Origin of the sequence: Pseudomonas sp. ok272, from assembly GCF_900109995.1 — a bacterium.
Classification (GTDB): domain Bacteria; phylum Pseudomonadota; class Gammaproteobacteria; order Pseudomonadales; family Pseudomonadaceae; genus Aquipseudomonas.
This window is the reverse complement of record NZ_FOCB01000019.1, coordinates 1-57405: the sequence shown is the minus strand read 5'-3', so window position 1 is coordinate 57405 and position 57405 is coordinate 1. Positions and strand designations below refer to the sequence as shown.

49 protein-coding genes, 3 tRNA genes and 1 other RNA gene (1 of these 53 only partly in view) are annotated in these 57405 nt (G+C 59.8%); 37 read left to right on the top strand and 16 right to left on the bottom strand.

Features of this window, described 5'->3' with window-relative positions:
* A protein-coding gene (locus tag BMW74_RS21980) for a DEAD/DEAH box helicase family protein (RefSeq protein WP_093426243.1) crosses the window boundary here: on the top strand, positions 1-1448 show its final stretch. Its footprint begins 2029 nt before the window's first position; only the last 1448 of its 3477 coding nucleotides appear in the window; the start codon falls outside the window, past its left edge; its stop codon occupies positions 1446-1448.
* A gap of 143 nt (positions 1449-1591) precedes the next feature.
* Here BMW74_RS21980 and BMW74_RS21975 read toward each other — a convergent pair whose 3' ends face one another.
* The 8 genes from BMW74_RS21975 to BMW74_RS21940 all read right to left on the bottom strand — a co-directional run bounded on the left by BMW74_RS21975 (position 1592) and on the right by BMW74_RS21940 (position 11596).
* Positions 1592-2848: an integrase domain-containing protein gene (locus BMW74_RS21975; RefSeq protein WP_093426242.1), complete on the bottom strand. Its 1257-nt coding sequence runs from the start codon at positions 2846-2848 to the stop codon at positions 1592-1594.
* Positions 2849-3035: 187 nt separating this feature from the next.
* Positions 3036-3429: a transfer-messenger RNA gene (gene ssrA, locus BMW74_RS21970) on the bottom strand.
* Between the two features lie 97 nt (positions 3430-3526).
* Positions 3527-3805, bottom strand: a complete 279-nt coding sequence (locus BMW74_RS21965) for a hypothetical protein (RefSeq protein ID WP_093426241.1) — start codon at positions 3803-3805, stop codon at positions 3527-3529.
* Positions 3806-3996: 191 nt separating this feature from the next.
* Positions 3997-6807: an FAD-binding and (Fe-S)-binding domain-containing protein gene (locus BMW74_RS21960; RefSeq protein ID WP_093426240.1), complete on the bottom strand. Its 2811-nt coding sequence runs from the start codon at positions 6805-6807 to the stop codon at positions 3997-3999.
* Positions 6804-7475 (bottom strand): LutC/YkgG family protein, encoded by a 672-nt coding sequence (locus tag BMW74_RS21955; protein WP_093426239.1) that lies wholly within the window; start codon positions 7473-7475, stop codon positions 6804-6806. Before BMW74_RS21955 ends, BMW74_RS21960 begins: the two co-directional genes overlap by 4 nt.
* On the bottom strand, positions 7472-8929 hold the full coding sequence (locus BMW74_RS21950) for a LutB/LldF family L-lactate oxidation iron-sulfur protein (protein WP_093426238.1): 1458 nt from the start codon (positions 8927-8929) through the stop codon (positions 7472-7474). Before BMW74_RS21950 ends, BMW74_RS21955 begins: the two co-directional genes overlap by 4 nt.
* A complete protein-coding gene (locus BMW74_RS21945) occupies positions 8926-9750 on the bottom strand; it encodes a (Fe-S)-binding protein (protein ID WP_093426237.1) in 825 nt (274 codons plus the stop codon). The genes BMW74_RS21950 and BMW74_RS21945 overlap by 4 nt, the downstream gene beginning before the upstream one ends.
* Before the next feature lie 151 nt (positions 9751-9901).
* The gene (locus BMW74_RS21940) at positions 9902-11596 is read right to left on the bottom strand and encodes a lactate permease LctP family transporter (protein ID WP_093426236.1); all 1695 of its coding nucleotides are present in this window, start codon (positions 11594-11596) and stop codon (positions 9902-9904) included.
* Between the two features lie 260 nt (positions 11597-11856).
* On the opposite strand from BMW74_RS21940, the gene BMW74_RS21935 reads away from it, so the two are divergent.
* Positions 11857-12624, top strand: a complete 768-nt coding sequence (locus BMW74_RS21935; protein WP_093426235.1) for an FCD domain-containing protein — start codon at positions 11857-11859, stop codon at positions 12622-12624.
* A gap of 111 nt (positions 12625-12735) precedes the next feature.
* Here BMW74_RS21935 and smpB read toward each other — a convergent pair whose 3' ends face one another.
* The gene (gene smpB, locus BMW74_RS21930; protein ID WP_093426234.1) at positions 12736-13218 is read right to left on the bottom strand and encodes an SsrA-binding protein SmpB; all 483 of its coding nucleotides are present in this window, start codon (positions 13216-13218) and stop codon (positions 12736-12738) included.
* 166 nt (positions 13219-13384) lie between these two features.
* Between smpB and BMW74_RS21925 the strand changes: the two genes are divergently transcribed.
* On the top strand, positions 13385-13819 hold the full coding sequence (locus tag BMW74_RS21925) for a type II toxin-antitoxin system RatA family toxin (RefSeq protein ID WP_093426233.1): 435 nt from the start codon (positions 13385-13387) through the stop codon (positions 13817-13819).
* Positions 13812-14126, top strand: a complete 315-nt coding sequence (locus BMW74_RS21920) for an RnfH family protein (protein ID WP_093426232.1) — start codon at positions 13812-13814, stop codon at positions 14124-14126. The genes BMW74_RS21925 and BMW74_RS21920 overlap by 8 nt, the downstream gene beginning before the upstream one ends.
* Before the next feature lie 61 nt (positions 14127-14187).
* Here BMW74_RS21920 and BMW74_RS21915 read toward each other — a convergent pair whose 3' ends face one another.
* Positions 14188-14721: an outer membrane protein assembly factor BamE gene (locus BMW74_RS21915; protein WP_093426231.1), complete on the bottom strand. Its 534-nt coding sequence runs from the start codon at positions 14719-14721 to the stop codon at positions 14188-14190.
* 97 nt (positions 14722-14818) lie between these two features.
* Here BMW74_RS21915 and fur point away from each other — a divergent pair, with 97 nt between their 5' ends.
* Entirely contained in the window at positions 14819-15223 is a 405-nt protein-coding gene (gene fur / locus BMW74_RS21910; protein WP_093426230.1) for a ferric iron uptake transcriptional regulator, read from the top strand.
* Between the two features lie 74 nt (positions 15224-15297).
* On the opposite strand, the gene recN is transcribed toward fur, so the two are convergent.
* The gene (gene recN, locus BMW74_RS21905) at positions 15298-16971 is read right to left on the bottom strand and encodes a DNA repair protein RecN (RefSeq protein ID WP_093426229.1); all 1674 of its coding nucleotides are present in this window, start codon (positions 16969-16971) and stop codon (positions 15298-15300) included.
* Positions 16972-17220: 249 nt separating this feature from the next.
* Between recN and grpE the strand changes: the two genes are divergently transcribed.
* From grpE to BMW74_RS21865, 8 genes are all read left to right on the top strand, one after another.
* Entirely contained in the window at positions 17221-17787 is a 567-nt protein-coding gene (gene grpE / locus BMW74_RS21900) for a nucleotide exchange factor GrpE (RefSeq protein ID WP_093426228.1), read from the top strand.
* Between the two features lie 102 nt (positions 17788-17889).
* Entirely contained in the window at positions 17890-19809 is a 1920-nt protein-coding gene (gene dnaK / locus BMW74_RS21895; RefSeq protein ID WP_093426227.1) for a molecular chaperone DnaK, read from the top strand.
* A gap of 319 nt (positions 19810-20128) precedes the next feature.
* The gene (gene dnaJ, locus BMW74_RS21890) at positions 20129-21253 is read left to right on the top strand and encodes a molecular chaperone DnaJ (RefSeq protein WP_093426226.1); all 1125 of its coding nucleotides are present in this window, start codon (positions 20129-20131) and stop codon (positions 21251-21253) included.
* 10 nt (positions 21254-21263) lie between these two features.
* The gene (gene dapB / locus BMW74_RS21885; protein WP_093426225.1) at positions 21264-22070 is read left to right on the top strand and encodes a 4-hydroxy-tetrahydrodipicolinate reductase; all 807 of its coding nucleotides are present in this window, start codon (positions 21264-21266) and stop codon (positions 22068-22070) included.
* A gap of 259 nt (positions 22071-22329) precedes the next feature.
* The gene (carA, locus tag BMW74_RS21880) at positions 22330-23466 is read left to right on the top strand and encodes a glutamine-hydrolyzing carbamoyl-phosphate synthase small subunit (protein WP_093426224.1); all 1137 of its coding nucleotides are present in this window, start codon (positions 22330-22332) and stop codon (positions 23464-23466) included.
* A 105-nt stretch (positions 23467-23571) separates the two neighbouring features.
* The gene (gene carB / locus BMW74_RS21875; RefSeq protein WP_093426223.1) at positions 23572-26793 is read left to right on the top strand and encodes a carbamoyl-phosphate synthase large subunit; all 3222 of its coding nucleotides are present in this window, start codon (positions 23572-23574) and stop codon (positions 26791-26793) included.
* Positions 26790-27266 (top strand): transcription elongation factor GreA, encoded by a 477-nt coding sequence (greA, locus tag BMW74_RS21870; RefSeq protein ID WP_093426222.1) that lies wholly within the window; start codon positions 26790-26792, stop codon positions 27264-27266. The genes carB and greA overlap by 4 nt, the downstream gene beginning before the upstream one ends.
* A gap of 28 nt (positions 27267-27294) precedes the next feature.
* Positions 27295-27699, top strand: a complete 405-nt coding sequence (locus BMW74_RS21865) for an MFS transporter (RefSeq protein ID WP_093426221.1) — start codon at positions 27295-27297, stop codon at positions 27697-27699.
* A gap of 9 nt (positions 27700-27708) precedes the next feature.
* On the opposite strand, the gene BMW74_RS21860 is transcribed toward BMW74_RS21865, so the two are convergent.
* Positions 27709-28017, bottom strand: coding sequence for a YhbY family RNA-binding protein (locus BMW74_RS21860; protein ID WP_093426220.1), 309 nt, complete (start codon positions 28015-28017; stop codon positions 27709-27711).
* 101 nt (positions 28018-28118) lie between these two features.
* On the opposite strand from BMW74_RS21860, the gene rlmE reads away from it, so the two are divergent.
* The 17 genes from rlmE to BMW74_RS21775 all read left to right on the top strand — a co-directional run bounded on the left by rlmE (position 28119) and on the right by BMW74_RS21775 (position 44088).
* Positions 28119-28748 (top strand): 23S rRNA (uridine(2552)-2'-O)-methyltransferase RlmE, encoded by a 630-nt coding sequence (rlmE, locus tag BMW74_RS21855; protein WP_093426219.1) that lies wholly within the window; start codon positions 28119-28121, stop codon positions 28746-28748.
* 202 nt (positions 28749-28950) lie between these two features.
* A complete protein-coding gene (gene ftsH / locus BMW74_RS21850; RefSeq protein WP_093426218.1) occupies positions 28951-30861 on the top strand; it encodes an ATP-dependent zinc metalloprotease FtsH in 1911 nt (636 codons plus the stop codon).
* A gap of 8 nt (positions 30862-30869) precedes the next feature.
* Entirely contained in the window at positions 30870-31721 is an 852-nt protein-coding gene (gene folP, locus BMW74_RS21845) for a dihydropteroate synthase (RefSeq protein ID WP_093426217.1), read from the top strand.
* 15 nt (positions 31722-31736) lie between these two features.
* The gene (glmM, locus tag BMW74_RS21840) at positions 31737-33074 is read left to right on the top strand and encodes a phosphoglucosamine mutase (RefSeq protein WP_093426216.1); all 1338 of its coding nucleotides are present in this window, start codon (positions 31737-31739) and stop codon (positions 33072-33074) included.
* Positions 33075-33140: 66 nt separating this feature from the next.
* On the top strand, positions 33141-33896 hold the full coding sequence (gene tpiA, locus BMW74_RS21835) for a triose-phosphate isomerase (protein WP_093426215.1): 756 nt from the start codon (positions 33141-33143) through the stop codon (positions 33894-33896).
* A 4-nt stretch (positions 33897-33900) separates the two neighbouring features.
* Positions 33901-34284 (top strand): preprotein translocase subunit SecG, encoded by a 384-nt coding sequence (gene secG, locus BMW74_RS21830; RefSeq protein ID WP_093426214.1) that lies wholly within the window; start codon positions 33901-33903, stop codon positions 34282-34284.
* Positions 34285-34306: 22 nt separating this feature from the next.
* A tRNA-Leu gene (locus BMW74_RS21825) sits at positions 34307-34392 on the top strand.
* A 97-nt stretch (positions 34393-34489) separates the two neighbouring features.
* Positions 34490-34566, top strand: a tRNA-Met gene (locus tag BMW74_RS21820).
* Positions 34567-34705: 139 nt separating this feature from the next.
* Positions 34706-35164 (top strand): ribosome maturation factor RimP, encoded by a 459-nt coding sequence (gene rimP / locus BMW74_RS21815; protein ID WP_175479280.1) that lies wholly within the window; start codon positions 34706-34708, stop codon positions 35162-35164.
* 47 nt (positions 35165-35211) lie between these two features.
* On the top strand, positions 35212-36693 hold the full coding sequence (gene nusA / locus BMW74_RS21810) for a transcription termination factor NusA (protein WP_093426212.1): 1482 nt from the start codon (positions 35212-35214) through the stop codon (positions 36691-36693).
* Between the two features lie 26 nt (positions 36694-36719).
* Positions 36720-39245, top strand: a complete 2526-nt coding sequence (infB, locus tag BMW74_RS21805; protein WP_093426211.1) for a translation initiation factor IF-2 — start codon at positions 36720-36722, stop codon at positions 39243-39245.
* A gap of 159 nt (positions 39246-39404) precedes the next feature.
* Positions 39405-39806, top strand: coding sequence for a 30S ribosome-binding factor RbfA (rbfA, locus tag BMW74_RS21800; RefSeq protein WP_093426210.1), 402 nt, complete (start codon positions 39405-39407; stop codon positions 39804-39806).
* Between the two features lie 3 nt (positions 39807-39809).
* Complete coding sequence (gene truB, locus BMW74_RS21795) at positions 39810-40727, top strand: tRNA pseudouridine(55) synthase TruB (RefSeq protein WP_093426209.1); 918 nt, start codon at positions 39810-39812, stop codon at positions 40725-40727.
* Positions 40728-40867: 140 nt separating this feature from the next.
* Entirely contained in the window at positions 40868-41137 is a 270-nt protein-coding gene (gene rpsO, locus BMW74_RS21790) for a 30S ribosomal protein S15 (RefSeq protein WP_003177875.1), read from the top strand.
* 195 nt (positions 41138-41332) lie between these two features.
* The gene (gene pnp, locus BMW74_RS21785) at positions 41333-43438 is read left to right on the top strand and encodes a polyribonucleotide nucleotidyltransferase (RefSeq protein ID WP_093426208.1); all 2106 of its coding nucleotides are present in this window, start codon (positions 41333-41335) and stop codon (positions 43436-43438) included.
* 128 nt (positions 43439-43566) lie between these two features.
* A tRNA-Thr gene (locus BMW74_RS21780) sits at positions 43567-43642 on the top strand.
* A gap of 137 nt (positions 43643-43779) precedes the next feature.
* Entirely contained in the window at positions 43780-44088 is a 309-nt protein-coding gene (locus BMW74_RS21775; protein ID WP_093426207.1) for a DUF6388 family protein, read from the top strand.
* Positions 44089-44127: 39 nt separating this feature from the next.
* Here the strand turns inward: BMW74_RS21775 and nadC are convergent, their stop codons facing one another.
* A complete protein-coding gene (gene nadC, locus BMW74_RS21770; protein WP_093426206.1) occupies positions 44128-44976 on the bottom strand; it encodes a carboxylating nicotinate-nucleotide diphosphorylase in 849 nt (282 codons plus the stop codon).
* A gap of 203 nt (positions 44977-45179) precedes the next feature.
* Here nadC and ampD point away from each other — a divergent pair, with 203 nt between their 5' ends.
* The 4 genes from ampD to BMW74_RS21750 all read left to right on the top strand — a co-directional run bounded on the left by ampD (position 45180) and on the right by BMW74_RS21750 (position 49360).
* Positions 45180-45740: a 1,6-anhydro-N-acetylmuramyl-L-alanine amidase AmpD gene (gene ampD / locus BMW74_RS21765; RefSeq protein ID WP_093426205.1), complete on the top strand. Its 561-nt coding sequence runs from the start codon at positions 45180-45182 to the stop codon at positions 45738-45740.
* On the top strand, positions 45737-46573 hold the full coding sequence (ampE, locus tag BMW74_RS21760; protein ID WP_093426204.1) for a regulatory signaling modulator protein AmpE: 837 nt from the start codon (positions 45737-45739) through the stop codon (positions 46571-46573). The genes ampD and ampE overlap by 4 nt, the downstream gene beginning before the upstream one ends.
* 183 nt (positions 46574-46756) lie before the next feature.
* Positions 46757-48787, top strand: coding sequence for a methyl-accepting chemotaxis protein (locus tag BMW74_RS21755; RefSeq protein WP_093426203.1), 2031 nt, complete (start codon positions 46757-46759; stop codon positions 48785-48787).
* A gap of 183 nt (positions 48788-48970) precedes the next feature.
* Positions 48971-49360, top strand: coding sequence for a hypothetical protein (locus tag BMW74_RS21750; RefSeq protein ID WP_093426202.1), 390 nt, complete (start codon positions 48971-48973; stop codon positions 49358-49360).
* On the opposite strand, the gene BMW74_RS21745 is transcribed toward BMW74_RS21750, so the two are convergent.
* On the bottom strand, positions 49361-50137 hold the full coding sequence (locus BMW74_RS21745; RefSeq protein WP_093426201.1) for a TatD family hydrolase: 777 nt from the start codon (positions 50135-50137) through the stop codon (positions 49361-49363).
* Positions 50138-50140: 3 nt separating this feature from the next.
* The gene (gene cra, locus BMW74_RS21740) at positions 50141-51136 is read right to left on the bottom strand and encodes a catabolite repressor/activator (RefSeq protein ID WP_093426200.1); all 996 of its coding nucleotides are present in this window, start codon (positions 51134-51136) and stop codon (positions 50141-50143) included.
* 307 nt (positions 51137-51443) lie between these two features.
* Between cra and ptsP the strand changes: the two genes are divergently transcribed.
* From ptsP to BMW74_RS21725, 3 genes are read left to right on the top strand one after another with little or no spacing between them, the layout of a single operon-like run.
* The gene (gene ptsP, locus BMW74_RS21735) at positions 51444-54305 is read left to right on the top strand and encodes a phosphoenolpyruvate--protein phosphotransferase (protein ID WP_093426199.1); all 2862 of its coding nucleotides are present in this window, start codon (positions 51444-51446) and stop codon (positions 54303-54305) included.
* Positions 54305-55246: a 1-phosphofructokinase gene (gene pfkB, locus BMW74_RS21730; RefSeq protein WP_093426198.1), complete on the top strand. Its 942-nt coding sequence runs from the start codon at positions 54305-54307 to the stop codon at positions 55244-55246. Before ptsP ends, pfkB begins: the two co-directional genes overlap by 1 nt.
* A gap of 11 nt (positions 55247-55257) precedes the next feature.
* On the top strand, positions 55258-56994 hold the full coding sequence (locus BMW74_RS21725) for a PTS fructose-like transporter subunit IIB (RefSeq protein ID WP_093426197.1): 1737 nt from the start codon (positions 55258-55260) through the stop codon (positions 56992-56994).
* Here the strand turns inward: BMW74_RS21725 and BMW74_RS21720 are convergent.
* Positions 56942-57331 carry an endonuclease domain-containing protein gene (locus tag BMW74_RS21720; RefSeq protein WP_093426196.1) on the bottom strand — a complete coding sequence of 130 codons (390 nt, stop codon included), beginning with the start codon at positions 57329-57331 and terminating at the stop codon, positions 56942-56944. The two genes, BMW74_RS21725 and BMW74_RS21720, sit on opposite strands and share 53 nt — an antisense overlap.
* Between the last annotated feature and the right edge of the window lie 74 nt (positions 57332-57405).

Genomic DNA, 57405 nt, shown 5'->3' with positions numbered 1-57405 from the left:
CCCATTCGGTGAGTTATGCGCAGACCCTGATTGATGACTTCAGCAGTAAGCTCAATAAGCTGCCGCAGATCGCCATTTCGGTGGACATGCTCGACACCGGCATCGATGTACCACAGGTTTTGAATTTGGTGTTCTTTAAGGCCGTGCGCTCAAAGGTGAAGTTTTTGCAAATGATCGGCCGCGGCACGCGCCTGTGCCTGGACCTTTTTGCGCCGGGCGTGCACAAGAGTGAGTTCGCCATCTTCGACTTCTGCACCAACTTCGAATACTTCAACGAAAATCCCAAGGGCGCACTGGGCGGTATGGCCGAGCCTTTGGGCAAGCGGTTGTTCAAGGCGCGACTGGATCTACTGTCGTTGTTGGCTCCGAAGGACGTTAGCGGGCCTGGTGATCTGGCGGAGCCTCGAGGTCACTACGATACCTTTGTCGAGCTGCGTACGGGGTTGACCAACGAGCTGCACGACGAAGTCGCAGCGATGAATAAAGACAACTTCATCGTGCGTACTGAACTTGAGCACGTAACCCGCTTTGCCGAGCGTGAGGTTTGGAATGTGTTGGATGAAGCGGCGTTGGGTGATCTGCGTAGTCATGTCGCCGGTCTTCCGAGTGAGCGCGCTCCTGAGCACATCACCGCCAAGTTGTTCGATCTGCTATGCCTGAATTTGCAGTTGGCATTACTGCGCTCAACCAGCGACTTTGTGACCTATCGCGGTAAGGTGGTCGAGCTGGCCAGCCAGTTAGAAGTGATGGACAGCATTCCGGCAGTGCGTGCTGAACTTGCGTTGCTTCAGGACGTGCAAACCGACGAGTATTGGCAGGACATCCGCTTGCCGATGCTTGAGCAACTGCGGCGCAAGATGCGCGAGCTGACCAAGTTTATCGAGCGCCGCCCGAGCAACCCCGTTTATAGCGTGCTGAGCGACGAGATTGGCGAAGCGACGGTGGTCAATCTGAAAGATTTCAATACCGGCATCAACTTGGAGCAGTACAAGAAAAAGGTCGAAGCCTATATCCGTGGCAACGAGAACCATGTGGCCATCGCTAAGCTCAAATTCAACCGGGCGCTGACTCCGAGCGATCTGAGCGAGCTGGAGCATTTTGTCTACGAGTCGGAACCGGTTCAAAGTCGCGAGCAGTTCGAACAATGTTACGGCGCTGACCAACCGCTGACCCTGTTGATCCGGTCATTGGTAGGCTTGGATCGTAACGCCGCAAAAGAGGCTTTCGGTCAATTCCTCGACGAAAACCGCTACAGCAGTCAGCAGATTCGTTTTGTTGAAATGATTATCGAGCGCCTCACCCGACAAGGTGTGATGGAGGCGGGTCAACTTTATGAACCGCCTTTTACCGCGCTGCACCATGAGGGATTAGACGGTGCGTTTGGCGACGCGGATGCCAACGCGATCATTTCGGTGATCGCGGCAATCAAACGCAGTGCGGCAGCTTGATGGCGACTGACACAATCATGGGGACTGCCTGGTTTGCACTGGCGTCGTTTGACTAAGAACTTGGCGACAGTCGCTACTTCTGTCGCCATGCTGCACGCCACGGATTACGCGGGTTGTCGCTGCTGTCGCCATCCGGTGAGCGCTCAGCGTATCAGCACGACGTTGCGGTCCCTTGTGTGGTTGATCGCAGATGCCGAGAGGCTGCCGGTGGCCGCCTTCTGGATATGCTCGCTCCACCAAGCCATCATCGGCCGCCGGCGTTCGATATAATCCGCCCGGTTGTAGGCGCTCCGAACTTCGTCCTTGTCGACATGCGCCAGCGCGACCTCAATCAGCTCAGGATCCCACCCATGCTCGTTCAGGATGGTGCTGGCCATGGAGCGCATACCGTGGCTGACCAAGCGGTCCTGGAAGCCCATGCGTTTCAACGCCATGTTGGCGGTTTGGCTGTTGGCGTGGGTGCGCGGATTTCTATCTGCCGGGAACACGTATTCCCTGTGACCGCTGTGGGACTTAAGTGTCTCCAGCAGCGCGAGTGCCTGCTCGGACAAGGGTATGGTGTGCGGCCGACGCTTTTTCATGCGCTCCGGTGGGATGGTCCAGATGCGTTTGTCGAAGTCGATGTCTGCCCATCGAGTGGTGGCCGCCTCGGCAGGGCGGGTCATGGTATGAAGTTGCCATTCGATCAGGCAGCGGGTCGTCCGCTTGATGCTGGCGTTCGCGATTTCCATCATGAGCTCGGGAAGCTCATCAGCTGGTAGCGCGGCCATGTTCTCTTTTTTGGGTTTCTTGAAGACCGCTCGAATGCCGCTGAGAGGGTTGGCAAAGATCATTCCGGAATTGACCCCGTAGGTCATGATCTCGTTAAGGCGTTGGCTTACCCGCTTCACGGTCTCGAGGCTACCTTTGGCCTCAATCGGCCGAAGGAGCTTGATGACCATTGGGGCATTCACTTCTGATAACGGCGTTGATTTCATGCTCGGAAATACATGCAGCGTGAGTGAGCGCCAGATGTCTTCGGCATACGCCGGGGTGACGGAATCCTTCTTCAATTCGAACCACGCGGTGGCTACGTTCTCGAACGTATGTTCCGTTTCCGCTCGTTTGGCTTCCTGCAGTTCATTACGCTGAGCTTTAGGGTCGATGCCCTGTGCAAGCAGCTCTCTGGCCTCAACGGTTTTCTTCCTGGCTTGCGCAAGAGAAACCTCGGGATAGGAGCCGAGTGCCATGTTGATTCGGTTCTTGGTTACTGGATGCCGGTAGTTGAAATTCCACTGCATCGAGCGATTGACCCTGACTCGCAGCTGGAGCCCGTCGCCATCGGTGAGGACGTAATCCTTGTCTTTCGGTTTGACCGCCTTGAGCTGGCGGTCGGAGAGGCGGGTGGTTTGAGCGCACATGAGAAGTACTCCATGACACCTTTTGGTATTCCCAAGATTAGCGCCGGGTAGCCGGGAATACCATTGGGAATACCAAACCGCTTGGAACTCAAAAAACCTGGAAAGCCCCCCGCAGCCCTAAAACCCCCGTATTCACTGGATTTCAGGCACAAAAAAAGACGTCCGTGGACGTCTTTAGATGATGAAGTGGTGGAGCCGGGGGGATTTGAACCCCCGTCCGCCAGTACTCCGCTGTCGGTACTACATGCGTAGCCGTGTCTATTAAGTTAACCCTCAGCGACCCGACGGGCAGGGTGCTTTGGGCGAGTTGTGTAAGTTTTAGCCGCTTCGTCCACAACGTACTGCACGGCGATTCTGTTCTATATGACAATCACTTTGGGTTTACAGACATCCCCTGATGATTGCTGGACCCGAAGGTACCAGGAGGGAAGGGCTAAGGCTGCTTACGCAGCGAGAGCGTATTCCCCGTAGGTTTCGTCATTGGCAACTATAGGAAGTTGCAACAGTGGATTTACGAGTTCTGTTACCAACTCGGCATGCACCTAAAGTTTCGCAACCGGCGTCGAATCCTAAACGGCCCCGAGCCTACTGCTACGTGACTCAATTTGAGCAGTAAGCCTGCGCAGTGTACGCCAACCCAGGGCAGAAGGCCAACCCGAAGGTTGGCGTGCCAGCGAATCAGCCTTTGTTGGCTGGGTCGCGGTTCTGGATTTTTTGCAGCATCCTGGTGGTTTCAGCAACGCATGCTTTGTGATCGCCGGATGCTTGGGATTTTTGCGCGTTTGCCAGCGCGGCCTTGGCGTTCTCCAGGGCACCATCGGATGTGGCTGGGGCGGTGGTGATTGCGTCGTTGAGAGCCTGGATGTTCGAGGCGCAGAGATCTTCGTCCGAGGCAAACACGGGTGAGGCCAGCAGTGCAGCCGTGATGAACAATCCAGCAATTGCAGAGTGCTTCATGGGTATCTCCTTGTGCATGAGTCCTCGGCGCTGCCGGTCGATGGGGGCGCTGGCCGAGAGGGGGTGTAAGCCTATTCATCGGGCTTAGCTCAATGACTATAGCCGCGCTTGGGAATTCAGCATTTTTTTGCCGGATGCCTGCAGCGGCGAGGAAGGGGAGCAGAAACGCCCCCCCGTGTCATTGATCACGCTCAGTGCGCACGTGCGTGGGTCACTCGATCCACCAGGTAGACCAAGCCGTGATAGTCGATCCCACCGTGCAGGCTCAGGCCAATCTCGCAGGTGCGGCTGGTGGAGACGCCTTCGCTGCAGTGTTGCACGGCGTCCTTGAGGCTGCGCAGGGCATGGGCGTTGAGTTGCGGGGTGGAAAAACCTTTGTCGCCGGCAAAGCCGCAGCAGTGGATGCCTTCGGGGATCACCACGTTTTTACTGCAGCGTCGGGCCAGGTCGATCAGGGCCTGGCTTTCGCCCAGGTGCTGGGTGCTGCAGGTGACATGCACGGCAATCGGTGCGTCCTGGGGGGTGAAGTCCAGTCGGTCCATCAGGTGCGTGCGGATGAAACGCACCGGGTCGTAGAGGTCCAGGCGTGTATCGCCCAGGTCTTCTACCAGGCGCAGGGTGCAAGGGCTGGTGTCGCAGTAGATCGGATCGAGCCCGCCACGGCTGGCATGCAGCAGTGCGCCGATCAGTTCCTGGCGCTTGTGTTCGGCCTGCTCGGCGTAGCCTTTGGAGGCGAAGGGCTGGCCGCAGCACAGGCTGTCCTGGTTGTCCGGGAAGACCACCTGGTAGCCGGCCTTTTCCAGCAGGCCACGGGTTTTGTCGTACAGCGACATCTGCTCCTTGTCGCCGGCAGCAGGTCCCATGACCCGCGAGACGCAGGCCGCCAGGTAGACCACTCGCGGGCGCTCGTCGGTCACGGTCGGGCTGAAGCGGATAGCCCGTTCCGGCTGGGGCATGGCGTTGGTCCATTGCGGGATATGACCTTTGGACAGCTGGGTCATGCTCGCAGACAGCTTCGCCAGCCGTGGCGCGCCCAATAGCATCCGCGCGCCGTTGGCCACGTGCAGGGTCAGGCGGGCGCCTTGCAAGGCGGTGGCGAAGTGTCCTTCAAGCCAGTTGGCGGTTTTCGTGTGGCTGGCGGTGCGGCTGCGCAGCTTTTTCACCAGTTCGCCGGTGTTGATTCCCACCGGGCAGCGCTGGGCGCACAAGCCGGTGGCGGCGCAGGTGTCGAGGCCCTGGTACTGATAGGCCGCTTCCAGCTCCGTGGTGTCGACGCCGGCGCGTTTCTTGGCCTGGATGTCGCGCCAGATCACGATGCGCTGGCGCGGGCTCAGGGTCAGTCCCTTGGACGGGCAGACCGGTTCGCAGAAGCCGCATTCGATGCACTTATCCACAATCTCGTCGGCGGCCGGCAAGGGCTTGAGATGCTTGAGGTGGATCTGCGGGTCTTCGCTGAGCACCACGTCCGGGTTGAGGATGGCGTTGGGGTCGAGCAGGCGCTTGAGTTGCCACATCAACTGGTAGGCATCGCTGCCCCACTCCAGTTCGACGAAGGGCGCCATGTTGCGTCCGGTGCCGTGTTCGGCCTTCAGCGAACCGCCGAATTCCACGGCGACCAGTTGCGCCACGTCGTCCATGAACGCCTGGTAGCGTGCGATTTCTTCCGGGGTGTTGAAGCCTTGGGTGAAGACGAAGTGCAGATTGCCTTCCAGCGCATGGCCGAACAGGATCGCTTCGTCGTAGTGATGCTTGTCGAACAGCGCGATCAGGCGGTTGACGCCGATGGCCAGTTGTTCGACCGGGAACGTCACGTCTTCGATGATCACCGTGGTGCCGGTCTTGCGCACCGCGCCGACGGCCGGGAACGTGTCTTTGCGGATCGCCCAGAGCTTGGCGTTCTCCGCCGGGTCTTCGGTGAAGTCGACCTGTTTCTCCACGGGGAACGGGGCGAGCGAGGCCATGATCTGGGCCAGTTGCTCATGCAGCAGCGAAGGCGAGGCGGCGCGGGATTCGATCAGTAGGGCGCAGGCGTTGGCCGACAGTTGCTGGACGAAGGCCGGCATGCCGGGTTTGTCCTGCACCGAGCGCAGGCTGCGGCGGTCCAGCAGTTCCACGGCCGATACTGGCTGGCTTTTGAGCACGGTGACGGCGTTGCAGCAGGTTTCCACGTCGGGGAACACGATCAGCGCCGAAGCTTTGTTCGGGTGGTCGATCACGGTGTTGTAGGTCACCGCGCTGATAAAGCCCAGGGTGCCCTCGGAACCGACCAGCAGGTGGCTCAAGATATCCACAGGCTCGTCGTAGTCCACCAGGGCATTGAGTGACAGGCCGGTGGTATTTTTCAGGCGGTATTTGTGGCGGATTCTGGCGGCCAGCTCAGCATTGGCGCGGGTTTCGCGGCCCAAGGTCGCCAGACGGTCCAGTAGCTCGGCATGACTGCTGCGAAAGGCCGCGACGCTGGCGCTGTCTTCAGTGTCCAGGCGGCTGCCATCGGCCAGGACCAGGCGAATCCCGGCCAGGGTGTGATAGGTGTTCTGCGCCGTACCGCAGCACATGCCGCTGGCGTTGTTGGCGACGATGCCGCCAATCTTGCAGGCGTTGATCGATGCCGGGTCTGGGCCGATTTTACGACCGTACGGCGCGAGCCAGGCGTTGGCCTGGGCGCCGATGACGCCGGGTTGCAGGCGGATCTGCGTACCTTGGCCACGGATCTCGCGGCCGCTCCAGTTATCCCCAAGCACGATCAGTACTGAATCGCTGATGGCCTGCCCGGACAGGCTGGTGCCGGCCGCGCGGAAGGTCACCGGGACGTGGTCGCGCTGGGCCAGCTTGAGCAGGGCCACCACTTCGTCTTCGGATTCGACGCGGATCACCAGTTTCGGGATCAACCGGTAGAAGCTGGCGTCGGTGCCGAAGGCCAGGGTCGAGAGCGCATCGTCGAAGCGCCGGTCCTGGGGGATCAGTTGCTGTGCATCACGCAGGAAAGCCGCCGGTAGGCTCATTGGTCCTCCAGGATCAGCACGACCAGGTCTTTCGGGCCGTGGGCGCCGTAGGCCAGGACTTGTTCGATGTCGGCGGTTTTCGACGGGCCGGACACCAGCAAGGCGTTGGTGGGCATGCCCTGGGCCCAGTTGAACTCGCGCTGTACTTGATAGAAGTTGTCGCGGATCTCGCTGGCCTTGAGCAGGGCAAAGTGCACCGGGGGCACTAGGCTCATCAGTCGCGGTTCTTCCCGGGTCGGCCAGAGGATCAGGCTGCCGGTGGCGGCGATGGCGCCCAGGGTGGTGGTCAGGCTGGCCGGGGTGTCGTTGAACAGCTCGGCTTTCCATGCTTCGACGGGACGGTCGTAGGCTTTCAGTGCGGGCAGCTCGGGATTGTTCGCCCAATGTTGTGTGACCCGTCGTCCATGGGGCGTAGACGGAGCAATCAGCAGACTCGGTAATTGCCGCTCGCGCAGCAGGCGGGCGAGCAGCTCGGGCCACGCGTCATTGCACGTCAGGTGGATTTCCGTGTGCACCGCTTCCATCAGCTTGCGCAGCTGTGGGATGCGTTGCTCTGCGGTGTAGGTGTAGGGCTCGGTCACCAGTGCTTCATCGAAGTTGTCGGGCACGGGCGTGGTGCCGGTCAGACTGTTGCGCAGCTTGGCGAGGATCGTGTGCTTGGCGCTCATCGGCGGTCTCCCTGTGTGCCCAGGTGTTCGCGGGCCATGTCATGCAGCGAGCGGGCGGCGGGTTTGGGGGCGCTGTGGTTCTGCGTCCATGGGCCGACGTTACTTGGCGCCAAGGCGCGCAGGCGGGTGGCGAAAAAACCGAACAGGCGGTACAGCGTCGGTGAGCTGTTGAGGCGGGCCCAGGCGTTCCAGATCATGCGCTCTTTGCGCGAGTACTTGCTGCCCTGGCCGCGCATGACGGGGTGAGGGCTGTCCGGGGCCTTGACGTTTTCTTCGCGCAGGCGCCTGAGCAACGCCGGGATCGGGATTTTTACCGGGCACACTTCGCCGCAGGCGCCGCACAGGGACGATGCGCTGGGGTGGTCGGGGACTTTCGCCAGGCCGACCATGTGCGGGGTGATGATTTTTCCGATGGGGCCAGGGTAAACCTCGCCATAGGCGTGGCCGCCGATGCGGGTGTAGACCGGGCAGTGATTCATGCAGGCACCGCAGCGAATGCAGTTGAGGGTCTGGCGCAGTTCGCTGTCGGCAAACGCCTGGCTGCGACCGTTGTCCAGCAAGACCAGGTGCACTTCTTGCGGGCCGTCGAGTTCGTCGGCCTTGCGCGGACCGGAGATCATGTTGACGTAGGTGGTGATCGGCTGGCCGAGGGCTGAACGGGTCAGCAATGACAGCAGCGGGACCACGTCGCGCAGGTTTTCGACGACTTTTTCGATGCCGGTGACCGCGATGTGCACGGGCGGCACGGTGGTCGACATGCGGCCGTTGCCTTCGTTTTCCACCAGCAGCAGGGTGCCGGTTTCGGCCACGGCGAAGTTGACGCCGGAGACGCCGATGTCCGCTTCGAAGAATTTCTGCCGCAAGACTTTGCGGCCGATCTGAATGAGTTGGTCAACGTCCTTGGTGTACTCCACGCCAAGTTTGTCGTGGAACAAGGACGCGACCTGACCGGCATTCTTGTGGATCGCCGGCATAATGATGTGTGAAGGCTTCTCGTGGTCGAGCTGGACGATAAATTCGCCCATGTCCGACTCCAGGCATTCAATGCCCTGTGCCGCGAGGACATGGTTCATCTCCATCTCTTCGCTGACCATCGATTTGCCCTTGATCACTTGCCGCGCCTCGTGAGCGCGGATGATCGAGAGGACGATGCCATTGGCCTCGTCCACCGTTTCCGCCCAGTGCACGGTCACACCGTTGCGGGTCAGGTTCTGTTCCAGTTGCTCAAGCAGGTCGGGCAACTTGGAGAGCGCGCGGGCCCGGACAGCATTGCCCAGTGCGCGCAAGTGTTCTCTTTCGTGGGCATCGCTGAAGGACGCTGCCCGTTTGGCCATCAGTGAATCCATCGCAGTGCGAAAGTTGTTTCGCAGTTGCTTGTCGGCCAAGGCTTCGTGGGCCCGGGCGCGGAAGTCTTCTTCGACGGCAACCGTCGGAATAATCGACGAGGTGCTCATTGAACACCTCCGATACGCTGCCAGAGGAAGCTGGCCAGGTGTTGGCCGCGCAACGCTTCCTGTTGTTTCTCCAGCGCGCCGTTGATGTTCATCAGGCAGCCACAGTCGGCACTCAATACCTGATGCGCGCCAGATTCCTTCAGGGCGCGGGTCTTGTCGGCCACCATCGCCCCGGAAATGTCTGGCATACGGACGCTGAATGTCCCACCAAAGCCACAGCATTCACTTTCGTGGTCGTGATCGACCCGCTCCACGTTGCCCAGTTGCGCCAACAGCTCGCGTCCGTGCAGGTGGGTGTTCATTTCACGCCGTGCCGAGCACGACGTATGCAGGGCCACTTTCACCGGTGCCCCGTTGTCCTTGAACTGCACCTTGCAGACGAACAACAGGAACTCGGCCAGCTCATAGGTCCGTGCCGCCAGGGCGTGGACCTGTTTCAGGGTGTCCGGCTCGTCCTTGAACAAGTCGGCGTAGTGCTCGCGCAGCATGCCGGCGCAGGAGCCCGAGGGCACCACCACCGGATAGTCCCCGGCAAACAGCGCCAGTTGCGAACGCGCCACGGTCCGGGCCTGTTCGGTGTAGCCCGAGGTGTAGGCGGGTTGTCCGCAGCAGCTTTGCCCTTGCGGGTACTCCACGCGTATGCCTTCTCGCTCCAGCAGGTGGATCGCGTCCATCCCGGCTTCGGGATAGAACAGGTCGACCACACAGGTGCCGAACAGGTAGACCCGCTGCGGTTTCTCGCTGGGGTACTGACGTGGCTCGGGCAGGGGTGGGGCAACGCGGGTCGCGTTCGGCACGGCGTTGTAAAAAAGCTCGCTCATCAGGCGTGTCTCCGGGTTATCCCGGTTATCCGTCCGCTGAGGCTGCTGAATATAGAGCGGGAAGCTTTCAGCAGCCTTACAGACCGGGTTGTGAGTCGCAGACGCCGGGAGCAGTGTCCCGGCGTCGGTTATTTCCTTACTGCCTGTAGTTTTAGTGCACCAGCATCCCGGTGAACCAGTAGGCCTGGGCCAGGGTGATCAAACCGACAATCGTTGCAAAGAATAGGCTGTGCTTGAGGGTGAAGCGGAACAGATCCGATTCCTTGCCCACCAGGCCGGTTGCGGCACAGGCCACGGCGATCGATTGTGGCGAGATCATCTTGCCGGTCACGCCGCCGCTGGTGTTGGCGGCTACCAGCAGGACGTCGCTGACGCCGATCTGGTGTGCGGTGGTCGCTTGCAGCGAACTGAACAGGGCATTGGACGAGGTGTCGGAACCGGTCAGGAACACGCCCAGCCAGCCGAGGAACGGCGAGAAGAACGGGAAGGCTGCGCCGGTGCCGGCCAATACCAAGGCCATGGTCGAGGACATCCCCGAGTAGTTGGTGACGAAGGCGAAGGCCAGCACCATGCCAATCGACAGAATGGGCCAGCGCAGTTCATAGAAGGTTTCTTTCAAGGTGGTAAGACCAGTTCTGATATTGATCTTCAGCACCAGCATCGAGATCAGCGCGGAGAAGAAAATCGCCGTGCCGGTCGCGGAAATCGGGTCCAGCTTGAACACCGCCGAAATGGCGGTTGGGGCCGCCACGATCGGAGCCGTCTTGATCACCAGTTGGTCCAGGTGCGGGATGGCAAAGTTGAACACCCAGCTGTACATCGAGCCACCGGCGGCGAACATCGCCTTGAACGGCTTGAGGGTCCAGATGGTGACCAATACGGTGAGGATCAGGAACGGTGACCAGGCCTTGATAATCTCGAACAGGCTGTAAGGCGATACAGCAGTGGCACGCTTGAGACCAAAGCCACCCGCACTGCCGGTGACGATTGCATCCGAGGTGACACCGGCGATCTGCGCGCCTGCGGTGCGTTTTGGCTGCCAGACCTTGAGGAACAGGGTCAGGGAAATCAGGCTGGCCAGGGCAGAGGTGATGTCAGGCAGTTCCGGGCCAATGAAGTTCGAGGTGAAGTATTGGGTGATGGCGAAGCTCAAGCCGGCGACGAGCGCCGCTGGCCAGGTTTCACGCACGCCACGCAGGCCGTCCATCATGAATACCAGCCAGAACGGTACGAACAGCGACAGCAGTGGCAGTTGGCGACCGGTCATGGCACCGATCTTGAACGCGTCGATGCCCGTGACCTGGCCCGCGACGATGATCGGGATCCCCAGTGCGCCAAAGGCTACCGGCGCGGTGTTGGCAATCAGGCACAGGCCGGCGGCGTACAGCGGGTTGAAGCCCAGGCCTACCAACAGCGCGGCGGTAATCGCCACGGGCGCACCGAAACCGGCGGCACCTTCCAGGAACGCCCCAAAGCAGAAACCGATCAGCAGCACTTGCAGGCGTTGGTCGTCAGTGATCGACATGACCGAACTGCGAATGACCTCGAACTGACCGCTCTTGACCGTCAGTTTGTAGAGGAACACGGCGGCGACGATGATCCAGGCGATCGGCCAAAGCCCATAGGCAAATCCGTATCCGGCCGCAGCGAACGCCATGTCGACGGGCATCTGGAAGACGAAGATCGCCACCAGGATCGACAAGGCCAGGGTGACGCTGCCAGCGACGTGTCCTTTGAGGCGGAACACGGCCAAAGCCAGGAAGAAAAATACGATGGGGATGACGGCCGCGAGGGCGGACAAGCCGAGACTGCCGAGCGGGTTATAGAGCTGTTGCCAGGTTTGCATATGGGGTGGCCCCTAATTGTTGTTGGTCAGGCACTGAGTGGCGTTTTGGATAATTGGTAATACCAATTTACAATCGCTGCTGGCTAGGTTAAAAGCCTTAGAGGTGGTGTGTCAATTTGCCGCCCTAAAACTTTTGTCGAATAAGCGGTGCAGACCCCATCTGATCCGCTTGATCAAATGGCCTCTGATAGGTGCTGGCATGGGCTCAATAGGCCAGAATAGGCAGCCCGGCGAGTCGTCGGGATCGGGGAGAGTGTGTTATGGGGTTTGATCAAATCCGTCAGCGCCGTTTGTCTGACGATATTGTCGAGCAGCTTGAGGGGATGATTCTTGAGGGCACGCTGAAGTCCGGTGAACGGCTGCCAGCGGAGCGTGCCCTGGCGGAGCAGTTTGGGGTGTCGCGTCCGTCGTTGCGTGAGGCTATCCAGAAACTGACCGCCAAGGGGCTGGTGATCAGCCGCCAGGGAGGCGGCAATTATGTGGTCGATTCCCTGGGTTCGACGTTCAGTGATCCACTGTTGCATCTGTTGGAGAGCAACCCCGAGGCGCAACGTGACCTGTTGGAGTTTCGCCACACGCTGGAGGCCTCATGCGCTTATTACGCGGCATTGCGGGCGACGGATGTGGATCGCGAGCGGTTGACGGCAGCGTTCGAACAGTTGCAGGACTGCTATACGCGCCAGGATGAAGTGAGTCGTGCCGAAGAGGGGGCGGCGGACGCGAGGTTTCACCTGGCCATCGCCGAGGCCAGCCACAACGCGGTGTTGTGGCACACCATTCGCGGGTTGTTCGATCTGCTCAAGCGCAACGTGGTGACCAACATCGGTGGCATGTACAAGCAGCGCACGGAAACGCGCGACATGCTGATCAGTCAGCACCGGGATTTGTATCAGGCGATTATTGAGGGGCGGGCCGAGCAGGCGCGAGAGGTTTCCAGTCGACATATTCTGTATGTGCAGGAAGTGCTCGAAGAGGTGCGTCAGGAGGTGCAGCGCGTGGCGCGGGCGGAGCGGCGCAAGGGGACATAGTCGTGGGCCATTGCGTTCGCGGGCAAGTGGGAACGCCGCACCGCGCGCTCCTACAGGATTATGCGATCCAGGTAGGCGCGCGGCTTGCCCGCGACAAGGTAAAGAGAGACGTTAGTCTTCCTTACCCTTGTTGCGGACCGCACGTTGCAGCTCGCGGCCGGCATCGCGCTCGCGCTCGGTATCGCGCTTGTCGTATTCCTTCTTGCCCTTGCCCAGAGCGATTTCGCACTTGATCAAGTGCTTGCTCCAGTACAGCGACAGGCAGACGCAGGCGTAACCCTTCTGCTGCACGGCGGCAAACAGCTTTTCCAGCTCGCGCTGATTGAGCAGCAGCTTGCGGGTGCGCGTTGGGTCGGCAATGACGTGGGTGCTGGCGGTGGTCAGCGGGGTGATATGACTGCCGAGCAGCCAAGCTTCGCCGTCCTTGAGCAGTACATAACTGTCGACCAGTTGTGCCTTGCCTGCACGTAGACTTTTTACTTCCCAGCCGGCCAGGACCATGCCAGCCTCGAACCGATGCTCGATGAAGTAGTCGTGTCGCGCCTTTTTATTCTGCGCGATGGTCCCTGTGGGGTGTTTCTTCTGTTTAGCCATAGGGGCGGCATTATAGGGAGTTGCGCGCGAGTCGGCTACGGTGATCCTGCGTGCTTGAGCGCATTGGGTGAATCCCGGACAATGCGCGCTCTTTTTGATGCGCTCTGTGGCGCCCATCGGCATTCTTTGTAGTATTTGCCGCTTAAGCAGTGGAAGTGACGCTGACATGACGACCCATATTCAACGCTCGGCTTTGTTGCCGTATCCGGCACAGGCGCTGTATGACCTGGTCAACGACGTGGCGCGTTATCCGGAGTTCCTGCCCTGGTGTTCCGAAGCGCACGTGATCGAAAGCTCCGCCGAGCACATGCGCGCGAGCGTGGGGGTAGCCAAGGCTGGCTTGAGCCAACACTTCGTTACGCGCAACACCCTGGTGCCCGGGCAATCTATTGAAATGAATCTTGAAGAAGGGCCGTTCACCCAGTTGCATGGTGTCTGGGTGTTCAAGCCACTCGGGGACAAGGCCTGCAAGATCAGCCTGGACCTGACGTTCGACTATGCGGGGCCGATCATTCGCGCGACGTTGGGGCCGTTGTTCAATCAGGCGGCCAATACCCTAGTCGACGCATTTTGCCAGCGGGCCAAGCAACTGCATGGCTGAGCCAATGATCGAGGTCGAGGTGGTGTATGCCGCTGTCGATCGACAGGTTCTGCTTGTGATCCGGGTCCCGGCGGGCTCCACGCTGCGCGCGGCGTTGTTGAAATCAGGCGTGGGCGAGGTGTTTCCCGAGTTGGACCTGGCTACTTGCCCTGTCGGTATTTTTGGCAAGGTCATTGCCGATCCCGAGGGTCGTCAGGTGCAGGCGGGGGAGCGCATCGAAATTTACCGACCTCTGCTGGCCGACCCCAAGGAAGTTCGCCGGCTTCGTGCGGCCAAGGCGGCAGAGGCGAAGGCTCGAGAGTCGTAGCATCATCAAATGGCAGGCAAGAAAAAACCCGGGATTTCCGGGTTTTTCTTTGTGTTGCGAGTTATTGCGGTGCGGTGTCCAGAGGCTCTGGTGTCGGGACTGGAACGGTTTGTACACCGTCGACGTCCTTCTGGATCTGATCCAGCAGCGAGCCCGGTTTGGCCGGTTTCTCTGGTTTTGGCTTCTCGACGTTTTCAACCGGGGCGGCCACTGGTGTCGTGGTTGCGCTGTCCTTGCCCAACAGGGCCTCGTCGCGGCTTACGCCAGGCATGAAATCGCCCGACAGGCTGACAAGTTGGTCATTGGGGTTGAAGATAACGCTGATGCGTTCCTGTTGGCGTTCACCGCCACCGGGCTGCAGGCTATATAGGTAATCCCAGCGATTGGCATGGAACGTGTCGGTCAGCAGAGGGTTGCCCATGATAAACCGTACTTGCCGACGGGTCATTCCCGGGCGTAACTGGTCTATCATGTCCTGCGTGACGACATTGCCCTGCTGGATGTCGATTTTGTAAACCCCGGGGAATGAACAACCGGCGAGTGCGAGCAGTCCCACAAGGGTGAAACTGGTTAGCAAGAGCTTGGTGTTTTGCATCGGTGGGCGACTTCCACTATCTTGGCTGGGACAACGTAAACGCCGATCATACCCGTATTAAGAGAAGCTGCGAAGCAGCATCGCGAGAAAGCTAACCATGGTTGAAAATAGCGAACTACGCAAAGCAGGTCTCAAAGTGACCCTGCCGCGGGTCAAGATTCTGCAAATGCTCGATTCCGCCGAGCAACGCCACATGAGTGCCGAGGATGTTTACAAGGCACTGATGGAAGCGGGTGAAGATGTTGGCCTGGCCACGGTTTACCGTGTACTGACTCAGTTCGAAGGTGCTGGCCTTGTGGTCCGCCATAATTTCGACGGCGGCCATGCGGTCTTCGAATTGGCAGACGGCGGTCACCACGACCACATGGTCAACGTGGAGTCTGGCGAAGTGATCGAATTCTTCGACGAAGAAATCGAAAAGCTTCAGAAGGCGATCGTCGAGAAGCACGGCTACGAGATGGTGGATCACAATCTCGTGCTGTACGTACGCAAGAAAAAGTAAGCATGTCGCGCGGGCCATGGTCCGCGAAACGAACGAAGGCGACCCAAGGGTCGCCTTCGTGCTGTCTGGAGCTGTTAGATTTTTGCGGTCACGACCATCTTCTTGGCGTGGGCCAGGGATTCCTTGGTCAGGTCGATCCCTCCGAGCATTCGTGCCACTTCTTCAATGCGTTCGTTCTTGCTCAGCTTGGAGACCGCCGTGCGTGTGGCCTCGTCGCCGCGAACCTTGTGTACGAACAGATGCTGATGCCCTTGGGAGGCCACTTGCGGCAGGTGGGTGACGGTCAGGACCTGTCCGCGCTCGCCGAGGCGGCGCAACAGTTGGCCGACGATCTCTGCGGTCGGGCCACCGATACCGACGTCTACTTCGTCGAATACCAATGTGGGTACGCGTGATGTTTGCGCGGTAATGACTTGGATGGCCAGGCTGATACGTGACAGCTCCCCCCCTGACGCGACTTTCGCCAGCGCCTTTAGCGGTTGCCCTGGGTTGGCACTGACCAATAATTCCACCTGTTCCAGGCCGTTGGGCAGCAGTTCGTTGCTGGTATTGGTACGCAGCTCAATGGTGAAGCGCCCGCCCGGCATGCCCAGGCGCTGGATTTCCTGTTCGACGGCACTGGCGAGGCTGGTTGCAGCCTGGTGGCGCAAATCGCTGAGTTGTCGGGCTTTTTCCTGATAGTGCCGGGCAAACGCACCCAGTTCCTCACTCAGGCGCTCGATGGACTCGTCGTTGGCGTTCAGTGTTTCCAGTTCGTCCAGCAGGCGTTGTTGCAGGGCCGCGACTTCGGTGGGCTGGATCCGGTGTTTGCGCGCCAGGGTATAGATGGTGTCCAGGCGTTCTTCGAGTTGCTGAAGGCGTGCCGGGTCGGCGTCGAAGTGGTCCAGGAAACGATTCAGCTCGCCGACGGCTTCCTCGACCTGGATTTGCGCGCTGGTGAGCAGGTTGGTGGCTTCACCCAGGGCACCGACTGAGTTATTCACGCTCGACAGCCGATTGAGGCTCGCCGTCAGGGCATTCAATACGTTCCCGGAATCGCTTTCGCTGCACTGTTCGACCACTTGCCGGCAAATGCCCAGCAGGGTTTCTGCGTTGGTCAGGTTCTTGTGCTCCTGCTCCAGCTGTTCCAGCTCATTGTCGCCAAGGCCGAGGTTCTCCAGTTCTTCCAGCTGGTAGCTGAGGAGTTGGTGGCGCGCCCGCTGTTCGTCACCGGAATTGGAGAGGCGCTCCAGTTCCTGGCGAGTTTGGCGCCAGCGTTGGGCGGCTAGCTGCACCTGGCGGGCAAGGTCCGTGGCGCCGGCGTACTCGTCCAGCAAGCGGCGGTGTGTGTCAGGTTTGAGCAAAGACTGGTGTTCGTGCTGGCTGTGGATATCGATCAGCAGTTCGCCGAGGGCCTTGAGGTCGCCCAATGGACAGGGACTGCCATTGATATAGCCGCGCGAGCGACCTTCGGCGGTGATGACCCGGCGCAGGATGCAGGGGCCGCTGGTGTCCAGGTCACGCTCGGCGAGCCAGGCGCTGGCCTCTGGAATGTCGGCCAGGTCGAAGGTCGCCAGGATGTCTGCTTTGTCTGCACCGGGGCGGACCACGCCGCTGTCGGCGCGATCACCGAGGGTCAGGCCCAGCGCGTCGAGCATGATCGACTTGCCAGCGCCGGTTTCCCCGGTGATCACGCTCATCCCACGATCGAGTTCCAGATCAAGATGTTCAACGATGGCGTAGTTATGTACGGACAGGTGCACGAGCATATTGACCGCTCCCAGGCTTTAGGTCTGGTTATTTATACAGTGGTTTGCGGGTGGCTGACAATGGTCGTTTTTAGCTCGATACAATTGAAGGTGAGATCCGTTTATAGCGTGCAGTAATGACAAGGCAGTGATTTTTGTGTGGGTAATGACGTTCTGCACCCGATAGGCCCTTGAACCTGCAAATTGCGACCCCATATACCGGAGCAGAAGCGCGAGTCGAGTTCGCGCACGATTTGAAAGGAGAAATCTATGGCTGACGAACAGACGCTGGATACGCAAAACCCAGACGCCAATCAGGCTCCCCAAGCATCGGGTGAAGACCTGGTGGCTCGTGTACAAGTGCTCGAAGAGCAACTGGCTGGCGCGCAGGATCAAGCTTTGCGTGTTGCGGCTGATCTGCAGAACGTCCGCCGTCGCGCCGAGCAGGATGTAGAGAAGGCGCACAAATTCGCGCTGGAAAAATTCGCAGGCGACCTGCTGCCGATCATCGACAGCCTGGAGCGCGGCCTGGAGTTGTCGAGCCCGGATGACGAAAGCATTCGCCCGATGCGTGAAGGCATCGAGCTGACCCTGAAGATGTTCGCGGACACCCTCAAGCGTTATCAGCTGGAGGCGATTGATCCTGAGGGTGAGCCGTTCAACGCCGAGCACCATCAGGCGATGGCCATGCAGGAAAGTGCCGACATGGAACCTAACAGTGTGTTGAAGGTGTTCCAGAAGGGCTATGTGCTCAACGGCCGCCTGCTGCGCCCAGCCATGGTTGTGGTCAGCAAGGCCCCCGCGCCGGTTTCGCCCTCGATTGACGAGCAGGCTTGAAATCTGTCGTAGGGCCCCCATTTAGAAGTCAAGCGTTTAAGTGCTACCGCAGTTAGCCACCACTGCTGCGGCAACCAAATCCAAAGTTTCGGGAGAGTGAACATGGGCAAAATTATCGGTATCGACCTGGGGACTACCAACTCCTGCGTCTCCATTCTTGAAAACGGCAGCGTCAAAGTTATTGAAAACGCTGAAGGTACACGTACTACGCCATCGATCGTTGCCTACGCAAATGATGGCGAGATCCTGGTTGGCCAGTCGGCCAAGCGCCAGGCGGTGACCAATCCGCACAACACCCTGTACGCGGTGAAGCGTTTGATCGGTCGCAAGTTCGACGAAGAAGTCGTACAGAAAGACATCAAGATGGTCCCTTACAAAATCGCCAAGGCCGACAACGGTGACGCCTGGGTTGAAGTGAATGGCCAGAAAATGTCGCCTCCTCAGATCTCTGCCGAGATCCTGAAGAAAATGAAGAAAACCGCCGAAGACTATCTCGGCGAGCCAGTGACTGAAGCGGTTATCACCGTTCCGGCCTACTTCAACGACAGCCAGCGTCAGGCAACCAAAGACGCCGGCCGTATTGCTGGCCTGGACGTAAAACGCATCATCAACGAACCAACCGCGGCTGCTCTGGCCTACGGCATGGACAAGGCCAAGGGCGATCACACCGTGATCGTTTATGACCTGGGTGGCGGTACTTTCGACGTTTCGGTTATCGAAATCGCCGAGGTTGATGGTGAGCACCAGTTCGAAGTGTTGGCGACCAACGGTGACACGTTCCTGGGTGGCGAAGACTTTGACATTCGTCTGATCGACTACCTCGTCGACGAATTCAAGAAAGAAAGCGGCATGAACCTCAAGGGCGATCCTTTGGCCATGCAGCGTCTGAAAGAGGCCGCCGAGAAAGCCAAGATCGAGCTGTCTTCGAGCCTGCAGACCGACGTTAACCTGCCGTACATCACTGCAGACGCGACCGGTCCTAAGCACTTGAACGTGAAGATTTCCCGCGCCAAGCTGGAATCGCTGGTTGAAGACCTGGTTCAACGCACCATCGAGCCTTGCCGCATTGCGCTGAAAGACTCGGGTATCGACGTTGGCGCGATCAACGACGTGATCCTGGTCGGCGGTCAGACCCGTATGCCACTGGTTCAAAAGGCTGTTACCGATTTCTTCGGTAAAGAAGCCCGTAAAGACGTGAACCCGGACGAAGCCGTGGCCATGGGTGCTGCTATCCAGGGCGCTGTATTGGCTGGTGATGTGAAGGATGTCCTGCTGCTCGACGTCAGCCCGCTGACCCTGGGTATCGAAACCATGGGTGGCGTGATGACTGCGCTGATCGAGAAAAACACCACGATTCCTACCAAGAAATCGCAAGTGTTCTCGACCGCTGACGACAACCAGGGCGCGGTAACGATTCACGTGCTGCAAGGTGAGCGTAAGCAGGCTGCCCAGAACAAGTCCCTGGGCAAGTTCGACCTGGCTGAGATTCCACCAGCACCACGTGGCGTGCCACAAATTGAAGTGACCTTCGACATCGACGCCAACGGCATCTTGCACGTAGGCGCCAAAGACAAGGCTACTGGCAAGACTCAGTCGATCGTGATCAAGGCCAACTCCGGTCTGTCCGAGGAAGAGATTCAGCAGATGATTCGCGATGCTGAAACCAACGCCGACGAAGACCGCAAGTTCGAAGAGCTGGCCGCTGCCCGTAACCAGGGTGATGCGCTGGTTCACTCGACGCGCAAAATGATCGCGGACGCTGGCGAGAAGGTGACCGCTGAAGAGAAGACTGCAATCGAAGCGGCAGTGGTTGCCCTGGAAGCCGCCATCAAAGGCGACGACAAGGCTACCATCGACGCCAAGGTTGAAGAGCTGTCGAAAGTCTCCGCTCCAGTGGCGCAGAAGATGTACGCCGAGCAGGCTCAGCCAGCTGATGGCGCGGCACCGCACGCCGAGTCGGCTGAAAAGCCAGCTGACGACGTTGTCGATGCCGAGTTTGAAGAAGTAAAAGACCACAAGTAAGTTGTTGGTCGGCCGGTTGACTGCCTTTGTGCGGTGACTGGTAGGATGTCGCCGCGCGGGAGCTTGCTCCCGCGTTGGCGTGTCTGGAGTACACGAATTTTTACAGCATGCGACAACGTTCGCGTGTTGGCGGTACGGCCGGAAATGCTCCTGCTTTCTGGTGTAATCAAACCGCATCTGCAGGCCGGTTTCCCGGCTGCAATCTAAAGACCAGGATCGTTGAATTGACGTGAGTTGGGTCCGGGCCTGTATTGGGGCTCAACGAGTTTGGCAGGGCTCAGGAGGGTTTTGTCGGACGTCCTTAAGGGTGCAAAGAATTATGGCAAAGCGTGACTATTACGAAGTATTGGGTGTTGAGCGCACGTCGACTGAGGTAGAGCTGAAAAAAGCCTACCGCCGCTTGGCGATGAAGCACCACCCGGACCGTAATCCGGATAACAAAGAGTCCGAGGAAATGTTCAAGGAGGCCAACGAGGCCTACGAGTGCCTGTGCGATCCGAACAAGCGTGCGGCATACGACCAGTACGGTCATGCCGGCGTCGATCCGAGCATGGGTGGCGGTGGTGCCGGCTTTGGCGGCCAGAACTTCTCCGATATTTTCGGTGATGTGTTCAGTGACTTCTTCGGTGGTGGGCGCGGTGGTGCTCGTGGCGGCGCTCAGCGTGGCAGCGATTTGCGCTACACCCTGGAATTGAACCTGGAAGAAGCGGTGCGCGGTACGACCGTGAATATCCGGGTACCGACGCAGGTCAACTGCAAGCCGTGCGACGGTTCGGGTGCCAAGAAGGGCTCCTCGCCCGTCGCGTGCCCAACCTGTGGCGGTATCGGCCAGGTGCGCATGCAGCAGGGTTTCTTCTCGGTGCAGCAAACCTGCCCGCGCTGCCATGGCCAGGGCAAGATCATTTCCGACCCGTGCAACTCCTGCAACGGCGAAGGGCGTGTCGAAGAGTACAAGACCCTGTCGGTGAAAGTGCCGGCTGGCGTGGATACCGGCGACCGCATCCGTCTGTCGGGTGAGGGTGAAGCGGGAACGCAGGGTGGGCCGACCGGTGACCTGTATGTGGTGATCAATGTGCGCGAGCACGCGATCTTCCAGCGTGACGGCAAGCACCTGTTCTGCGAAGTGCCAATCAGCTTCGTTGATGCGGCCTTGGGTGGTGAGCTGGAGATTCCGACCCTGGATGGTCGAGTCAAACTCAAGATCCCTGAGGGGACTCAGACCGGCAAGCAGTTCCGTGTTCGCGGCAAGGGCGTAGCGCCTGTGCGTGGCGGTGGTGCGGGCGACCTGATGTGTCGTGTGGCGGTTGAGACACCGGTGAACCTGGGGCGTCGTCAGCGTGAGTTGCTGGAGGAGTTCCGCGCCTCACTTGAAGATGACAACAGTCATTCTCCGAAAACCACCGGCTGGTTCGAAGGCGTGAAGCGCTTCTTCGGCGATCTGTAAGGGGCCAGGTATGCGACGTATAGCTGTGATGGGCGCTGCTGGGCGCATGGGCAGGATCCTGATGGAGGCCGTGCAGCAGCGCGCGCCCCTTACCGGCTTGACGGCAGCGATCGTACGCCCAGGCAGTACGCTGGTGGGTGTGGATGCGGGTGAGCTGGCATCGCTGGGGCGTATTGGCGTGCCGTTGTCCGGCAATCTGGACGCGGTGGCTGATGAGTTCGATGTGTTGATCGACTTCACGTTGCCGCACGTCATGCTGGAAAACCTCGCGTTCTGCCGCAAGGCAGGCAAGGCCATGGTCATCGGCACCACGGGCTTGGATAGCGCGCAAAAGCAATTGCTGGTCGAGGCGGGCAAGGATATTCCGATCGTGTTCGCGGCCAACTTCAGCATCGGTGTGAATCTATCGCTGAAGTTGCTCGACATGGCCGCCCGGGTGCTGGGTGAGGAGGCGGATATCGAAATCATCGAGGCCCATCACCGGCACAAGATCGATGCCCCGTCAGGTACGGCGCTGCGCATGGGCGAGGTGATTGCCAGTGCCTTGGATCGTGACCTGGATAAGGTCGCGGTCTATGGGCGCGAGGGGCATACCGGCGTGCGCGAACGCGAAACCATCGGCTTTGCGACCGTTCGCGGCGGTGATGTGGTGGGTGATCATACGGTGCTGTTCGCCTGCGAGGGTGAGCGACTCGAAATCACGCACAAGGCGTCTAGCCGAATGACCTTCGCCAAGGGGGCGGTGCGTGCTGCGCTATGGCTCGATGGTCGTGAACCAGGCCTGTACGACATGCAAGACGTGCTCGAACTGCGCTAAGATATGCCCGAAATCGGGTCCGAACACGGTGTTTGGACCTGGTTTTATCCCGCCAAGCGATGTTCTGTCGCATTCTCTAGCCTTTCGGGCTCATTGGCGGTAGACCAAAAAAGCCTTTTTCTGTAAGCTACAGCTTTAGTGTGTCCACTAAAAGCGCGCAGAATAATTCAGTGAAGAAGCGGGGTGACGTGTCCATACGTCACTCCGCTTTTTTACAACCTGCGATCGCCCTTTCAGGCTTTATTTACGGGAGGTCTTCTTGACTAAGCCAGCCATACTCGCCCTTGCTGATGGCAGCATTTTTCGCGGCGAAGCCATTGGAGCCGACGGTCAAACCGTTGGAGAGGTGGTGTTTAACACCGCCATGACCGGCTATCAGGAAATCCTTACCGATCCTTCCTACGCCCAGCAGATCGTTACCCTGACTTACCCGCACATCGGCAACACCGGCACTACGCCGCAAGATGCTGAGTCCGACCGTGTATGGTCGGCAGGCCTGGTGATTCGTGACCTGCCACTGGTTGCGAGCAATTGGCGTAACACGATGTCCCTGTCCGATTACCTGAAAGCCAACAATGTTGTGGCCATCGCCGGTATCGATACCCGCCGCCTGACACGCATCCTGCGTGAGAAAGGCGCGCAGAACGGCTGCATCATGGCCGGCGACAATATCTCCGATGAAGCGGCCATCGCCGCGGCACGTGGGTTCCCGGGCCTCAAGGGCATGGACCTGGCGAAAGTCGTCAGCACCAAAGAACAGTACGAATGGCGTTCGACTGTCTGGGATCTGAAAACCGACAGCCACGCGACCATCGACGCTTCCGAGCTGCCATACCATGTGGTTGCCTACGATTACGGCGTCAAGCTGAACATCCTGCGCATGCTGGTCGAGCGCGGCTGCCGCGTCACCGTGGTGCCGGCCCAGACCCCGGCCGCCGATGTGCTGGCCCTCAAGCCGGATGGTGTGTTCCTGTCCAACGGTCCTGGTGATCCGGAGCCGTGCGACTACGCAATCAAGGCGATCAAGGAAGTTCTTGAAACCGAGATCCCGGTGTTCGGTATCTGCCTGGGGCATCAACTGCTGGCCCTGGCGTCTGGCGCCAAGACCCTGAAAATGGGCCACGGCCACCACGGTGCCAACCACCCGGTCCAGGACCTGGACAGCGGTGTGGTGATGATCACCAGCCAGAACCACGGTTTTGCCGTAGATGAAGCGACCCTGCCAGCCAGTGTGCGTGCGACTCACAAGTCGCTGTTCGACGGTACCCTGCAAGGTATCGAGCGCACCGACAAGAGCGCCTTCAGCTTCCAGGGCCACCCTGAGGCTAGCCCTGGCCCGAACGACGTAGCGCCGCTGTTCGACCGTTTCATCAATGAAATGGCCAAGCGACGCTGACTGAACGGCTTGAAGGTGGCCCCGCGAACTGGTGGCCCCTTCAGGCTCTTCAAAGATTGTTCTAGACGGCTTGCCGACTGACCTGCGGATTTGAGTGACAAACCCATGCCAAAACGTACAGACATAAAAAGCATCCTGATTCTCGGCGCTGGCCCGATCGTTATCGGCCAGGCCTGTGAGTTCGACTACTCCGGCGCCCAGGCTTGCAAGGCCCTGCGCGAGGAGGGCTACCGCGTCATCCTGGTGAACTCCAACCCAGCAACCATCATGACCGACCCGGACATGGCTGACGCCACGTACATCGAGCCGATCAAGTGGCAGACCGTTGCCAAGATCATCGAGAAAGAACGTCCAGACGCGCTGCTGCCGACCATGGGTGGCCAGACCGCACTGAACTGCGCCCTGGACCTGGAGCGTGAAGGCGTTCTGGAAAAGTTCGGCGTAGAGATGATCGGCGCCAACGCGGACACCATCGACAAGGCTGAAGACCGCTCGCGCTTCGACAAGGCGATGAAATCCATCGGCCTGGACTGCCCGCGCTCGGGTATCGCCCACAGCATGGAAGAAGCCAATGCGGTGCTCGAGAAGCTGGGCTTCCCGTGCATCATCCGTCCGTCCTTCACCATGGGCGGCACTGGCGGCGGTATCGCTTACAACCGCGAAGAGTTCGAAGAAATCTGCGCGCGCGGCCTGGACCTGTCGCCGACCAAAGAGCTGCTGATCGACGAATCCCTGATCGGCTGGAAAGAGTACGAGATGGAGGTTGTCCGCGATAAGAAGGACAACTGCATCATCGTCTGCTCCATCGAAAACTTTGACCCGATGGGTGTGCACACCGGTGACTCGATCACTGTTGCGCCAGCACAGACCCTGACGGACAAGGAATACCAGATCATGCGTAACGCCTCCCTGGCGGTACTGCGTGAGATCGGCGTTGAAACCGGTGGCTCCAACGTCCAGTTCGGCATCTGCCCGGACACTGGCCGTATGGTTGTGATCGAGATGAACCCGCGTGTGTCCCGTTCTTCGGCGCTGGCCTCGAAAGCCACGGGCTTCCCGATTGCACGTATCGCTGCCAAGTTGGCGATCGGCTACACCCTGGACGAACTGCAGAACGAAATCACCGGCGGTGCTACGCCTGCGTCCTTCGAGCCGTCCATCGACTACGTCGTGACCAAGCTGCCACGCTTCGCCTTCGAGAAGTTCCCGAAAGCCGATGCCCGCCTGACCACGCAAATGAAGTCGGTCGGTGAAGTAATGGCCATCGGCCGGACCTTCCAGGAATCCTTGCAGAAAGCCCTTCGCGGCCTGGAAGTAGGCGTTTGCGGCCTGGACGAGAAGCTCGACCTGAGCAACCCGGAAAGCATGAGCGTGCTCAAGCGCGAGCTGACCGTGCCGGGCGCCGAGCGCATCTGGTATGTGGCTGACGCTTTCCGTGCCGGCATGACGGTCGAAGATATCTTCGGCATGAACATGATCGACCCGTGGTTCCTGGTACAGATCGAAGACTTGATCAAGGAAGAAGAGAAGGTCAAGACCCTGGGTCTGGCCAGCATCGACCGCGACATGATGTTCCGCCTCAAGCGCAAAGGCTTCTCCGACATGCGTCTGGCCAAGTTGCTGGGTGTGACCGAGAAAAGTCTGCGTCGCCACCGTCACAAGCTGGAAATCTTCCCGGTCTACAAGCGCGTTGACACCTGCGCGGCCGAGTTTGCTACTGACACCGCGTACCTCTACTCGACCTACGAGGAAGAGTGCGAAGCCGCGCCGTCGGGTCGCGACAAGATCATGATCCTGGGCGGCGGTCCAAACCGTATCGGCCAAGGCATCGAGTTTGACTACTGCTGCGTACACGCAGCACTGGCCCTGCGCGCCGACGGGTACGAGACCATCATGGTCAACTGCAACCCGGAAACCGTATCGACCGACTACGACACCTCTGACCGTCTGTACTTCGAGCCGGTTACCCTGGAAGACGTACTGGAAATCGTCCGTGTCGAGAAGCCAAAAGGCGTGATCGTCCAGTACGGCGGCCAAACCCCGCTGAAACTGGCGCGTGCCCTGGAAGAGGCCGGCGTGCCAATCATCGGCACCAGCCCTGACGCGATCGACCGTGCGGAAGACCGTGAGCGCTTCCAGCAGATGGTTGAACGCCTGAACCTGCGTCAGCCGCCAAACGCCACCGTGCGCAGCGAAGATGAAGCCATCCGTGCAGCCAGCAAGATTGGTTACCCGCTGGTGGTGCGTCCGTCCTACGTACTGGGCGGTCGGGCGATGGAAATCGTCTACGAAGAAGAAGAACTCAAGCGCTACCTGCGTGATGCGGTGAAAGTGTCCAATGACAGCCCGGTGCTGCTGGACCACTTCCTTAACTGTGCCATCGAAATGGACGTCGACGCGGTTTGCGACGGTACTGACGTGGTGATCGGCGCGATCATGCAGCACATTGAGCAGGCTGGGGTTCACTCCGGTGACTCCGCGTGCTCGCTGCCGCCTTACTCGCTGCCGGTGCACATCCAGGACGAGATGCGTGAGCAGGTCAAGAAAATGGCCCTGGAATTGGGTGTGATCGGCTTGATGAACGTACAGTTGGCGCTGCAAGGCAACGATATCTACGTCATCGAAGTCAACCCGCGCGCTTCCCGTACCGTGCCGTTCGTCTCCAAGTGCATCGGTGTTTCCCTGGCAATGATCGCGGCTCGCGTCATGGCCGGTAAGACTCTGAAGGAAATTGGTTTCACCAAGGAAATCATTCCGAACTTCTACAGCGTGAAGGAGGCGGTGTTCCCATTCGCCAAGTTCCCTGGTGTTGACCCGATCCTCGGCCCAGAGATGAAGTCGACCGGTGAAGTGATGGGTGTCGGCGATACCTTCGGCGAAGCCTTTGCCAAGGCCCAGATGGGCGCCAGCGAAGTGCTGCCGACCGGCGGCACCGCATTCATCAGCGTGCGTGACGATGACAAGCCGTTGGTTGCAGGCGTGGCCCGTGATCTGATCAACTTGGGTTTCGAAGTGGTTGCCACCGCCGGGACTGCCAAGCTGATCGAGGCGGCAGGCCTGAAGGTGCGCCGTGTGAACAAGGTGACCGAAGGTCGTCCGCACGTGGTCGACATGATCAAGAATGACGAAGTCACGCTGATCATCAACACCACGGAAGGTCGTCAGTCGATCGCTGACTCCTACTCCATTCGTCGTAACGCCTTGCAGCACAAGATCTACTGCACCACCACCATTGCTGCAGGCGAAGCTATCTGTGAAGCACTGAAGTTCGGTCCCGAGAAGACCGTGCGTCGCTTGCAGGATCTACACGCAGGATTGAAGGCATGACCAAATACCCAATGACCGTCCAGGGCGCCAAGGCCCTGGAAGAAGAGCACGCTCACCTGACCAAGGTCGTACGTCCGAAGCTTAGCCAGGACATCGGTACGGCCCGCGAATTGGGTGACCTGAAGGAAAACGCCGAATACCACGCTGCTCGCGAGCAGCAGGGTATGGTCGAGGCGCGTATTCGTGACATTGAAGGCCGTATGCAGAACGCGGTGATCATTGATGTCACGACTATCCCTCACACCGGCAAAGTGATTTTCGGCACCACTGTCGAGATCGCCAACGTCGAGACCGACGAAACGGTGACTTATCACATCGTGGGTGAGGATGAGGCTGACTTCAAGCAAGGAAAAATCTCCGTGGGTTCGCCCATCGCTCGCGCCTTGATTGCCAAGGAAGAGGGGGATGTGGTGACTGTGAAGACGCCGGGTGGCGTTATCGAGTACGAGATTGTCGAAGTTCGTCATATCTGAAGGCCGGCGCCCGCTTCGTGCAGGCGCCATGCTTTGGCAGCTGACTCAGGTGTTGTGGGTCGGCGGCTTGTGGTTGTTGCAGATCGGTTTGTTGCCGATGTTGGGCCAGATAGGCCTGGCGCCGCTGCTGATCGACGAAATTTCACGCACGTTGAGCCCGCTGCTGGTTGGTTTCGCAGCGGCTTGCGTGCTTTTTCAGGTTCTGGTGTTGGTTCAGGCCAAGGGCCTTGGCAGTCTATGGCGCGATTTTCGCGGGCAACTGCTGTTGATGGCGGTATACGCCTGTGCGATGTACTTCGTTGTGTGGTTCGATTGGCCGAGTGCGCGGCACTGGTTGCTGTTCAGCTACCTTGTGCTGGGCTTGTCCGGGTTGCTGCTGGTGCTGCAGCCGGTACCAGGATGGAGTGGCAGGGTGCGCGAAGCACACCCCTGACCCGTTTTGTCACTTGAAGCGATGGACGTTCGACAGTTGCTTGTTTACGCTGAAGTTCTTGCGATGAATCAGCGCCATCTTACCGATGACCTGTACCAGGTCCGCCTTGCCGACCTTGCATAACTCTGCGATGACAGCCAGGCGAGCTTCGCGATCGAGGATGTTGAGCTTGATCTTGATCAGTTCGTGATCGCTCAATGCGCGTTCCAGTTCGGCTAAAACACCTTCAGTCAAACCGTTGTCAGCCACAGTCAAAACTGGTTTCAGGTGGTGGCCGATGGATTTGTACTGTTTCTTCTGCTCTTGAGTGAGCGGCATAATCTGACCCTTTAGTCTGGATTCTGTAAAATGGCGGCCATTTTACCCGAGGGTGCGTGGATCCGCCCAATTAATCACGACCCTTATCATCGAGGTGCCCAATGGCGCGTTCCAAGACAAGCCTTGGTTGGCTGAAAAGACATGTCAATGATCCCTATGTGAAGCAGGCGCAGAAGGATGGCTACCGTTCGCGTGCGAGTTACAAGCTTCTGGAGGTCCAGGAGAAGTACAAGCTGATCCGTCCGGGCATGAGCGTTGTCGACCTGGGTGCCGCGCCCGGTGGCTGGTCGCAGGTCACCAGCCGGCTGATTGGTGGCCAGGGACGCCTGATCGCCTCGGACATCCTGGAAATGGATAGCATTCCGGACGTGACCTTCATCCAGGGTGACTTCACCCAGGATGCAGTGCTCGCGCAGATCCTTGAAGCCGTGGGTAATTCGCAGGTGGACCTTGTGATTTCCGATATGGCCCCCAATATGAGTGGTACGCCTGAGGTAGACATGCCTAAAGCCATGTTTCTTTGCGAACTGGCTATTGATTTGGCGGCTCGGATACTCAAGCCCGGTGGCAATTTCGTGATCAAGGTTTTTCAGGGTGAAGGGTTTGATGCCTACGTGAAGGACGCTCGTCGGAAGTTCGACAAGGTCCAGATGATCAAGCCAGATTCTTCCCGGGGCAGTTCCCGCGAGCAATACATGCTGGCTTGGGGCTACCGCGGCCGGAGCGAGTAAAGCGTGGTTTTTTTGTGGGGCGATAGGTTTTTAGTATTTCGCCCCGCAAGCATTAACGAATATTGTGTAGTCAATGTTTCACAAAGGGTTACAGACGGCGCCTGCCAGAGCTGTAGGTAATGTAGTAAGTTAGGCCGGTGAATATCATGCGAAGCGCGCGCCAGTTGCGGAGCTTGCTTCAGAGGGTAGTTAATTGAACGATATGGCAAAGAATCTGATCCTGTGGTTGATCATCGCGGCTGTCCTGGTGACGGTGATGAACAACTTCTCCAGCCCTAACGAGCCGCAGACCCTCAACTATTCCGACTTCATCCAGCAGGTCAAGGATGGCAAGGTCGAGCGCGTAGCCGTGGATGGCTATGTCATTACCGGCAAGCGCACTGATGGCGATAGCTTCAAGACCATTCGTCCGGCTATTCAGGACAACGGTCTGATCGGCGACCTGGTGGATAATCATGTGGTTGTCGAAGGCAAGCAGCCTGAACAGCAAAGCATCTGGACTCAGCTCCTGGTCGCAAGCTTCCCGATCCTGGTGATCATCGCCGTCTTCATGTTCTTCATGCGACAGATGCAAGGTGGTGCGGGCGGCAAGGGTGGGCCGATGAGTTTCGGCAAGAGCAAGGCACGCCTGCTCTCCGAAGATCAGGTTAAAACGACCTTGGCTGACGTCGCCGGTTGTGACGAAGCCAAGGAAGAAGTGGGTGAACTGGTCGAGTTCCTGCGCGATCCGGGCAAGTTCCAGCGCCTGGGCGGTCGCATTCCTCGTGGCGTGCTGATGGTTGGCCCGCCAGGTACCGGTAAAACCCTGCTGGCCAAGGCTATCGCTGGCGAAGCCAAGGTGCCGTTCTTTACCATTTCCGGCTCCGATTTCGTCGAAATGTTCGTGGGTGTCGGCGCCAGCCGTGTTCGTGACATGTTTGAACAGGCGAAGAAGCACGCGCCTTGCATCATCTTCATCGACGAAATCGATGCCGTTGGTCGTCATCGCGGCGCAGGCATGGGCGGCGGTCATGATGAGCGTGAGCAGACTCTCAACCAGTTGCTGGTAGAGATGGACGGTTTTGAAATGAACGACGGCATCATTGTCATTGCCGCGACCAACCGTCCTGACGTACTGGATCCGGCGCTGTTGCGTCCGGGCCGCTTCGACCGCCAGGTTGTAGTAGGTCTTCCGGATATCCGTGGGCGTGAGCAGATCCTGAAAGTCCATATGCGTAAAGTGCCGATGGGTGACGATGTCGCACCTGCGGTCATCGCTCGTGGCACACCTGGCTTCTCCGGTGCTGACTTGGCCAACTTGGTCAACGAAGCATCACTGTTCGCTGCTCGTACCGGCAAGCGTGTTGTCGAGATGAAGGAATTCGAGCTGGCCAAGGACAAGATCATGATGGGCGCCGAGCGCAAATCCATGGTCATGTCCGAGAAAGAGAAGCGCAACACGGCTTATCATGAGGCGGGTCACGCGATCGTTGGTCGTGTGGTGCCCGAGCATGACCCGGTCTACAAGGTCTCGATCATTCCGCGTGGTCGTGCGCTGGGTGTAACCATGTTCCTGCCGGAAGAAGATCGCTACAGCCTGTCCAAGCGCGCGCTGATCAGTCAGATCTGCTCGCTGTACGGCGGCCGGATCGCTGAAGAAATGACCCTCGGTTTCGATGGTGTCACCACTGGCGCGTCGAATGACATCATGCGTGCGAGCCAGATTGCGCGGAACATGGTCACCAAGTGGGGGTTGTCGGAAAAACTCGGTCCCCTGATGTACGCCGAAGAAGAGGGCGAAGTGTTCCTCGGTCGTGGCGGTGGTGGCCAACATGCCAGCTTCTCGGGCGAGACTGCCAAGCTGATCGATTCCGAAGTGCGCAGCATCATTGATCAGTGCTATGGCACGGCCAAGCAAATCCTGACGGATAACCGCGACAAGCTGGATGCAATGGCTGATGCGCTGATGAAATACGAAACCATCGATGCTGAGCAGATCGATGACATTATGGCAGGGCGCACACCGCGTGAGCCGCGTGATTGGTCGGGCGGGACCGGCACTTCCGGTACACCTCCGGCAGCGCAGGAAGAGCGTCCTGAAACCCCAATCGGCGGTCCCGCTGCCGACGTCTAAGGTTTTAAATGACTCTTGTACAGTCCTCAACCCGGTTGCCTTGCGGCAACCGGGTTCTTGATTTAGCCCATGCGCATGTCATGGGTATTCTGAATGTCACCCCTGATTCTTTCTCCGATGGCGGTCGTTTCAGCCAGCTTGATGCTGCCCTGAGGCATGCCGAGGCGATGGTGTCTGCCGGCGCGACTTTGATCGATGTCGGTGGCGAGTCGACTCGGCCGGGTGCTCGGGCGGTTTCACCGCTTGAAGAGCTTGAGCGTGTAGCGCCGATTGTCGAACTGATCCATCGTGAACTAGATGTGATTATTTCTGTCGATACGTCCACGCCTGCGGTCATGCGTGAGGCGGCGCGTCTGGGGGCGGGGCTGATCAACGATGTTCGATCGCTGCGTCGAGACGGGGCCTTGGACGCTGCTGCGGCCACTGGCCTACCTGTGTGCCTGATGCATATGCTCGGTGAGCCAGGGGATATGCAGGATAATCCGCACTATGCTGACGTAACGCTTGAGGTGGGCGAGTTCCTCTCTAGGCGTATGGAGCAGTGCGCGGCTGCGGGTATTGCGGCGCAACGGATTATTCTTGATCCGGGCTTTGGTTTTGCCAAGAGCCTCCAGCACAACTTGAGCCTGTTCAAGCATATGGAAGCCCTGAATGAACTTGGGCGCCCGCTGCTGGTGGGTGTGTCTCGCAAGAGCATGATCGGGCAGGCCTTGAATCGTCCGGTGGGGGAGCGGCTGCATGGCGGCCTTGCTCTTGCCGCGCTGGCGGTGGTCAAGGGGGCAAAAATTTTGCGCGTGCATGACGTGGCCGAAACGATAGACGTAGTGCGGATGATCGCCGCCGTAGAGTCAGCCGAATGAGAGTGATGGGTACTTATGACTAAAAAATATTTTGGCACCGATGGTATCCGTGGTCGGGTCGGTACGTACCCGATTACTCCGGACTTCATGCTCAAGCTCGGTTGGGCGGCGGGCATGGCATTCCGACGGATGGGGGCCTGCAAGATCCTGGTTGGCAAGGACACGCGTATCTCCGGCTATATGTTTGAGGCGGCGCTGGAGGCCGGACTGACCTCGGCAGGGGCTGATGTGATGCTGCTGGGTCCCATGCCGACACCGGCAATCGCCTACCTCACCCGAACGTTCCATGCGGAAGCCGGCATTGTGATCAGCGCTTCCCACAACCCGCATGACGACAACGGCATCAAGTTCTTTTCCGGTAAGGGCACCAAGCTGCCGGATGAAGTCGAGTTGATGATCGAGGAGTTGTTGGACGCGCCAATGACCGTTGTCGAGTCGAGCCAGATCGGCAAGGTGTCGCGCATCAACGACGCCTCGGGTCGTTACATTGAATTCTGTAAGAGCAGCGTCCCGACGGGTACCAGTTTTTCCGGGATGAAAATCGTTGTTGATTGCGCCCATGGCGCAACCTACAAAGTGGCACCGAGTGTTTTTCGTGAGCTGGGCGCCCAGGTCACGGTGCTCTCTGCGCAGCCCGATGGCTTGAACATCAACAAGAACTGCGGGTCGACCCATATGGGGCAACTGCAGGAGGCGGTGCTGGCGGAGCAGGCGGATTTGGGCATTGCGTTCGACGGTGATGGTGATCGAGTGATGATGGTCGATCACACCGGTGCAATCGTCGATGGCGATGAACTGCTGTTTATCATTGCTCGCGATCTGCACGAGCGTGACAAGTTGCAGGGTGGCGTTGTTGGAACCCTGATGAGTAATCTGGGGTTGGAGTTGGCGTTGGCTGACTTGGGTATTCCGTTTGTTCGCGCCAATGTCGGTGATCGGTATGTGATTGCCGAACTGCTTGAGCGAAATTGGCTGATAGGTGGCGAAAATTCGGGTCATGTCGTGTGCTTCAGTCATACCACTACGGGGGATGCGATCATCGCGGCCCTGCAGGTGTTGATGGCGCTGAGGAGTCGCTCGGAGAGCCTTGCACAATCACGCCAGGCGCTGCGCAAGTGTCCTCAAGTTCTGATCAATGTGCGCTTTTCCGGCGGCGATAACCCGGTCGAGCATGCGGCTGTGAAAGAGGCCAGTGAGCGCGTTACTCAGGCAATGGCGGGGCGTGGTCGCGTCTTGTTGCGCAAGTCGGGTACAGAGCCTCTGGTGCGTGTCATGGTCGAAGGTGAGGACGAAACACTGGTCCGCGGCCATGCCGAAGCACTGGCAAAGCTGGTTGCTGAAGTTTCTGCCTGATTTCGGCTTGCCAGCAATGATGTGGTTGGGTAACATCTGCGCCCACTTTGACCGACGAGGTACAGCATGCGTCGCCCTATGGTAGCTGGTAACTGGAAGATGCACGGTACCCGCGCCAGCGTCGCTGAGCTGATCAACGGCCTTCGTCATCTGGCCTTGCCAAGCGGTGTTGATGTCGCAGTGTTTCCGCCTTGCTTGTATATCAACCAAGTGGTTGATGGCTTGAAAGGAAAGTCGATTTCGGTCGGCGCGCAGAACTCTGCGGTGGAACCGATGCAAGGTGCACTGACCGGTGAAATTGCTCCGAGTCAGTTGGTGGATGCAGGTTGTTCCCTGGTGCTCGTTGGGCACTCAGAGCGCCGCCAGATCATGGGCGAGCGTGACGGGACATTGAATCGCAAGTTTGCAGCAGCGCAGGCATGTGGCTTGATTCCAGTGTTGTGTATAGGGGAAACCCTTGAGCAGCGCGAAGCTGGAAAGACTCTTGAGGTTGTCGGGCGTCAGCTGGGCAGTATCATTGAGGAGCTGGGTGTTGGGGCTTTTGCAAAAGCAGTAATTGCTTACGAGCCGGTCTGGGCCATTGGCACCGGGCTGACTGCATCACCGCAACAAGCGCAGGATGTGCATGCAGCCATTCGCGCGCAGTTGGCGGCAGAAAATTCTGAGGTCGCACGAGGTGTGCGGCTTCTATACGGCGGCAGCGTGAAGGCGGCCAATGCGGTCGAACTGTTCGGCATGCCGGATATCGATGGGGGGCTCATTGGTGGAGCGTCCCTGAATGCAGATGAGTTCGGTGCGATTTGTCGCGCCGCGGGAAACTGAAAAAATGCTGGAAACAGTCGTAGTCGTTTTTCATCTGCTGGGTGCACTGGGCGTAGTTGCTCTCGTATTGCTGCAGCAGGGTAAAGGTGCGGATGCTGGTGCGTCTTTCGGAGCAGGTGCTTCAAATACTGTGTTCGGAAGCCAAGGTTCCTCTACCTTTCTTAGTAAGTTTACTGGTATACTTGCCGCAGGTTTTTTCATAACCAGCTTAGGGTTAGGTTACTTTGCTAAAGAGAAAGCTCATGAGCTGACTCAAGTAGGTTTACCAAATCCAGCGGTGTTGGAAGTTCCAAAGCCAAAACCGGCTTCTGATGATGTACCGGTGCTTCAAGAGCAAAAGTCGGCAACCAATGCGACTGACGTGCCTCCAGCTCAAGAGCAAAAGTAAGAAGGGTTTCAAACGTAGTATTGCCGAGGTGGTGGAATTGGTAGACACGCAACCTTGAGGTGGTTGTGCCCATAGGGTGTAGGGGTTCGAGTCCCCTTCTCGGTACCAATTAGTCAGGAGAGCCCGCTGTTGCGGGCTTTCTTGCAGGTGGAAGGTTACATTGACCCTGCAAGGGATCGGTCGTATACTTCCGCCCCAGCTTTGTCGCGGGGTGGAGCAGTCTGGTAGCTCGTCGGGCTCATAACCCGAAGGTCGTCGGTTCAAATCCGGCCCCCGCAACCAGTTTCAGGAGCCCCTTTTAAGGGGCTTTTTGTTAGCTGGACACTTTCAACGCCGCTGTTCGACGGCGTTTCAGGGATGGGCGTTTCGCCCATTTTTTTATTTTTGCATTGCATGCATTTACATGCACGAGGGGGTTCAGGTGTCGAGCAAGCTAGAACAGTTGCAGGCCTTGCTGGCCCCGGTGGTCGTGGCCCTGGGCTATGAATGCTGGGGTATTGAGTTTTCGGCTCAAGGTCGCCATTCAATGTTGCGCGTTTATATTGATAAAGAAGGCGGTGTGCTGGTGGACGATTGTGCCATCGTCAGCCGTCAGATCAGCGGTGTCCTGGATGTTGAAGATCCAATCGCCGTTGAGTACACCCTTGAAGTTTCCTCGCCTGGCATGGAACGCCCACTGTTCACTCTTGAGCAGTTTGCACAATTTGCCGGTGAACAAGTGAAGATCAAGCTGCGCTCGCCTTTTGAAGGTCGACGCAACTTTCAGGGCCTTCTGCGCGGTGTAGAAGAGCAGGACGTCGTGGTACAGGTAGAGGATCACGAGTTCCTGTTGCCGATCGATATGGTCGACAAGGCCAACATTATTCCCAGTTTTGACTGAGACGCGGATCCCGCGGATCCAATGGCTTGCGAAAGGCGAGGCGTACGATGAGCAAAGAAGTACTGCTGGTTGTTGAGTCGGTATCCAATGAAAAGGGCGTACCGGCAAACGTAATTTTTGAAGCGCTGGAGCTGGCCCTGGCCACTGCTACCAAGAAGCGTTTTGAGGACGAAGTCGATCTGCGTGTGGAAATCAATCGCCACACCGGTGCTTACGAGACATTCCGTCGCTGGACGGTCGTCGAGGAAGCGGACCTGGACGATCCGGCCATCGAAACCTGGCCAAGCAAGGTTGCAGAAACGCATCCTGGCGCCAAGGTTGGCGATGTTGTCGAAGAGAAGATCGAGTCCATCGAGTTCGGCCGTATCGCTGCACAGACTGCCAAGCAAGTCATTGTGCAGAAAGTTCGTGAGGCAGAGCGCGCTCAGGTTGTTGATGCGTATCGCGAGCGCCTGGGGGAAATCATCTCCGGCACCGTGAAGAAAGTCACCCGCGACAACGTGATCGTTGATCTGGGCAACAACGCTGAAGCGCTGCTGGCGCGTGAAGACATCATTTCCCGCGAGACTTTCCGGGTTGGCGTGCGCCTGCGTGCGCTGCTCAAGGAAATCCGCACCGAGAACCGCGGCCCGCAGTTGATCCTGTCGCGTACCGCGCCGGAAATGCTGATCGAGTTGTTCCGCATCGAAGTGCCGGAAATTGCAGAAGGCCTGATCGAAGTAATGGCTGCTTCCCGTGACCCGGGTTCGCGCGCCAAGATCGCCGTCCGCTCCAAGGACAAACGCATCGACCCTCAGGGTGCTTGCATCGGTATGCGCGGTTCGCGCGTCCAGGCAGTATCCGGTGAATTGGGCGGTGAGCGTGTGGATATCGTCCTGTGGGACGACAACCCAGCGCAGTTCGTGATCAACGCCATGTCCCCGGCGGAGGTTGCGGCAATTATCGTTGACGAAGATGCCCATGCAATGGACATCGCCGTTGGCGCAGATAATCTGGCTCAGGCCATCGGTCGCGGTGGTCAGAACGTGCGTCTGGCTAGCCAGTTGACTGGCTGGACCCTGAACGTGATGACCGAATCGGACATCCAGGCTAAGCAGCAAGCAGAAACCGGCGACATCCTGCGCAACTTCATCGACGAGCTGGAAGTCGACGAAGACCTGGCGCAGGTGCTGGTAGATGAAGGCTTCACCAGCCTGGAAGAGATTGCCTACGTACCGGTGGAAGAAATGCTCAACATCGACGGCTTTGACGAAGAAACCGTCAACGAGCTTCGCGCTCGTGCCAAGGATCGTTTGTTGACTAAAGCCATCGCTACTGAGGAAAAGCTGGCAGACGCCCATCCGGCCGAAGACCTGCTCTCGCTTGAGGGTATGGACAAGGATTTGGCGATGGAACTGGCGGTGCGCGGCGTAATTACCCGCGAAGACCTGGCCGAGCAGTCTATTGACGACCTGCTCGACATCGACGGCATTGACGATGATCGTGCCGGCAAGTTGATCATGGCCGCCCGAGCCCATTGGTTCGAGTAATAGGCGCGGCCTGAGGAGAGAAGTGCATGACGCAAGTCACGGTGAAACAACTGGCCGATGAGGTCAAAACACCGGTAGAGCGCCTGCTGCAGCAGATGCGTGAGGCAGGTCTGCCGCACACCGCCGCCGAGGAACATGTGAGCGACAGTGAGAAGCAGTCTTTGCTGACTCACCTGAAAAGCAGCCACAAGGCGAAAGTGGAAGAACCGCGCAAGATCACGTTGCAGCGTAAAACAACCAGCACCCTGCGTGTTGCTGGCAGCAAAAGCATCAGCGTTGAAGTGCGCAAGAAGAAAGTCTTCGTACAGCGCAGCCCGGAAGAAATCGAAGCCGAGCGCAAGCGTGAACTGGAAGAGCGTCGCGCAGTAGAAAATGCTGCACGTCAGAAGGCTGAAGAAGAAGCCAAGCGTCGCGCCGAAGAAGACGCGCGTAGCCAGCCTGCTGCTCAAACCGGCACTGCCAATGCTGCTGCAGCGCCTGCTGCGGTCGCTGCACCGGTGCGTGAAAACGCTCCGGTCGTGGCTTCTGCACCAGCGCCGTCTGCCGATATTCGCAACAAGCAGAACGAACAGCGCCGCCCGGACAAACCACGTGCCGACGACAACGCTCGTCGTGGCAGTGGCGATGGTGAGCGTAAAAACGCTCCGCATCGTGCTTCGGTCAAAGAAAAAGCACCTGCGCCACGCGTAGCGCCACGTACTACCGACGAAGAAAGCGATGGCTTCCGTCGTGGTGGTCGCGGCAAGGCCAAGCTGAAGAAGCGCAACGCCCACGGTTTCCAGAGCCCAACCGGCCCTGTCGTGCGTGAAGTGAAGATCGGCGAGACCATCACTGTTGGCGATCTTGCCCAGCAGATGTCGGTCAAGGCAGCTGAAATCATCAAGTTCATGTTCAAACTGGGTACCCCAGCCACCATCAACCAGGTACTGGATCAGGAAACTGCCCAACTGGTTGCTGAAGAGTTGGGCCACAAAGTGACCCTGGTCAGCGACACCGCCCTGGAAGATTCCCTGGCCGAGTCCCTGAAGTTTGAAGGCGAGACGTTCTCCCGAGCGCCAGTCGTGACCGTAATGGGCCACGTTGACCACGGTAAGACCTCGCTGCTCGACTACATCCGTCGTGCCAAGGTAGCTGCAGGCGAAGCCGGCGGCATCACCCAGCACATCGGTGCGTACCACGTTGAAACCGAACGCGGCATGGTCACCTTCCTCGATACCCCAGGTCACGCCGCGTTTACCGCCATGCGTGCCCGTGGTGCCAAGGCGACTGACATCGTGATCCTGGTAGTTGCAGCGGACGACGGCGTGATGCCGCAGACCATTGAAGCTGTCCAGCACGCCAAGGCCGCGGGTGTTCCACTGGTGGTTGCAGTGAACAAGATTGACAAGCCGGGCGCCGATCTCGATCGCATCCGTAGCGAGCTGTCGGTTCACGGCGTGACATCCGAAGAGTGGGGCGGTGATACGCCGTTCGTTTCGGTCTCGGCGAAAGTCGGTACCGGCGTAGACGAACTGCTTGAAGCTGTTCTGCTGCAAGCCGAAGTTCTCGAACTGAAAGCAACTCCGTCGGCCCCAGGTCGCGGTGTTGTGGTTGAATCGCGTCTCGACAAAGGTCGTGGCCCGGTTGCAACCGTTCTGGTTCAAGACGGTACCCTGCGCCAAGGCGACATGGTCCTGGTCGGTTCGAACTATGGCCGCGTACGTGCCATGCTCGACGAGAACGGCAAGCCGATCAAGGAAGCCGGTCCTTCCATCCCTGTCGAGATCCTCGGCCTGGACGGTACACCGGACGCTGGCGACGAGATGAGCGTGCTGTCGGACGAGAAGAAAGCCCGTGAAGTGGCTCTGTTCCGTCAAGGCAAGTTCCGTGAAGTCAAATTGGCTCGTGCTCACGCAGGCAAGCTGGAAAACATCTTCGAGAACATGGGCCAGGAAGAGAAGAAGACGCTTAACATCGTCCTCAAGTCTGACGTTCGTGGTTCGTTGGAAGCGTTGAACGGTGCCTTGAATGGCCTGGGTAACGACGAAGTGCAAGTGCGTGTAGTGGGTGGCGGTGTCGGTGGTATCACCGAGTCCGACGCCAACCTGGCACTGGCCTCCAATGCTGTACTGTTCGGCTTCAACGTGCGTGCCGATGCCGGTGCTCGCAAGATCGTCGAGCAGGAAGGTCTGGATATGCGTTACTACAACGTGATCTACGACATCATCGAAGACGTCAAGAAAGCCCTGACCGGTATGCTGGGCAGCGATGTTCGCGAGAACATCCTGGGTATCGCCGAAGTGCGTGACGTGTTCCGTTCGCCGAAATTTGGCGCGATCGCCGGTTGCATGGTGATCGAAGGTGTTGTTCACCGTAACCGTCCAATCCGTGTACTGCGTGAAGACATCGTTATCTTCGAAGGCGAGCTGGAATCCCTGCGCCGCTTCAAGGATGACGCTTCCGAAGTACGTGCCGGCATGGAATGCGGTATCGGCGTGAAGAGCTACAACGACGTCAAAGTCGGTGACAAGATCGAAGTCTTCGAGAAGGTTCAGGTTGCTCGCAGCCTCTAACTCGCGCACTTCAAGAGCCGTGATGAGTCGCCGCATGCAAATGCCCAGCCTCTCACTCGGCCTCTAAACGCAACGCCCGGTCTGGCTTCTGTCAGGCCGGGCGTTTGCCGCTTTCAGACCACACGGGTTTCACCGTGAGGCAGTAACAGGTAACAAGACATGGCAAAAGAATACAGCCGTACCCAACGTATCGGCGATCAGATGCAGCGTGAGCTGGCACAGTTGATCCGTCGTGAAGTCAAAGACCCGCGCGTCGGCCTCGTCACTATTACTGCTGTTGAAGTCAGCCGTGACGTCGGTCACGCCAAGATCTTCATCACGGTGATGGGCCAGGACAGCGCTGAAGATATCGCCCAAAGCATCAAGGTGCTCAACTCGGCAGCAGGTTTCCTGCGCATGCAGTTGGCTCGCGAGATGAAATTGCGCAGCGTTCCGCAGTTGCACTTCCACTACGACGAAAGCGTTGTGCGGGGGGCTCATCTGTCGGCATTGATCGAGCGCGCGGTGGCTGAAGACAATCAGCACCCGGCAGCGGCAGAAACCGAAGACACCAAGGAGTAATCGGTGGCTCAGGTCAAACGTATCCGTCGTAACGTCAGCGGAATCATCCTGCTCGACAAACCGCTTGGGTTTACCTCCAATGCGGCCCTGCAGAAGGTTCGCTGGCTGCTCAATGCCGAGAAGGCCGGGCATACCGGTAGCCTTGATCCGCTGGCTACTGGTGTGTTGCCACTGTGCTTCGGTGAAGCCACCAAGTTCTCGCAATACCTGCTCGATTCCGATAAGGCCTATGAAACACTGGCGCAGTTGGGCAAGACCACTACCACGGCAGATGCTGAAGGTGAGGTTTTGCAGGAGCGCCCGGTGACCGTTGGTCGCGCTGATATCGAAGCTGTTTTGCCCGGTTTTCGTGGGAAAATCAGTCAGATACCGCCGATGTACTCGGCGCTCAAGCGCGATGGACAGCCGCTGTACAAGCTGGCTCGTGCGGGTGAAGTAGTGGAGCGCGAACCGCGTTCTGTTACTATTGCGCGCTTGGAATTGCTGGCCTTCGAGGGTGATACTGCCCGGCTTGCCGTGGATTGCAGTAAAGGCACCTATATCCGTACCCTCGTGGAAGATATTGGTGAGCAACTCGGTTGTGGCGCCTACGTGGCAGAATTGCGACGTACCCAGGCCGGGCCTTTCACGCTGGCCCAGACGGTCACGCTCGAAGAGTTGGAAGCGGTACATGCCGAGGGCGGCAACGAAGCAGTCGATCGCTTCCTGATGCCATCGGACAGCGGTTTGCTAGACTGGCCGCTGCTGCACTTCTCGGAGCACAGTGCTTTCTACTGGCTCAACGGCCAGCCGGTTCGTGCCCCGGATGCCCCGAAATTTGGCATGGTACGTGTACAGGATCACAATGGTCGCTTCATCGGTATCGGTGAAGTGAGCGAAGACGGGCGCATCGCGCCACGTCGTTTGATTCGGTCAGAATGACCGAAACCAGCCTGCGTAACAGTGGGCTGGCGAGGGTGGCTGTTAACAGGCACGGTCACTACTCATTTTTAGATACAGGGATTTGTCCCTGGCCTGTTGAAACTGCCCTTTGGGTGGTTTCCCGAAAAAAGGATTGCCTCATGGCTCTCGACGTTCAAGAAAAAGCACAAATCGTTGCTGACTATCAGCAGGCTGTTGGTGACACTGGTTCGCCAGAAGTGCAAGTTGCACTGCTGACCCACAACATCAACAAGCTGCAAGGTCACTTCAAGGCCAACGGTAAAGATCACCACTCCCGTCGTGGTCTGATCCGCATGGTAAACCAGCGCCGTAAGCTGCTGGACTACCTGAAAGGCAAGGATCTGGGTCGTTATCAGACTCTGATCGGTCGCCTGGGTCTGCGTCGCTAATAAGCGATTGCGCTAGAGGTTGGTTGTCTGCCGTGTGTCAGTGGGATTCCCGCTGGCTCATGGCAGGCTCCCAGCCTCAAGTTTTATCTGGATACACGTTTTACCCCCGGACAAGGGTTGGGCCGATTCCCGACATTGCCCAAGAATTTCGCAAGAAGACAAGTTCCCCAAGAGCCACAAAGAAGGTAGGACACCGTGAACCCGGTTATCAAAAAATTTCAGTTCGGTCAGTCGACCGTTACCCTCGAGACAGGCCGTATCGCCCGTCAAGCCTCCGGTGCAGTGCTGGTTACCGTTGACGACGACGTCACCGTATTGGTGACCGTTGTTGGCGCCAAGACCGCTGACCCGAGCAAAGGCTTCTTCCCTCTGTCCGTTCACTACCAGGAAAAGACTTACGCTGCCGGTAAGATCCCTGGCGGTTTCTTCAAGCGCGAAGGCCGTCCTTCCGAGAAAGAAACCCTGACTTCCCGACTGATCGACCGCCCGATCCGTCCGCTGTTCCCAGAAGGCTTCATGAACGAAGTGCAGGTTGTCTGCACCGTCGTATCCACCAGCAAGAAGACCGATCCGGACATCGCTGCGATGATCGGTACCTCGGCTGCCCTGGCCATCTCCGGCATTCCTTTCGATGGCCCGATTGGCGCTGCCCGCGTTGCTTTCCACGAAAGCACCGGCTACCTGCTGAACCCGACTTACGAGCAGCAGAAAGCGTCGAGCCTGGACATGGTCGTTGCCGGTACTTCTGAAGCCGTATTGATGGTTGAATCGGAAGCCAAAGAGCTGACCGAAGACCAGATGCTGGGCGCGGTACTGTTTGCTCACGACGAGTTCCAGGTTGTGATCAACGCCGTTAAAGAACTGGCTGCCGAAGCTGCCAAGCCAACCTGGACCTGGGCTCCTCAGCCAGAAGCCACCGAACTGCTGGGCGCGATCCGCTCCGAGTTCGGCGCTGCTATCTCCGAGGCCTACGCCATCACCGTCAAGGCCGACCGTTACGCTCGCCTGGGTGAGCTGAAGGACCAAGTCGTTGCCAAGCTGTCCGGCGAAGAAGGCCAGCCTTCTTCCAGCGAAGTCAAAGCAGCCTTCGGTGAAATCGAATACCGCACCGTTCGCGAAAACATCGTTAACGGCAAGCCACGTATCGACGGTCGCGACACCCGCACCGTTCGCCCGCTGAACATCGAAGTCGGCGTTCTGCCGAAGACTCACGGTTCGGCGCTGTTCACCCGTGGCGAAACCCAGGCCCTGGTTGTTGCAACATTGGGTACTGCCCGTGACGCACAACTGCTGGACACCCTGGAAGGCGAGAAAAAAGACCCGTTCATGCTGCACTACAACTTCCCTCCGTTCTCGGTAGGTGAGTGTGGTCGCATGGGTGGCGCTGGTCGTCGCGAAATCGGTCACGGCCGTCTGGCTCGTCGTTCGATTGCAGCCATGCTGCCTGCAGCTGACGTGTTCCCGTACACGATCCGTGTCGTGTCGGAAATCACCGAGTCCAACGGTTCCAGCTCCATGGCTTCGGTCTGCGGTGCTTCCCTGGCACTGATGGACGCTGGTGTGCCGATGAAGGCGCCGGTTGCCGGTATCGCCATGGGCCTGGTTAAAGAGGGCGAGAAGTTCGCCGTCCTGACCGACATCCTGGGTGACGAAGACCACCTCGGCGACATGGACTTCAAAGTAGCGGGTACCGCCAAAGGTGTTACCGCGCTGCAGATGGACATCAAGATCAAGGGCATCACCGAAGAGATCATGGAAATTGCTCTGGGCCAAGCCCTGGAAGCGCGCCTGAACATCCTCGGCCAGATGAACCAGATCATTGGTCAGTCCCGCACCGAGCTGTCGGAAAATGCTCCGACCATGATCGCGATGAAAATCGACACCGACAAAATCCGTGATGTCATCGGTAAAGGCGGCGCGACCATTCGTGCGATCTGTGAAGAAACCAAGGCTTCGATCGACATCGAAGACGACGGTTCGATCAAGATCTTCGGCGAAACCAAGGAAGCGGCTGAAGCTGCACGCCAGCGCGTCCTGGGTATCACCGCTGAAGCCGAGATCGGCAAGATCTACGTCGGTAAGGTTGAGCGCATCGTCGACTTCGGCGCATTCGTCAACATCCTGCCGGGCAAGGACGGTCTGGTTCACATCTCCATGCTGAGCGATGCTCGCGTCGAGAAAGTGACCGACATCCTGAAAGAAGGCCAGGAAGTGGAAGTATTGGTACTGGACGTGGACAACCGCGGTCGTATCAAGCTGTCCATCAAGGACGTAGCAGCTGCCAAGGCTTCGGGCGTTTAATTACCCCCCAGCTTAAGCACTGAACAGGCAAAACGCCCCGACTGGTTCGGGGCGTTTTGCTGTGCGTAATACATTGACCGATTCGGCAAGTTGCCTGACTCCTACGTCAGTGCTAGGTTTAGCCCACCGCCCGTGTAGCTCAGCCGGTAGAGCAGCGCACTCGTAACGCGAAGGTCGCAGGTTCGATTCCTGTCTCGGGCACCAGGCACTACCTGTTGTTTTCAAATGATCCCGAATGGTTCTGAAGGCCAGATAACTCAGGTTGCACACGGTTTTTCTGCGTCAGAGAGATCCTTGATGATCCAGATCCATCTTCCATTCCCCAGATCAAAGAGAACGCCATGACGGTTAAAGAGTTGACCCAAGAAACCAGGCACGAAGAAGCCCTCAAGAAATACTTGCTGGATTCGCCCCAGCTAGTCGATGAGATCAAGGACCTGAGTGCCGAGGATCGCAAAGACCAGATCCAGTGGGCCTTCGAGGATGAAGCGGATGCCCAGGGCTTGCAGCCGTGGGAACTGACACTCAAGTACACCACGTCCACTCCAGAGGAGTTCGAAGCCGCACGTCTTCCCTTGCACAAGGAGGCGGCCGAAGTGTTGGGCGTCGAGTGGGAAGAATACTGCGAGATGAACAATCTGGTGGTCTGACAAAAACGCCAGCCTTCATGAGGCTGGCGTTTTTTTCAATTAGAGACTCAAGCGCATCGACAGATCCACGGCCTTCACATCCTTGGTCATCGCGCCAATCGAGATGTAATCCACGCCGGTCTCGGCGATTGGCCGCAAGGTGCTTTCATTGATGCCGCCGCTGGCCTCGAGCTTGGCCTTGCCAGCGTTCAGGCGCACGGCTTCGCGCATATCGTCCAGGCTCAGCTCGTCGAGCATGATGATGTCGGCGCCCGCCGCCAGGGCCTCCTTGAGTTCCGCCAGGCTTTCCACCTCAATCTCCACCGGCTTGCCCGGGGCGATCTTGTGGGCCGCCGCAATGGCCTGGGCGATACCGCCACAGGCCGCGATATGGTTTTCCTTGATCAGGAAGGCGTCGTACAAGCCGATACGGTGGTTATGGCAGCCACCGCAGGTCACGGCATACTTTTGCGCCAGGCGCAGCCCAGGCAAGGTCTTGCGGGTGTCCAGCAACTTCACCTGGGTGTCGGCGACGAAGTCGGCCAGGTACTGCGCGCGGGTCGCGACGCCGGAAAGCAGTTGCAGGAAGTTCAGTGCACTTCGCTCACCGCTCAGCAGCGAGCGTGCCGGACCTTCGAGGTGAAACAGCACTTGGTTGGGGCTCACGCGCTCACCGTCGCGCACCTGCCAGTGCACGGCAACGCGTGGGTCCAATTGCCGAAACACGGCATCGACCCAAGCGGTACCGCTGATGACGGCCGCGTCACGGGTGATGATGGTGGCGCTGGCCAGGCGTTCGGCCGGGATCAGTTGTGCGGTGATGTCGCCGCTGCCGATGTCTTCAAGTAACGCGCGACGCACGTTGGCTTCGATTTCGGCGGTCAAATCGGCGAGGCGTAGGTTCGGCATAACGGGCTCCACAAACAAAGTCACCCGATTATAGGGCCATGCCGGGAGCGAACCCAAGACAGCAAGCGCCTGGATCCTCGGATTGGGCCCGCAGGAGGGCCGTGATGGGCCGCGGGTCCCGACTCAATCGCGGCAAGTGATCGCACCCCGAGGGGCGATCACGGCATACTGGTGCCTACTCGGTCGATGTTGAAGGAGCTGGTATGCAGCTGGACCCCGCCAGTGGTTGGTTTGACGGCGTGCGGCATTGCCCGTCACCCAATTGCAATGCGCGCCCCTGCGGCGAAATTTCCCTGCTGGTGATTCATAACATCAGCCTGCCACCGGCGCAGTTCGCCACGGGCAAGGTGCAGGAATTTTTCCAGAATCGACTGGATGTCACTGAACATCCCTACTTTGTCGGGATCGTAGACCTGCGTGTCTCGGCACATTTTCTGATTGAGCGCGACGGTGCCATCACGCAGTTTGTCTCCTGCCTTGAGCGAGCCTGGCATGCCGGGGTTTCCCGGTTCGACGGGCGGGAGAGTTGTAATGATTTTTCCCTGGGCATCGAACTGGAAGGCACCGATGATCTGCCATTCACCGAGGCGCAGTATCAAGCCCTGACAGCCTTGACCCGGCAATTGCAGGGGGCTTTCACGGCCATCACCACTGAACGTATCCAGGGGCACAGCGACATTGCTCCGGGACGCAAAACGGATCCGGGGCCAGCGTTTGACTGGAAGCGCTATCGCGCGGCACTGGGCAAAGGGGAAGAGCAATGAGTTTTCTGGTGTTACTGCTGGCGGTCTGGGTCGAGAAGTTCTCGGCCCTGCGCCATCACGTTCAGCGCGACGGCGGCTGGCTGCGCGAGTTGGGCAAGCTTGAAAGCAGCCCGCGGATGGCCAAGCGGCCCTGGCTGATACTGGCGCTGACCGTGTTGTTGCCGGTGGCGTTGCTCAGCCTGCTGCTGTGGGTACTGGAACCGGTGGTCTATGGGTTGCTGGCGTTGCCGGTGCATCTGTTGGTGGTGATGTACAGCCTGGGGCGTGGTGACCTGCTCGGTGACTTGGGCCCGTTTCGAGATGCCTGGCGCCGGGAAGACCTGCAAGCCGCCGCCCATGTCGCCCAGCGCGACCTGAACATCTGCGCCGACAGCGGCGAGCAGTTGTTGCACAGCGTCCAGGCCCACCTGCTGTGGCAGGCCTACCAGAGCTTCTTTGCGGTGATCTTCTGGTACTTCCTGCTGGGGCCGGTGGCGGCCTTGAGTTATCGCCTGCTGGCCCTGGCGGCGGAGCACAGCCAGAACCCGGCCGTGGCCGAGCGCGCCGGGCAATTGCGGCACGCCTTTGACTGGCTCCCGGTACGCCTGCTGGCGGCGAGCTTTGCCCTGGTGGGTAACTTCGTGGCGGTGGGCCGGGTGATGCTCCATGAGTTGTTGAACTGGAACATCAGCGCCGCCCAGTTGATCGAGAAGGTCGGCATGGTGGCCGGTGAGATCCCGGCCCCGGTGGCCGGCCCCGAAGGCATCAACAGCCTGGACCAGCTCTGGGAGCTGTTGCTGCGGGCGGCGGTGGTCTGGTACGCCGGGTTTGCCCTGTGGACAGTTCTTCTCTGAATCGATCGCGCGGCCGTAGCGGCCTTGACCGCCGCTACGGCAACGCGCGGATCTGAGCGTTAACCTTAAGTTACAAAACCTCCCGCCGATTTAAGTTATACAGATGCAGCCCGGCATGGTGGCCATCTGATGCTTTTGCCTGCCCGCCCATAAAAAAATAAGAAACCAAAGGGAGACTTCCCAGTGAAGAGCTTGCTCTATCCCGCCGTTGCACTGATGAATCGCCTGAGCTTCGGCATGAAGTTCAGCCTCATCAGTGTGCTGTTCCTGGTGCCAATGCTGGTGACCAACTTCTATCTGGTGCGCGACGCTTACCGCGAGTTCCAGGGCACCCGGCTTGAACTGCACAGCCTCAACCTGCTGGGCAGTGGCCTGGCGTTGCGACGCGACCTGGAGACCCTGAACAATCTGGTACAGATCGACACCAACCTCGGCCAGTCCGGCAAGGCGGGGGATCTTGAGTCGAAGATCAAGACGCTTGAGCAGCAGGTGCTGGAACGTCTGCAGGGCTTGAGTGCGGCCAGCGACGAGCCGGAGCAAGTCGAGGTCTTCAATGGCAAGCGTGATGAGATGATCGCGGCATTCAAGGCCCAGCAAGCGGAAAAGTCCCTACAAAGCAAAAGCGCGATGATTGGCAAGTTGCTCGGCAACGCCCAGTTGTTCGGGCAGATCATCGCCAGCCAGGCGGGCCTGAGCCGTGACAATCAAAGTGATATTCGCCAATTGAGCGAACTGCTCACCAACGTCACCCCCCGCGTTACCCACGTGCTGGGTGAGGGGCGGGCCATGGGCGCGTTTTCACTGGGGCAAGGCTTTATCAATTCCGCGTCCAGCACCCGGTTTGATGAGTTGCTGGCGCAAATGGAGAAGCTGGCGGCCGAGTACGGCTTGAAGCTGCAAGATGCGTTGGCGGCCAGCAAGGCCGCCCGTGAATCCCTGGCGCCGGCGGCCAGCGCCAGCCAGGCCACGCTCAAGCAGGCCAGCGAGTTGTTCGAGGAAAAAGTGGTGATGGCCGACACCCTCGATGCGCCCTGGCAGGACTTTTACGATCAGGTTTCGGGGCTGATGGGCCAGACCTATCAGCTCAACGACGAGGTATTGAAATTCCTCGAGGTGCAGTTGCAACAACGCCTGGAGCAGAACCGCACGCACATGGTGCTGCAAGCGGTGGCGCTGTCCGTGGTGTTTGTGCTGATTTTCTACCTCTACGGCGGCTTCTACGCCTCGACCCGTACCACCCTGAGGCGCCTGGGCGCCGTCATGGACAACGTGGCGGCCGGCGACATGACTGTCACCTTCACGGCCCATAGCCGCGACGAGCTAGGGGAGTTGGGCAACGTGTTCAACGGCACCGTGGCCAAGATTCACGACCTGATCGAGTTGGTGGGACAAACCGTCAATGAAGTCGAGCGTCAGGCCGGGCAAGTGGAAACCGTCTCGGCCCAGAGCAATCAGGCAGTGGCTGGCCAGCGTAGCCAGATCGAGCAAGTGGCCACGGCGATGAACCAGATGTCGGCCACTTCCCAGGAGGTGGCGCGCAGTGCGGCAGCGGCGGTCAGCAGCGCGCACAGTGTCAACGACGAAACCATCAGCGGCCGTGAGTTGGTCGCCTCGCAGCAGGGCAGCATCAATCAGTTGGCCAACGAGATCGACGCCTCGGTGCTGGTGATCAATCAGTTGGCCAGCGACAGTCAGTCCATCAGCCGGGTGCTGGAGGTGATCAAGAGCATCGCCGAGCAGACCAATCTGCTGGCACTCAACGCCGCCATCGAGGCCGCGCGCGCCGGTGAGCAGGGTCGCGGGTTTGCGGTAGTGGCCGATGAGGTCCGCACGCTGGCCAAGCGTACCCAGCAATCGACCGAAGAAATCGAGCAAATGATCGCCAAGTTGCATGGCGGTGTCGGTGCGGCGGTGAAGGCCATGGGGATCAGTCATCAAATGGCCAGCGGCACCGTCGGCCAGTCGGAGCAGGTCCAGCAGGCCCTGGAAAACATCCTCGGCGCGGTGGGCATGATCGTCGACCAGAACCAGCAGATCGCCGCGGCCGTCGAGCAGCAAACCGCCGTCGCCCACGATATCGACCTGAACATTGTCGAAATCAACCGCGCCGGCGAGCGTACCGCCGAAGGCGCGCACCAGACCGAGGACGCCAGCCGTGCGTTGTCGGCCCAGGTGGTGCAACTCAAGCATTTGATCAGTGCGTTTCGGGTCTGAGCCCTAACAATGGCCGGCATGGGCTTGCCGGCCATTGTTAGGGATTATCTGTAGTCCTGATCTCTTGCTTGTGTAGGGCGTTTCCTGATTTTTTGAGAGGAATGATTTTTCCCTCTTAATAAGGGACTATTCCTACCTTCTGCTCATCTCGCGTTTGAGCGAGCTTCGTGAAGGATAACGGCGATGTCGGCAGCCCCCACTGGTATCAAAGGACGTTGTGCTCATTGCCAGTACACGCTGGTGCTCAAGCCATGGCAGCTCAATGCCATGGCAATCAACGAGCCATTTGCCTGTCATCACTGCCATAAAGCCTTGCAGCTCAGTTGTCCCACCCAGATCCGCCGCTTCAAGTCGCTCGACACCCTGACCCTGCTGCGTGCGAGCATGCGGGTGATGGTCGCCGCCGCACTACTGGTGGCGCTGGTCATGGAGTGGGTGGGGATGTTGAGCGTGATCGAACAACTGAACTTTTCGCTGGTCGCGGTCTTCATCTACTTTGTGGTCATGCGTTATGCGCGGCATCGCCAACTCGTGACGTTGGTCTTGCAGGCGGCGAAGGCGGGCGCCGACTGACTACCAGCCAAACAGCTCGCAGGCGTTGCGGGTGCTGGCGTTGGCCAACTGTTCGGCGCTGATGTTCATCCGCTGCGCCAGGGCCGCGCAAATCGCCGGCAAGTGCAGCGGGCTGTTGCGTTGATTGGGGTACATGGCGGGCGCCATGTCGGGGGAGTCGGTTTCCAGCACCACCGCGTCCAGCGGCAATCCGGCGATCACCTTGTGCAGGCGCAACGCTTGCGGCCAGGTCGGTGCGCCGCCCAAGCCCAACTTGAACCCCAGCTTGATGTACTCGCGGGCTTCTTCGCGGCTGCCGGCAAAGGCGTGGATGATCCCCGCGCGCGGGAGCTTGAAGCGCTTGAGTGTGGCAATGACGGCGGCGTGGCTGCGTCGTACGTGCACCAGGGCGGGCAGGTGGAAGTCGGCGGCCAATTGCAGTTGGGCTTCGAACAGCGCTTGCTGGCGTTCGCGATCGAGGTGTTCAAGGAAGAAGTCCAGGCCGATTTCCCCCACCGCACACAATTGCCGATGACCCGCTAGGCGGCTCAGCCAATCGCCCAGTTCGCTCAGGTCGGCGGGACGGTGTTCGTCCAGGTAGACCGGGTGCAGGCCGAACGCGGCATGCAGGTCCGGATCGCTTTGCACCAAGTCCCAGACCCGCTGCCAGTGACGCTGATAGACCCCCAGCACGACCATGCGCTGGACGCCCAGGGCGCGGCTTTGTTGCAGCAGCGCCGGGCGGTCGGCGTCGAAGTCGGCAAAGTCCAGGTGCGTGTGGCTGTCGATCAGCTCCACGGCTCAGTCCTGGTGAATCCGCTGCTTGAAGGTCCGCGCGATGGCCTGTACGCCGGGCTGGTAGTCGTTCTCTTCAATGGCCGACAGCGCCAGGTTCAACGCCTTCTCGGCAATCAGCTGGTGTTGCTGGGCCATGGCGTTGACCGGCAGCGGCAGGAAGTCCAGCAACTGGGTGTCGCCAAAGGTGCCCAGGCGCAGTGGCCGGGTTTTCAGGGGGAAGTCATGCAGGGCGTCGAACACGCCTTGCAGCAGCACGTAGGAGGTGGTCACCAGCGCATCCGGCAGGTGGCCGAGGCGTTGCAGCAATTCTTCCATCAACTGGCGGCCGCAATCGCGACTGAAGGCCTCGCCGTGTTCGATCAGCACCTGGCCCTTGAAGTCGAGCAACGCTTGCTTGAAGCCGGTGGCGCGTTCCTGGCTGATACTGAGTTCGGGGCGCGCACCGATCAGGGCGATCTGCCGGGGCTCGGGCGACAACAGGCTGCGGGTCAGGTGCAGGCTGGCTTCACGGTCATCCGAGACCACCGAGCAGAAGTGCTCGGGCTCCATGACCCGGTCGATGGCAATGATCGGCAAGCCCTTGGCCTGTAGCTGGCGATAGCTGTCATCCCCGGCCGGCAGGCAACTGGCGACGATCAGGGCATCGCAGCGCCGGGCGCGGAACAGTTGGAGCAACTGGCGCTCACTGTCCGGGGCGTCGTCGGAACTGGCGATCAGCAACTGATAGCCACGGGCCCGGGCACCTTGCTCCAGCAGCTTGGCGATGCGCGCGTAACTGGGGTTCTCCAGGTCCGGCAGAATAAAGCCCAGGGTTCGGCTGTAGCGGCTGCGCAACCCGGCGGCTTGTGGATTGGGGGTAAAACCGTGCTGCTCGACCACCGCCCGCACCCGTTCGACGGTCGCGTTGCTGATGCGCTGCTGTTCGGCCTTGCCATTGATGACGTAGCTGGCGGTGGTCACGGACACACCGGCCAACTGGGCGATATCACTGAGTTTCAACCCGGGATTTCCTTGTTTTTTCGAGCTTGCCCCGACATTTTGTCCAATCCTACCTGATTAACGCGGGCGACCTCCGTTGCGGGACACCCGACGTGGTGGACTTCAAGCCGCAGAGATTATCGAGTAACGTGTCAATCTATCTAGATTAATCGTTTCAGCCGGCGTATTTTCTGCACTATTGATGCTTTTGGTCGACACTGCCGTGAAACTGCCAAAGGATGCTCGAAAAATGAGCACCCTGATTAAAACCTAAGCTCAACCATTCAAAACAATACCTGGCGCGCTCACGCGCCCAAAAGGAGAAAGCATGCTCGAGCTCACTATTGAGCAGATATCCATGGGCCAATCGGCTGTGGATAAGCACGCGGCATTGCGCCTGCTGGCCGACACGTTGGTCGCCGATGGCCTGGTGGCCGACGGTTATCTCAGCGGCTTGCAGGCCCGCGAGGCTCAGGGCTCGACCTTTCTCGGCCAAGGCATCGCCATCCCCCATGGCACCCCCGAAACCCGCGAGTTGGTGCACACCACCGGCGTGCGCCTGTTGCAGTTCCCCGACGGGGTGGATTGGGGCGACGGCCAGATCGTCTACCTGGCCATCGGCATCGCCGCCAAGTCCGACGAGCACCTGCGCCTGCTGCAACTGCTGACCCGCGCCCTCGGTGAAACGGACCTGGGCCAGGCCCTGCGCCGCGCCAGCAGTGCCGAGGCGCTGCTCAAGTTGCTGCAAGGGGCACCGCAGGAACTGGCGCTGGATGCGCAGATGATCGGGCTGGGGGTCTCGGCCGACGACTTCGAGGAACTGGTGTGGCGGGGCGCGCGCTTGTTGCGCCAGGCCGATTGTGTGAGCAATGGTTTCTCGGCGGTGTTGCAGCAGGTCGAAGCGCTGCCCCTGGGCGATGGCCTGTGGTGGCTGCACAGCGAGCAAACGGTCAAGCGCCCGGGGCTGGCGTTTGTCACGCCGGACAAACCGATCCGCTACCTGGGCCAGCCGCTGACCGGGCTGTTCTGCCTGGCCAGCCTCGGTGAAGCCCATCAAGCCTTGCTGGAACGCTTGTGCGCGCTGCTGATCGAGGGGCGCGGCCAGGAACTGGGCCGCGCCACCAGCCGCCGTGCGGTGCTGGAGGTGCTCGGCGGTGAGTTGCCGGCGGACTGGCCCAGCGCCCGGATCGCCCTGGCCAACGCCCACGGCCTGCACGCCCGGCCGGCGAAAGTGCTGGCGCAACTGGCCAAGCGCTTTGACGGTGAGATCCGCCTGCGGCTTGTCGACGGCCAGGACAGCGCGGTGTCGGCCAAGAGCCTGAGCAAGCTGCTGAGCCTTGGCGCACGCCGTGGGCAAATGCTTGAGTTGATCGCCGAACCGAGCATCGCCGCCGACGCACTGCCGGCGCTGCTGGCGGCGATTGCCGAGGGCCTGGGCGAAGACGTCGAGCCGTTGCCGGTCGCCAGTGCGCCGAGTGAAGCCACCGCCGACCTGGCGCAGGTGCTGCTGGCGCCCGCGTCCGGCAGCGTGATCCAGGCGATCACCGCCGCGCCGGGCATTGCCATCGGCCCTGCGCACATTCAGGTGCAGCACGTCATCGATTACCCGTTGCGTGGCGCGTCCACCGCCGCCGAGCGCCAGCGCCTGCACGCCGCCCTGGGGCAGGTGCGCGTGGAGATTGAAGGGCTGATCCAGCGCAGCACGGCCAAGGCCATCCGCGAGATCTTCATCACCCACCAGGAAATGCTCGACGACCCAGAACTGACCGACGAGGTCGACACCCGCCTCAAGCAGGGCGAAAGCGCAGAGGCCGCGTGGATGGCCGTGATCGACGCCGCCGCCAGGCAACAGGAATCCCTGCAGGACGCCTTGCTCGCCGAGCGCGCGGCGGACCTGCGGGACATCGGTCGCCGGGTGCTGGCGCAGTTGTGTGGGATCCAGAGCCCCAGCGAGCCCGATCAGCCTTACATCCTGGTGATGGACGAAGTCGGTCCCTCGGATGTGGCGCGCCTTGACCCGGCTCGGGTCGCGGGCATCCTCACCGCTCGCGGCGGTGCCACGGCCCACAGCGCCATCGTGGCCCGCGCCCTGGGCATCCCGGCGCTGGTCGGGGCTGGCGCGGCGGTGTTGCTGCTGGCGCCGGGCACGCCGTTGTTGCTCGACGGCCAGCGCGGGCGGCTGCATGTCGACGCCGACGCGGCGACCTTGCAGCGGGCGGGCGAGGAGCGCGACAGCCGTGAGCAACGGCTCCGGATCGCGGCCGAGCAACGCCATCAACCGGCCGTCACCCGTGACGGGCACGCCGTCGAAGTCTTCGCCAACATCGGCGAAAGCGCAGGCGTCATCAGCGCCGTGGAACAGGGTGCCGAAGGCATTGGCCTGTTGCGTACCGAACTGATTTTCATGGCCCATCCCCAGGCCCCGGATGAAGCGACCCAGGAAGCCGAATACCGCCGCGTGCTCGACGGCCTGGCCGGGCGGCCGTTGGTGGTGCGCACCCTCGATGTGGGCGGTGACAAGCCGCTGCCGTATTGGCCGATCGCCAAGGAGGAGAACCCTTTCCTCGGTGTGCGTGGCATTCGCCTGACCCTGCAACGTCCGCAGGTCATGGAGGCGCAATTGCGCGCCTTGCTGCGGGCGGCCGACAACCGGCCGTTGCGGATCATGTTCCCGATGGTCGGCAGCGTGGACGAGTGGCGCCAGGCGCGGGACATGACGCAGCGCCTGCGCCTGGAGATCCCGGTGCCGGACCTGCAACTGGGGATCATGATCGAAGTACCCTCGGCCGCCTTGCTGGCGCCAGTCCTGGCCAGGGAAGTGGACTTCTTCAGTGTCGGCACCAATGACCTGATCCAATACACCCTGGCCATCGACCGGGGTCACCCGACCTTGTCCGCCCAGGCCGATGGCTTGCACCCGGCGGTGTTGCAGTTGATCGACATCACCGTGCGCGCCGCCCATGCCCATGGCAAATGGGTCGGTGTGTGCGGCGAGTTGGCGGCGGACCCACTGGCGGTGCCGGTGCTGGTGGGCTTGGGGGTGGATGAGCTGAGCGTCTCGGCGCGCAGCATCGGCGAGGTCAAGGCGCGGGTACGCGAGCTGAGCCTGGCCCAGGCCCGACAACTGGCCCAAGCGGCGCTGACCGTCGGCAGCGCGAATGAAGTGCGCGCACTCGTGGAGGCGTTGTAATGGCCAAGATTCTCACCCTGACCCTCAACCCCGCGCTGGACCTCACGGTGCAGTTGGCGCGCCTGGAGCCGGGACAGGTCAATCGCAGCGAACAGACCCACAGCCACGCCGCCGGCAAGGGGGTAAATGTGGCGCAGGTGCTGGCGGACCTGGGGCATCAATTGACCGTCAGTGGCTTTCTCGGTGAAGACAATGCCCAGGCGTTCGAGACCCTGTTCAGCCAGCGCGGGTTTGTCGACGCATTCATCCGTGTGCCCGGCGAGACCCGCAGCAACATCAAGCTGGCGGAAGCCGACGGTCGCATCACCGACCTCAATGGCCCGGGACCGCAGGTCAGTGCGGCCATGCAGCAGGCCTTGCTCGAACGCCTTGCGCAGATCGCCCCGGGGCACGATGCGGTCGTCATCGCCGGCAGCTTGCCGCCGGGGGTCAGCGCGCAGTGGTTGCAGGCGCTGATCCGGCACTTGAAGAGCCTGGGCTTGAAAGTCGCCCTCGACACCAGCGGTGACGCCTTGCGTGCCGGGCTGGCGGCGGGACCGTGGCTGATCAAGCCCAACCGCGAAGAACTGGCCGAGGTGCTGGGTGGCGAGGTGGTGTCAGTGGCTGCCCAGGCCGAGGCTGCCCGGCGCCTGCACGCCCAGGGTGTCGAGCATGTGGTGATTTCCCACGGGGCAGATGGGGTTAACTGGTTCAGCGTCGGCGCGGCCCTGCATGCCACGCCACCCAAGGTCAGCGTCGCCAGCACCGTGGGTGCCGGGGACTCGTTGCTGGCGGGGGTGCTCCACGGCTTGCTCGGCAATCAACTGCCCGAGCAGACCCTGCGCACCGCCACGGCGATTGCCGCCATGGCGGTGGGCCAAATCGGTTTTGGTATCCATGATCGAGCGCTCCTGGCGCGGCTCGAACAGGGGGTGCGTGTCCGTCCCCTGACAGAACAATAAGAGGGTTGCCCATGAAGTTAGCCATCGTTACCGCCTGCCCCAACGGCATGGTCACCAGCGTGCTGTGTGCGCGCTTGCTCGATGCCGCCGCGCAGCGCCAGGGCTGGAGCACCAGCGTCGAGGTGCACGATGCCGCGCACCCGGAACGCCAGCTGTCCGCCGCGACCCTGGATGAGGCCGAGTGGGTGTTGCTGGTCAGCACCGGCCCGCTGGACATGTCGCGGTTCGTCGGCAAGCGGGTATTCCAGAGCACGCCGTCCCAGGCCCTGCAGGATGTCGATGCGGTGTTGCGGCGGGGGGCGCAAGAGGCGCAGGTCTACTTTGCACCGGCGGCCGAGCCCGTCGTCGCGAGTCAAGCGGCGCCACGCCTGGTCGCCGTCACGGCGTGTCCGACCGGCGTGGCCCATACCTTCATGGCCGCCGAAGCCCTGCAGCAAGCGGCCAAGCGCCTGGGCTACGCGCTGCAGGTCGAAACCCAGGGCTCGGTGGGGGCGCGCAATCCGTTGAGCGCCGAGGCCATCAGCGAGGCCGACGTGGTGTTGCTGGCAGCGGACATCGAAGTACCTACCGAGCGTTTCGCCGGCAAGCGCATCTTCCGCTGTGGCACCGGCATCGCCCTCAAGCAAGCCGAGGCCACGCTCGACAAGGCCCTGGCCGAAGCAGCGGTGGAAACCGCCTCGACCGGCGCCAAGGGCCCGGCCAGGCAAGAGAAGACCGGCGTCTACAAGCACCTGCTGACCGGCGTGTCGTTCATGTTGCCGATGGTGGTGGCCGGGGGCTTGATGATCGCCCTGTCCTTCGTGTTTGGCATCACCGCGTTCAAGGAGCAGGGCACGCTGGCAGCGGCGCTGATGCAGATCGGCGGCGACACCGCGTTCAAGCTGATGGTGCCGTTGCTGGCGGGGTACATCGCCTACTCGATTGCCGACCGCCCGGGTCTCGCGCCGGGGATGATCGGCGGCCTGCTGGCCGGCACCCTGGGGGCGGGATTCATCGGTGGGATCATCGCCGGTTTCCTGGCCGGCTATGCGGCGAAGGCGATCAACCACTATGCGCGCTTGCCGCAGAGCCTGGAGGCGTTGAAGCCGATCCTGATCATTCCCCTGCTGGCCAGCCTGTTCACCGGCCTGGTGATGATCTATGTGGTCGGCAAACCGGTGGCCGGGCTGCTGGAAGGCCTGACCCATTTCCTCGACAGCATGGGCACCACCAACGCGATCCTGCTGGGGGTGCTGCTGGGCGGCATGATGTGCGTCGACCTCGGCGGCCCGATCAACAAGGCCGCGTATGCGTTCTCGGTGGGGCTGCTGGCGTCGCAGAGTTATGCGCCGATGGCCGCGACCATGGCCGCCGGCATGGTGCCGCCAATTGGCCTGGGCATCGCCACCTTCATCGCCCGGCGCAAGTTCGCCCAGACCGAACGCGAAGCGGGCAAGGCGGCGTTGGTACTGGGGCTGTGCTTTATCTCTGAAGGCGCGATCCCCTTTGCCGCCAAGGACCCACTGCGCGTGATCCCGGCGAGCATCGCCGGTGGTGCCTTGACCGGTGCGCTGTCGATGTACTTCGGCTGCAAACTGCTGGCACCCCATGGCGGGCTGTTTGTGCTGCTGATCCCCAATGCCATCAACCATGCGTTGCTGTACCTGCTGGCGATTGTCGCCGGGAGTCTGTTGACGGCCGTGACCTATGCGCTGCTCAAGCGGCCGGAGGCGGTGGGGTTGGTGTTGCAGCCGACTGCACCTGCCTGAGAATGTGCTCAAGGACATCGTTCAACTGCTCAAGCACCTGCAGGTTACTGAAGCGCAGCACCTCGATACCTTGTTGTCGAAGGAAGTGGGTACGGCGTTGGTCGTGATGGTACGCCGCCGCTTCATAGTGCTGGCCACCGTCAAGTTCGATGGCCAGACGCCGTTCGGGGCAGTAGAAGTCCAGAACGTAGGGAGGGCAGGGGAACTGGCGGCGAAACTTGAGATTGGCAAGTTGGCGGGCACGCAGACGTTGCCAGAGAATGAGCTCGCAGTCAGTCTGGTTGGCGCGTAGCTGGCGGGCGAACTGGCGTTGCTGGGGCGTCGGGCGGTTGGGCATGCTTCACGTTCCTTGTGAGGGTCATGCTTTTACGGTAGCTGAGGTTTGTGTCTTTGGCTGAGATCGCCCCTCTC

Excerpts from the sequence above, each read along its gene's own strand:
- BMW74_RS21975 (WP_093426242.1), bottom strand. The coding sequence starts at position 2,848 with ATGTGCGCTCAAACCACCCGCCTCTCCGACCGCCAGCTCAAGGCGGTC.
- BMW74_RS21965 (WP_093426241.1), bottom strand. The coding sequence starts at position 3,805 with ATGAAGCACTCTGCAATTGCTGGATTGTTCATCACGGCTGCACTGCTG.
- BMW74_RS21960 (WP_093426240.1), bottom strand. The coding sequence starts at position 6,807 with ATGAGCCTACCGGCGGCTTTCCTGCGTGATGCACAGCAACTGATCCCC.
- BMW74_RS21955 (WP_093426239.1), bottom strand. The coding sequence starts at position 7,475 with ATGAGCGCCAAGCACACGATCCTCGCCAAGCTGCGCAACAGTCTGACC.
- BMW74_RS21950 (WP_093426238.1), bottom strand. The coding sequence starts at position 8,929 with ATGAGCACCTCGTCGATTATTCCGACGGTTGCCGTCGAAGAAGACTTC.
- BMW74_RS21945 (WP_093426237.1), bottom strand. The coding sequence starts at position 9,750 with ATGAGCGAGCTTTTTTACAACGCCGTGCCGAACGCGACCCGCGTTGCC.
- BMW74_RS21940 (WP_093426236.1), bottom strand. The coding sequence starts at position 11,596 with ATGCAAACCTGGCAACAGCTCTATAACCCGCTCGGCAGTCTCGGCTTG.
- BMW74_RS21935 (WP_093426235.1), top strand. The coding sequence starts at position 11,857 with ATGGGGTTTGATCAAATCCGTCAGCGCCGTTTGTCTGACGATATTGTC.
- smpB (WP_093426234.1), bottom strand. The coding sequence starts at position 13,218 with ATGGCTAAACAGAAGAAACACCCCACAGGGACCATCGCGCAGAATAAA.
- BMW74_RS21925 (WP_093426233.1), top strand. The coding sequence starts at position 13,385 with ATGACGACCCATATTCAACGCTCGGCTTTGTTGCCGTATCCGGCACAG.
- BMW74_RS21920 (WP_093426232.1), top strand. The coding sequence starts at position 13,812 with ATGGCTGAGCCAATGATCGAGGTCGAGGTGGTGTATGCCGCTGTCGAT.
- BMW74_RS21915 (WP_093426231.1), bottom strand. The coding sequence starts at position 14,721 with ATGCAAAACACCAAGCTCTTGCTAACCAGTTTCACCCTTGTGGGACTG.
- fur (WP_093426230.1), top strand. The coding sequence starts at position 14,819 with ATGGTTGAAAATAGCGAACTACGCAAAGCAGGTCTCAAAGTGACCCTG.
- recN (WP_093426229.1), bottom strand. The coding sequence starts at position 16,971 with ATGCTCGTGCACCTGTCCGTACATAACTACGCCATCGTTGAACATCTT.
- grpE (WP_093426228.1), top strand. The coding sequence starts at position 17,221 with ATGGCTGACGAACAGACGCTGGATACGCAAAACCCAGACGCCAATCAG.
- dnaK (WP_093426227.1), top strand. The coding sequence starts at position 17,890 with ATGGGCAAAATTATCGGTATCGACCTGGGGACTACCAACTCCTGCGTC.
- dnaJ (WP_093426226.1), top strand. The coding sequence starts at position 20,129 with ATGGCAAAGCGTGACTATTACGAAGTATTGGGTGTTGAGCGCACGTCG.
- dapB (WP_093426225.1), top strand. The coding sequence starts at position 21,264 with ATGCGACGTATAGCTGTGATGGGCGCTGCTGGGCGCATGGGCAGGATC.
- carB (WP_093426223.1), top strand. The coding sequence starts at position 23,572 with ATGCCAAAACGTACAGACATAAAAAGCATCCTGATTCTCGGCGCTGGC.
- greA (WP_093426222.1), top strand. The coding sequence starts at position 26,790 with ATGACCAAATACCCAATGACCGTCCAGGGCGCCAAGGCCCTGGAAGAA.
- BMW74_RS21865 (WP_093426221.1), top strand. The coding sequence starts at position 27,295 with ATGCTTTGGCAGCTGACTCAGGTGTTGTGGGTCGGCGGCTTGTGGTTG.
- BMW74_RS21860 (WP_093426220.1), bottom strand. The coding sequence starts at position 28,017 with ATGCCGCTCACTCAAGAGCAGAAGAAACAGTACAAATCCATCGGCCAC.
- rlmE (WP_093426219.1), top strand. The coding sequence starts at position 28,119 with ATGGCGCGTTCCAAGACAAGCCTTGGTTGGCTGAAAAGACATGTCAAT.
- ftsH (WP_093426218.1), top strand. The coding sequence starts at position 28,951 with ATGGCAAAGAATCTGATCCTGTGGTTGATCATCGCGGCTGTCCTGGTG.
- folP (WP_093426217.1), top strand. The coding sequence starts at position 30,870 with ATGACTCTTGTACAGTCCTCAACCCGGTTGCCTTGCGGCAACCGGGTT.
- glmM (WP_093426216.1), top strand. The coding sequence starts at position 31,737 with ATGACTAAAAAATATTTTGGCACCGATGGTATCCGTGGTCGGGTCGGT.
- tpiA (WP_093426215.1), top strand. The coding sequence starts at position 33,141 with ATGCGTCGCCCTATGGTAGCTGGTAACTGGAAGATGCACGGTACCCGC.
- secG (WP_093426214.1), top strand. The coding sequence starts at position 33,901 with ATGCTGGAAACAGTCGTAGTCGTTTTTCATCTGCTGGGTGCACTGGGC.
- nusA (WP_093426212.1), top strand. The coding sequence starts at position 35,212 with ATGAGCAAAGAAGTACTGCTGGTTGTTGAGTCGGTATCCAATGAAAAG.
- infB (WP_093426211.1), top strand. The coding sequence starts at position 36,720 with ATGACGCAAGTCACGGTGAAACAACTGGCCGATGAGGTCAAAACACCG.
- rbfA (WP_093426210.1), top strand. The coding sequence starts at position 39,405 with ATGGCAAAAGAATACAGCCGTACCCAACGTATCGGCGATCAGATGCAG.
- rpsO (WP_003177875.1), top strand. The coding sequence starts at position 40,868 with ATGGCTCTCGACGTTCAAGAAAAAGCACAAATCGTTGCTGACTATCAG.
- BMW74_RS21775 (WP_093426207.1), top strand. The coding sequence starts at position 43,780 with ATGACGGTTAAAGAGTTGACCCAAGAAACCAGGCACGAAGAAGCCCTC.
- nadC (WP_093426206.1), bottom strand. The coding sequence starts at position 44,976 with ATGCCGAACCTACGCCTCGCCGATTTGACCGCCGAAATCGAAGCCAAC.
- ampD (WP_093426205.1), top strand. The coding sequence starts at position 45,180 with ATGCAGCTGGACCCCGCCAGTGGTTGGTTTGACGGCGTGCGGCATTGC.
- ampE (WP_093426204.1), top strand. The coding sequence starts at position 45,737 with ATGAGTTTTCTGGTGTTACTGCTGGCGGTCTGGGTCGAGAAGTTCTCG.
- BMW74_RS21750 (WP_093426202.1), top strand. The coding sequence starts at position 48,971 with ATGTCGGCAGCCCCCACTGGTATCAAAGGACGTTGTGCTCATTGCCAG.
- ptsP (WP_093426199.1), top strand. The coding sequence starts at position 51,444 with ATGCTCGAGCTCACTATTGAGCAGATATCCATGGGCCAATCGGCTGTG.
- pfkB (WP_093426198.1), top strand. The coding sequence starts at position 54,305 with ATGGCCAAGATTCTCACCCTGACCCTCAACCCCGCGCTGGACCTCACG.
- BMW74_RS21725 (WP_093426197.1), top strand. The coding sequence starts at position 55,258 with ATGAAGTTAGCCATCGTTACCGCCTGCCCCAACGGCATGGTCACCAGC.
- BMW74_RS21720 (WP_093426196.1), bottom strand. The coding sequence starts at position 57,331 with ATGCCCAACCGCCCGACGCCCCAGCAACGCCAGTTCGCCCGCCAGCTA.